Consider the following 57671-nt stretch of genomic DNA (forward strand, 5'->3'; position numbering starts at 1 on the left):
AGGCAGGCATTACTCACCCGTCCGCCGCTCGTCACCTCAGGAGCAAGCTCCCTTGTGTTACCGCTCGACTTGCATGTGTTAGGCCTGCCGCCAGCGTTCAATCTGAGCCATGATCAAACTCTTCAATTAAAGTTTTTTTGTTCGACTACGTCGAACGGCTCAATGAATTCTGTATTTTTTGCTTTCACTTTTTAAAAAAGTGAAGACAAAAGTCATATTGCTATGAACACTCATTCATTAAGTAAATTTTTGACTGCTTCACTCTTTACTAGAAAGAAGTAAGACAGTTTCGAATAACTTAATCTCTGTGAGTGTCCACACAGATTTGCTTGTCATATTGTTAAAGAGCGTGAAGTCGCCTTTCAGACTTCGCCTTAGACGCTTAGGTCGTTTGGCTGAGGAGGCGTATTCTACACCCTCCAGTGTCGGCGTCAAGCGCTTATTTTAAGAAGTTTTTCAAGCGGTGATTTCTTAATCAGAAGTCGCTACCCGAAGCTCTTAAAGCGGTTGTCACCTGAGGTTAATTTCCGTAGAAGTTAATCTCTCTAACTCTGCTGCAAGTCCCGCCCTATCTAGCTTAACGCTGGGTAGGTGGCCTGCTGTGCCGTGTCAGTGGATGCGCATTATAGGGAGATTTAAGATGAGCGCAAGGGGCTTTTTCAATAAAATCTAAATAACTTAACTAAACGAACATTAATGAGCCACTATGCGGTTTAATCCAGCAAAAGCACTTAGTTCAACATAGATGTGAGCCTAGCTCTGCTCCTATCTAAGGGGGACTTGACAGTTTCTTGCCGCCAGTTAAGAAGCAACTCCTTTACCTTAAGGCTCTCCCTAAATCTATTGCCACCTCTTATATAGTGCTACTTATTGTATAGTTTATTGCCATATTGGCATTCTAAAGTATTCACGCTAGCATGAAGCATAAGATCTCCCCACTTTATTAGTGAAGATTCATTTTAACTATGGATAGCAAAATGACTAAAACAATAAAAATAGGTAGCACGAACCTTTCGATACCAAACTGCGCAAATACCGTGGCTAGCGCACTTCTGGCTATTGCGCTCTCATCCTCACCTGTCCTAGCCAATGTTATCTACACCTGGGTCGATGACAAAGGTGTTACCCACTATAGTCAACAGCCACCTGAAAATACTCAAGAACGAAGCAATCCAGATAAACTCTATAGTGAAGATATCGAGCCCAAGCAGATAGGCACAGTAGCGCCATCCGCATCGGTAGCAGATAAGGCTCCAACAGATTTAGAGAAGAAAGCTGCAGCCATTACCCAGAACGATAAGAAACAAGCGGAAGGGATCTGTAAGAACGCTCAACATAGCCTTAATGTGCTTACAACTCACAGTAAATTAAATAAGAAAGATGCAGAGTCAGGTAAGGTTGTTGCGATGACGGAAGAGCAGAGACAAGCAGCAATCGCCGAGCATAAGCAGAAGATTAAACTCTTTTGCGTAAAATAGAGTTCATTGACGCCTCATCGGCTCTCGAATTTTACCGAAGAAAACAGACTCGATTGAGTCTGTTTTCTTACCGAGTCACGCTACTTATTCGCTTTTAAGTTATACATAGAGCGAGGCACTCCATCTTCACACGCTTTAAGGCCAGCATCCCAACCTGAGTCGAAGCGATCTATTCCATCAAGTGCGGTATCTTTCTTTATCGAGTCATATAATTCAGTTTGTTGCTGCTTCATCACATAGGCATTCTTGCAGCCGCGGTAATAACCATAATGATAGAGACTCTCATATTCCTTATTACCTTCGCCAATATATGGCGCGGACGTTTGCTCTTTCTCATAATTAGAACTTGTACAGCCAATCACGCTTAAGGAAGCTAATGCGATAAGGGCTAATTGTTTTTTCATGATGCTCTGCTCCGTGTCCATATCAAGTGTCAAAATAGCTTATTCAACGTTAACGTTGAGTATTGTCCATTACTCAAATATTACCAACTCAACTAAATAACCAAACGGTAAAAGTTAGCTATTGAAAGTAAATAGATTTAGGTTAATTAATCGCCACCTACCCCGAATATACATTATCAACGATGTGTTATGGTTAATTTTTCAAACAAAAAAGGCTTCAACCTAAGTTGAAGCCTTCCACTAAACAGCTAATGCTTAGGTTCTAACTTATTGTGCAAAGACCAAGGCATCATCAGCAACCGAAACCTTAATATCCTTACCCGGCAAGAGTTCACCGCTGAGGATCTGCTGCGCCAATGGGTTTTCAACCTCTTGCTGCAACGCTCTCTTAAGCGGTCTTGCACCATAGATAGGATCAAACCCCGCTCGTGCAATCAGTGATAGTGCCTCATCAGTCATCTCTAGTCCGTAGTCTTTCTCGGCAAGACGCTTCTTAAGCCCTTCAATCTGAATCGCGGCAATATGGGCTATGTTTTGCTCATCCAATGGATGGAACACAACAGCCTCATCGATACGGTTCAAAAACTCTGGCCTGAAGTTTTGCGTCACTACCTGCATCACATCTGACTTCATCTCATCATAGGACTGAGTACCGAAACCGAGCTGAATAAGATCAGAACCTAGATTCGAAGTCATTATCACAACGGTGTTTCTGAAATCTACCGTACGCCCCTGACCATCGGTAAGGCGACCATCATCTAATACCTGTAGCAAGATATTAAATACATCAGGGTGTGCCTTCTCGACCTCATCAAGCAAGATCACCGAATAGGGCTTACGTCGCACGGCTTCAGTTAAGTAACCTCCCTCTTCATAGCCCACATATCCTGGAGGGGCACCGACTAGGCGCGATACCGAATGCTTCTCCATAAATTCAGACATGTCGATTCGCACTAATGCAGACTCGGTATCGAACAGGAACTTGGCTAGTGACTTACACAGCTCAGTCTTACCCACACCAGTTGGGCCTAAGAACAGGAACGAACCAATTGGGCGATTAGGATCGGCTAAACCTGCGCGACTACGACGAATAGCATTGGAAACCGAATCGACCGCTTCATTTTGGCCAATCACCCGCTCATGCAGCGCATCTTCCATCTTAAGCAATTTGTCGCGCTCACCTTCAAGCATCTTAGACACAGGAATACCTGTGGCCTTAGATAGCACTTCGGCAATCTCGACATCGGTGACCTTATTACGCAATAGCGTCATATCTTGCATCTCTGCTTGCGAAGCAAGATCAAGCTGCTTTTCTAGCTCTGGAATACGCCCATACTGCAGCTCCGACATACGAGTTAAGTCACCTGCACGCTTAGCCACCTCCATATCCATTCTAGCTTGCTCAAGATCAGCCTTAATATGCTGAGTTCCCGCTAATGCCGCCTTCTCGGTATGCCAAATCTCATTTAGCTCTGCCGCTTTTGCCTCGATATCTTTCAGCTCACTGCGCAACACTTCTAAACGGCGTAAACTCGCTTCATCTTCCTCTTTGCTTACCGCCTGCTCTTCCAGTTTTAACTGAATTGCACGCCGCTCTAATCTGTCTAAAGATTCTGGCTTAGAGTCAATCTGAATACGGATACTCGATGCCGCCTCATCAATCAGGTCTATCGCCTTATCAGGCAATTTACGATCTGAGATATAGCGGTGCGACATGCTCGCCGCCGCCACGATAGCAGGATCGGTAATTTCAACGTGATGGTGTAACTCATAACGCTCTTTAAGACCACGCAAGATCGCGATAGTGTCTTCAACACTTGGCTCGTCAACCAAGACTTTCTGGAAACGACGCTCAAGAGCTGCATCTTTCTCAATGTACTGACGATACTCATCCAGTGTTGTGGCACCTACGCAGTGTAAGTCACCACGAGCCAGAGCAGGTTTAAGCATATTACCTGCATCCATCGCCCCATCAGACTTACCCGCACCGACCATGGTATGCAGCTCGTCAATAAAGAGGATCACTTGTCCCTCTTCTTGAGAAAGCTCATTGAGCACAGCTTTTAAACGTTCCTCAAATTCACCACGGTATTTAGCACCAGCCACTAACGCGCCCATGTCTAATGACAAAACACGCTTATTCTTAATGCCCTCAGGAACCTCATTGTTAATGATCCGCTGAGCGAGTCCTTCAACAATTGCCGTTTTACCCACGCCAGGCTCACCAATCAGCACAGGGTTATTCTTACTACGACGCTGCAGCACTTGGATAGTACGGCGAATTTCATCGTCACGACCAATAACCGGGTCTAACTTACCCTGCTCCGCTCGTTCGGTAAGATCGACGGTAAACTTCTTCAGCGCTTGGCGTTGATCTTCAGCATTAGGGTCATCAACGTTTTGGCCATTGCGGATCTGCTCAATGGTCGACTCCATTAACTCTTTTGTCGCACCAGACTGCTTCAGCGCTTGCGCTAAAGCATCATTGCCCTCGAGTGCCGCTAATACAAACAGTTCGCTAGAGATAAATTTGTCTTTGCGCTTCTGCGCTAGCTTGTCGCATAAATTAAGCAGGCGAATTAATGCTTGGGATAGCTGCACATCGCCGCCCGTCCCTTCGACTTGCGGTCTTTGCTCTAAATCTTGACTCAATAAAGAGCGCAGGGTACTCACTTGGATCCCCGCTTGAGTCAGTAGAGGGTGAATTGAACCACCATCTTGATTTAGCAGTGCCATCATCAGGTGTGACGGTTCGATAAATTGATGATCTCGGCCTAGTGCCAATGACTGAGCATCCGAGATAGCAATCTGGAATTTATTGGTCATACGATCGAGTCGCATAAATCCTCCGATAACTCATTAAAATTAGTCAATAAAAGGCAATGAACATTGCATATCAGCTTCGAGAAACCGAATTGGATAGCATTAATACCGTACATATAAACGATATAAATCCATTCGCACTTCTATTCACATAAGAAAAGATGACTCTGCTATGGGTACAGAATCTTTGTTACTTAAAAGATGGGGGCTATTTGAACAAAATCAAGTCAACGCTAAGTAATAAAGTTAGCGATTAAGCCAAATAAATGATGCCATACGGCCGGTAATGCCATCGCGGCGATAGGAAAAGAAGTTGCTTTCATCAGAAACGGTGCAGCGTTGATCTTTAAAAACACGCTTTACCCCTAACAAAGCCAATCTAAATTCTGCAAGACCTTGAATATCAGCTAGGAACTTAGCCTGACCATTAGCATCTGTATGCGGCGTAAAAAATTTCGCGACTTGTGGATGCTTGGCCTCAAACTGGGCCTTAACCTCAGCGCCTACTTCGAATTTGCTTGGCCCAATCGCTGGTCCTAAATAAGCCACCAACTCAGTTGGCTGATGAGTAAACTTATCGATAGCCGCTTCAATAATCCCATCGCATAATCCGCGCCAGCCGGCATGTACAGCTGCGACTTCGGTACCATTTTCATCGCACAATAACACTGGCAAGCAATCGGCCGTCATTACCACACACACTTGATCTGAACGACGAGTATAACTGCCATCGGCATGGTGAACACGGGAGTTGTCCGCATCGATGACATCGATACTGTGAATTTGTTCAAGCCAAGCAGGGGTTGCAGGAAGAGAGAGCTGCTGCTCAATAAGCTGACGGTTAGCTAATACCTTTTGCGGGTCATCGCCAACATGCAGCCCGAGATTAAGGCTAGCAAAAGGTGGCAAGCTGCAGCCACCTTCTCGAGTAGAAAAAGCCAAGTTTACCCCTGGTGGGATAAACCAAGCTGAATTTTCTATTTTCGTCGTCATTAGTAGCTTGACGGATTTTCTTCAGTGTCTTTACGTAGCGCTTTAGTCAGCTTCACCATATCCTCAGGGATTGGCGCTTGCCAGCTCATGATTTCGCAGGTAAATGGGTGCGCTAGCTCAAGTCTTACCGCGTGCAGTGCTTGACGCTTAAAGCCCATGTAAGTCTCGAAGAAATCCGGTGCAGCACCTTTTGGTGGACGTGGGCGACCCGCATAAACAGGATCACCAACCAATACATGACCAATGTGTGCCATATGTACACGAATTTGGTGAGTACGACCCGACTCTAGACGCAGTCTTAGACGTGTATGCGCTCTAAACTTTTCCGCTACGCGGTAGTGAGTCATCGCTGGCTTACCATTATGAACTACTGCCATATGGGTACGCTTAGTCGGGTGACGATCGATTGGCTCATCGACTGTACCACCAGCAATAATAGTACCTGTGACAATCGCTTCATATTCACGGGTAATATCACGCGCCTGTAGCGCTGCCACTAAGTGGGTTTGCGCTTCAACGGTTTTAGCCACCACCATCAAACCTGTGGTGTCTTTATCCAGACGGTGCACAATACCAGCACGTGGCACCAACTCAATACCAGGGCAATGATGCAACAATGCATTCATCAAGGTACCGCTTTGGTTACCCGCACCAGGATGAACCACTAAACCCGCTTGCTTGTTGATCACCAAAATATGGTCATCTTCATAGACGATATCTAGATCAATCGCTTCGGCTTCGGCTTTAGTTTCTTCTTCCAGTGTGGCGTTTACGGTTACATCCTGACCTTCTAGCACCTTAGTTCTAGGCTTGTCAGAAACCTCGCCATCAATAAAGACTGAACCTGATAAAATCCACTCTTTAATACGTGTGCGCGAGTAATCCGGGAACAATTCGGCCAGAGTCTGGTCCAATCTTTGCCCGGTTTGTGTTGCTGTGATCTCGCTTTTTAGATTAATCTCTTGTGTCATATGAACCGTACCCACTTTTCTGGGTCCAAAAATGTTTACTATCTGTTACAATCGGATTGTTTCTATTTTATCGTGAAATGGAAAAATTCTTAACAATAACTTTAAAAGAATCGAATTCAAGTATGCATAAAATTGCCAAAAGTGTCGCTGTAGTCCTTATCACACTTGCAGCTACGGCCTGTAGTAGTAAACAGGGCGAAGACCCTGCGATGACAAAGAGCTCTCCAGAAGTGCTCTATTCTCAAGCAAGAACCTCTATGGAACTAGGTAATTACAGCAAAGCTGTCCGCTCTCTAGAAGCCTTGGACTCGCGCTTCCCTTTTGGTCCGCACAAGACTCAGGTTCAACTTGATCTTATTTATGCCTATTACAAACTTGACGATCCAGCGTCAGGTATTGCGAATATCGATCGCTTTATTCGCTTAAACCCAACTCATAAAGATATTGATTATGTTTATTACATGCGCGGCCTAGTCAATATGCAGTCTGATCGATACCTGTTTCACGATATGCTAAATATCGATCGTTCTGACCGCGATCCAAAGGCTGCGCAAGATGCATTCAAAGATTTCGATAGACTAATTAAGTCTTATCCAAACAGTAAGTATGCAGCAGATGCACAAAAACGCATGCAGCACCTAAAAAATAGACTGGCACTTTACTCGATCAAGGTAGCTGAATACTACATAAAAATGAATGCATGGAGCGCTGCAGCAATCCGCGCCCAGTCAGTTTTAGAGACCTACCCAGGTACACCATCAACTGAAAAAGCATTAGAGATCATGTCTACAGCCTATGGCGAACTTGGCCAAGAAAAGCTTAAAGATCATGTACTCATGGTGATGAAGGCCAATTATCCTGATAATAAATTAGTGGCTAAATAACCCGTTAGCTCAGCATATTTGACAATAAATAAAGGCCTCTTTCAGAGGCCTTTATTTTTTGCTCGATTTTCCACACTCTCTAAACTAATTAGTCCTCGTTAAGGTTTTTCACTAATAAACTGCAGACTAAAATTAATACCAAAGCTGCTTCCTCGCGATAAACTTACCAGTCACGATTAAGCCCTTCTCTATCCGTGACGCTTATCGGCTTACAGCTTAGGTATAACCCAGCGCCGATAAAGTACCGGCAACATCAACACATCAAAACCCCAAGCAAATACCACGACTAAGCATGAGAGTAGGCTCAGCTGAGCAATAGGCGTAAACGCAGACAATAAACCAACGGAAAATCCCAGTGCAATGGTCAGTGTGGTAAAGCTAATGACCGGCAACACCGTGTGCAGGCTCTGCCACATAGACGTCACGGTTAATGCTTTGCTATCAGGCAGCTTTAACATCAAATGCAGCGTATCATCGACAATAATCCCTAGCATCATGCCAAGTACCACCGCCGTGCCCAAACTAATAAAGCCGCCATTGAGCTGCCAAAGGGCAAATACCCAAAGCAAAGGCAGGAAGTTAAGTAATAGCCCCATCAAACCAAACAACGCTGAACGCTTAAGTAAACTCAATAGAATCGCCAAAGCCATCAATGCCACTGCAAATGACAGCAGCATATTATTGGCATTATCGACACTTAGATGAGCGAACATTAAATTACTGGCAACTGGGGGGCTTACCTTAACAACACCGGAATGCTCTGAGAGCCAGGTATCGACCCTCTGTTCAAAGCTAATCAACTCCATAGCCGTCATTGGTTGCAAGTATAAGGTTACCAGACTCGACTGCTTATCTGCCGACAGCTCACTGGAAAGTCCGAGCTCTGCCGCCGAGTTATTCGCCAAGATCTGTTTAAACTGATTCTGTCCAATGCCCGCACTCTTAATCCAGTCGCCAATATGCTGCACCTTAATGACTTCAGGTTGGCGTTTTAAGAAACGACTGAATTTATAGATGAAGCTTATCTCGGTCTTAGCAAGCTGCTCATCACTCGCTGAAGTCACCACATAATGCTGCAGGTTGATGCCACTGAAGTATTGAGTCATTTTCTGACTAGAGAGGACAAAAGGATTTGTGGGTTCAAAGTAACTTAATGGATCGTCATTTAGGGTCAACTTTGACACGCTGAGCAGCGCCAGAGCACTTATCAAAACGATTCCCGTCATCACTGCCAACGGACGCTTGGCATTGAGCTTCGCAATATGAATGACAGCCGAAAAGTCTAGCCCCTTACTCGATGAGACTTTGGAGTAACGAGCAAAATAGATAAGACTAGTGAGAGTTAGCAGGTAATTGCAAAGCACCGCAAAGCCCACCAGCAAACCAAAACTTTGAATCGGGGGAGATGGACTGAGCATCAATAGGCTAAAGCCAAATATTGTGGTGACGCTAGAGTAAAACAGTGGTCCCTGATTAATCTTTACCGTATGCCTTAGTGCCTGCTCATTTGTTTGACCACGACTAATCTCTGTTCGCCAACCAAAATACAGGTGAGATGCATAAGCAAAACCTAGGGTAACAATAATCACAGGCACAAAGGCGGTAATTGCCGCGAGCGTCAATTTTAGCCAAGCCGCTACCCCTGCGGTTAAGACTAAGGTGATAATATTATTAAGACTGAGTGCAAAGACCCATAACCTCTGCCGAATAAACAACAACGCCATCAAAAAGATAATGCCTAATAACGCGGGAGCAAACCAACTTAAGTCATGAATTAGCACCTTGCCATATTGCCAATTAAGCGCATGAGTACCATTTAAATAGCTAGTAACGCCTAAAGGTTGCCAATACGCTCGAGCCTGGCTATCCACCGTTTGCAATACATCATTTAACCATAAACTCTGATTGCTAAAATCTTGCGTTCTATGGGAGCTGAGCTGTAACTGCAGCAATAGCGCCCTACCATCTTGAGACAGTACCGTGGCTAATCTTGGGTGAGTTTTATAGGTCAAAAGCTTATCTTGGTTGGCACGACCTTCAACAAACTGGTTGTAACCTTGAATACTTGCAATATCTTGGTTGGCATTAAGCTGACCGAGAAAAGTCACTAATTGCGCCTGTGAGCCCTTATCTCGCCAATCTAAATCTGTTTCTAGCAATAGCCAGAGTTGGTCATGACGCTCAAATTTGTCCATCATACGATTGAATGCTGCAAATCGTGGATCCGATGGCGCAAAATAATCATTGAAGTCCATATCCAGACTGAGTCGAGGGAGGCCCACCACACTCAACAGCAACATGGCCGAGATCAGCAAAAACAACATTATGGGATGCCTTTGAATACGCCAAATGATCCTAAGCAGATAGTCCAACCACTTACTCCTTCAATATGCGGCGAATGAATCTGAGCCTCGAACCAAGCTCCCTCGCGATATTCGACACAAGGCTCCAAGATTAAGTTATTGATTTACTATTATTGCTTACTTCTATAGCTAAATGTCTAATTATTCAACGGACAAGCAAAAAAACTCACTTATTTGCAGAAATGGGTTGACTCAAAACCGTAAAAGCCTTTTAATAGCGCCCGTTGCCCGAATAGCTCAGTCGGTAGAGCAGAGGATTGAAAATCCTCGTGTCCCTGGTTCGATTCCGGGTTCGGGCACCAATATTCAGTTTAGGTGTTGCAACAGCTAAACCAGTGACAAGGCAAATTAAGACCTTAATTCACTGAACTAAACCTCGCACTGCGAGGTTTTTTTATGCCTGAAATTTAATGCCAATCAATACGCTCCTTAGCAAACTAAAAAGCCCCGAGAAAACTCGAGGCTTGTTCTAAAGCATGGTTTTTTGAGCTAGACCTTAAACTTACTCACCGCATCTTGCAGATACTCGGCACGCTCACGGACCTCTTCGGTCGCGCTGGAGTTCTGAGTCGCAACCTCAGCAGTCTCCTGAGCGATATCACGGATCACCACCACATTTTGATTCACCTCAGCGGCCACCATACTTTGCTCTTCAATGGCAGCTGCTATTTGCGTGCTCATATCCATAATATTGGTCACGTCACCGTTGATCTGCTCCAGCAGTGTACCAGCCGATGCAGCTTGCTCAGCACTTTCGTTCCCCTGCTCACGACTAGATTGCATCAATTGAACGATTGAGTGAGTACGAGACTGCAGTGTCTGAATGATCGCAGCAATTTCTTCTGTCGATTCTTGAGTTCGCATTGCGAGGCTTCGAACCTCATCGGCAACAACGGCGAAACCTCGTCCCTGCTCCCCTGCTCGAGCCGCTTCAATCGCCGCATTTAATGCCAATAAGTTTGTCTGCTCGGCAATACCACGGATCACATCGAGTACACTGCCTATCGTTTCGCTATCTTGTTCAAGATCGGCCACCACGGCTGCAGACTCGTTGATCTGCTGGGCCAGCAACTCAATCTTTTCAATTGTCTGCTGCACACCAATCTGCCCGGTTTGAGCATTTTCGTGGGTCAGACTGGCTTTATTGGCTGCAAGCTCAGTGTTCTTAGCAATCTCATCAATGGTTGCTCCCATCTCTGTAATTGCCGTCGCCACCATATCGGTTTCATTTAGCTGATTTTCAGCACCTTGTGAAGCCCGAGCCACATTACCCGATAAGTCTTGGCAGGATTGGTTCATGGTCTCAACCGACTGCGTCACCTGGTTGATAAGCTGCTGGAAGCTTTCTACCATGCTGTTAAAGTGCTTGGCAATCTGACCAAGCTCATCATCGCTGCTGGCATCACAACGCATCGAAAGATCTTTGTTTTCCTCAATATGGCTGATCACATCGGTTATACGTTTAACCGGCTCAATGATGCTACGAATAATCATCAAGGTGGTAATCGCCAGCGCGAGAGCGATTAAGACGGCAAGCGCAAGGCCAAAAATAAATGCCGAACTCTCTTTATCGCTAATCGCCTCTATAGCTAAAGACTCAAGCTGATTAAGTGCACTATCGGTATTAGCGACCGCTTGGCGCAATAGGCCTAGCTCACCTTCAGAAATCGTGAGGCCAAGTTGCTTCTCCTTCTGTACTAAGGCTTTAAAGTCAGCGTTATATTGTTGGATATTATCCAATACCTGCAGCTTAGCCTGTCCATCTAGCTGAGACATATTCGCTATTTCGATAAACTTCTCGAGATTATTATCAAATTTAGCCACATAGCGTTCGCTACGTCTCAGCATGAAGTCTTTCTCGGCACGTCTGAGCTGCAGCATCTGCGCCATCAGTTGTGGTTCATCATATTGCTCAACCAAACTTTCAACTTGATGCACCGCGCTTCGCAAAGTGCCATATAAACCAGTTTTCGGCGTAAGACCTATCTGCTTATTTAGGCTAACCACATTGCTGAAAGCAGATTCATAACGGCCGAGCTCTTGGCTGAACTGGCTTAGGCTTGCTGTTGGAATAGAGTATTTATCGAATACTTCCGTTAACTTAACGACTCTTTCCTGAGCCTCTCGATTGTCGGAAATATGCTGCTCGACATACTTAAGATCCTTTCTTGCCAGAAAATCCTTTTCATCTTTACGTAGCATTAAAATCTCATTTTTAAGCCCCGAGATATCTTGCGATGCTTGTGCTAATTCCGTTTGCACTTGACTAAAATAAACTTGAAGACCAAACATAGCGCCTAACGCCGTGATCGACACTCCAGCACTTAACAGTAACTTGTAACGTATTAGCATTTTACATCTCTATTTATTATCAACTTGCCTCCCTTAGCTAACGCAAGCAGCGTTTGACCAAGGCTGTCACTTAACTTATCGGCCGATTATATAGTAGATTTAGCTACAAAAAAGGCCAAAAACAGCAAACTATAACTAACATTCTAATTATTAAGTTGAAATATAGTTCAACAATTAAAAGCCCATTGACTCAAACTAAACCCGTAAATAGTATAAAATATACTTAAATGGAGGTTTTCATGTTAGTCATCAATGCAGAGTCAGTTCATCAATCACTTAATTTTCCCGATCTAATCAATGCCCTAGATGAGACATTCTCTCGTCCCGCAGGCATGCCACAGCGTCAAGTCTTTAGTCTTGATGACTCAGGTGAGCATCATGATGCATTTGCGGTATTACCCTCTTGGAATGACAAGGCGATAGCCGTGAAAGCCTTTACCTACTTCCCCGGCAACCCACAAAAAGACCCACAACTTGCTAGCCTCTATTCCAAAATTCTAGTGTTTAGCCGTGAAACGGGCGAACCACAAGCGCTGGTCGATGGCACCAGCGTCACCTTTTGGCGCACAGCAGCCATCTCGGCATTAGGCAGCAGATATCTTTCCCGAGAGGACTCAAGCAAGCTGCTGGTTTGCGGCACAGGTAACTTAGCCTCCTTTATGGCACTTGCTCATGCTAGCGTGCGCCCAATCACTCTAATCAGTGTTTGGGGCCGCAGTGATGAAAAGGCGCGTAAGACGATAGAGCTTATCCGCAATAAACGCCCAGATATCGAAGTCATGCTATGCACAGATCTTGAGCAGAGCGTACGTGAGGCCGATATCATTAGCTGCGCAACAGGAAGCCCGACTCCGCTGTTTGATGGTGATTGGGTACAACCGGGCACCCATACTGACTTTGTGGGTAACCATAACCATGACAGACGTGAGTTCGACACCAAGTTGATCCGCAAGTCTTCGGTATTTGTCGATTCAAAAATCAACGTGTTTGCGGAAGCGGGTGAACTGCTCCTGCCTATTGAAGAGGGGGCCTTCTGTCTCGATCAAGTTAAGGGGGAGTTGGGCCAGCTTTGTACGGCACAAATTAAAGGCCGTACTAGCAATGATGAAATCACCATTTTCAAGACTGTCGGTACAGCATTGGCCGATCTTGTCGGCGCCCAACTGGTCTTCTCTAAGCTAAAGTAACAGCGGTTTATCCTTAAAGAAGAGGAGCTAATGAGGCTCCTCTTTTTATTACTCGTACACTTCACACCTTTATTAAACCCGCCTCCAAAATCCTCTACTCGTTTTCTGCGAGAAAAATAATTTCTATTGCATTTAAACCTTTTTATCTGTTGGCTATGTCTTATTAGTATCAGCAGCGTACAAGGAAAGTTGAGTGACGGCACAAATACGGGTAATGGAGCCAAGGCCGCTTCTAGAGCCTGAACTTATAGATAAGGCAAAGCTAGGTGATAAGTCCGCTTTTAAGCAGCTCTATCAGCTACACCACCAGCGTGTATATGCGCTTTGCCTAAGGATCACTGGCCAAGTATCACTGGCCGAGGAAGCAACCCAAGACTGCTTTGTCAGGCTTTGGCAGAAGTTGCCGCTATTTCGTGGTGAGAGTCAATTCACTACTTGGCTACACAGCCTGAGTGTCAATCAAGCCTTATCATGCCTGAAGAAGCACCGCTCATTCTGGTCACGGTTTGTTAGCAGTGATACCGATCTGCAGAGTGTCAGTGATGAATATGAAGACTTAGATAAAATTTTGCTCAAACTGCCAGAAAGAGCACGCATCGTCTTCGTCCTCCATGCGCTAGAAGGTTACAAACACGAAGAAGTCGCTCAACTAATGGGGATCGCGCCCGGTACGAGTAAGGCGCAATACCACAGGGCGCAAAAGTTACTTGAGGCACTTATAGAGCAAGGCCAAGTCGATATAGGAGGCCGCCATGAATGATACTAACGCGAAACTGACCCAGTTAATTAATCAGGCGCCGCAAGAGCTCGCGCCACAAAAAGAGCTGTGGGGTGGCATTGAACGCCAGCTAGATAAAGCAGAACTTGACCCGCCTCATCAACAGACTTCAGTGTTTAGGCGTCTCGCTGTTGCCAGCATCGTTTTGCTAGTGGGGTTATTAGGCATGAATATTTGGCAACACAATGGTGAGTTTTCAACGTTGGCCAAGCCATCGCCCCTATTAGCCACACTAACAGAGATAAAGCAGCAGCATCAGCGACAGGTCGAACTGTTAAGCCAGCAGCAACACCTTACCAACTGGCAAGCCAGCGAGTTGGGCTTGCCGCTAGACAAAGGTATCGAACAACTCAGAAAAGCCGCAGAGCAGATCTATCAAGCCCTGCAGCAAACCCCCAATGACAAGGAACTTTGGCAGCTATGGCTTTGGACTCAACAGCGAGAAATTGAGTTACTCCAACAAGGTCAGACTCTACCAGTTAACCCATTTCCCCAAGGAGCTTAAATATGAAACCATTATTGAACAGCACGCTGATGGCAGGTGCACTTTTATTAAGTCATATCGCCATTGCTGGAGAGGCCATCGAGCAACAGCAAACGGTTGAGGCGAATCCCACAGTAAAAGTAAAAGTGCAGCGAGGTAACGTCAGCTTTAAATCTTGGGACAAAAATGAGATCACCGTAAAAGGTACACTGGACGATCTCAGCGAAGGGTTTGTCTTTTCCGTCAAAGGCAACAAAGTACTCATCGAAGACACCCTGCCGCGTCAATACAGCGGCAGTAACAAGCAGGGCTCCGAGTTAGTGATTACACTGCCTAGTAAACTCAAACTTGAAGCCGAAGGGGTATCGGCAGACTACAGCTTAGGTAATCTAACTGGCGTGCTAGAGATCAGTTCAGTCAGTGGCAATATCAAAGCCAATGCCCTAAGCGACAAAACCTTACTTCAGACAGTATCTGGCGATATTACTACTCGCTCTCTTACAGGTAAGAGTAAGCTGCACACGGTTTCTGGTGACATCAAGGATACCCAAAGCTCCGGCATATTAAGCTATCAAATGGTAAGCGGTGAGCTAACAGCAGATACTCAGGCGACTAAGGTGGAGATTGAATCGGTTTCTGGGGATGCGACTATTGCACTAGGCAGTGTTGATACACTATCAGTCAAGACTGTAAGCGGGGATTTAGAACTCTCACTCGACAGCTTATTAAGCCGTGCCAAGCTCGGCAGTGTTAGTGGCGATATCGAGGTTAAGTTTCTCGGCAATACCGATGTCAGCTTCAATATTAACGGCGGCCCTAGCGGTAAGATCAGCAACAAGTTAACCGGCGATAAAGTCACGAAAGAGAAGTACTCGCCACAAAGCTACCTAAAGTTTCAAACGGGCGATGGTCGTGCAGAGCTGAGCGCTTCTACCATTAGTGGTAAAATTGAGTTATTGAAGTAAGCGATTAAAGTAATACCGGGTCCAATAGATACAAGCTTTACTTCATCACGCAAATAACAAAGGCTGCAACCACTATGCGTTGCAGCCTTTATTTTTTAGAGCTTTGCCAGAAAAGGGGCGCCTAGTCTAACTGGCCGCGGTGCCAATAAAGGAGATAAATTCCTTTGCTGCAGGTGTTAAAGCACGAGACTTTAAATAAACGGCACCATAATCCACACTGATATGAGGCATATCTTTGACGTTTAATAGCACTAACCGCCCAGCTGCTAACTCGTCCTCAATAGTCACTTGAGGCAAAAGACCTATCATATCGCTGTTATAAAGCAGCAATCGTATAGATTGAAACATCTCAAATCTCAGTAGGCCAGAGAAAGCCTGCCGACTTGAATCAAATAGATCGCCAAACTGATTTTCTATTTCATGGGTGGTAGCGCGAGGCAGGGCTATTGGGAAGTCTTTTAACCTCGGAGTATAAAGGTTCGCCTCTCTAACGAGTGGGTGCTCAGGCCTACAACAAAACACACCGTGAGAGTGACAATAGTTAATCACTTCTAAATCATCTCGTTTATCGAAGCCTGTGACTTTAGTTTCAGAAACAAACAGGTCCAACTCCCCTCTAGAAAGCAATTCACTCAACTCACTAACGTCTCTCGTTCGTAACTCAACACTGATCGAAGGAGAGTGTCTTGAAAACTCACTAAGGATCTCACTCAAAATATTACTTGAAGCTAACGTGCCGCCGCCAATAACCAGCTTACCGCTTGATTTACCGCTATTAACTCTAATATCAGACTCAAGCAGGTATACACCACTCAATATCTTATCACTATGCTTTAAGACTAGATCCCCATGAAAGGTTAACTTGACATGCCGTGAGTCACGAGTAAATAACTGCACCCCAAGGTTCTGCTCCATCTTCTGAATACTGCGTGTCAAAGAGGGTTGAGTAATGGCTAACTTATCTGCAGCGACACTGAAGCTCTTACATTCAGCCAGCGCCACAAAGTGTTTTATATGCCTTAACTCCATATACTCACCCAACAAAAATTCGTTAATCTAAATAAACTCAAACGCGTCATTAGCTTCAGCTAATAAATAGATCATACCAGTTGAAGGTTAACCCTCGATTAAGCCAACTTAACCCAGCAGCCCTAACAAACTATTCCAGATATAACATCAACTCAAGCTTTGCCTCGCCAAGGTGTGACAACTTGTATCAATTGTAACCATCCCAGACTTAGGCCATTTCAACGGCATAAAACATCGATATTTCAATACCACAAACTCGATAGCGAAACGTTTTTGCAAACACAGGCGAAGATAACTCAACCAAAAACTGAACATATTCTTCATAAAAAAAACTGAAATACCTATCGGCTATCGCTGCATTCATTCTGACTATTGGCCATAAAAACAACAAACGATTAACAATTGGGTTGCACAAATACAACCAAAAGGCAGAACAATGAAAATAAAAAAAATAAGTCTGATGACCCTAGCGGCGATTTATGCCGCCAGTGCTGGGGCGGCGGCCAGCTCAAGCACTGATGACAATATACGCAGTATCGAGATCACCGATGCGATACTTAAATATAATGAGGATATAAAAAACCGTAAGCAGCGTAATGGCAGTATCGATGCAGCCAGAAACAACATGGGCAAAAACGTTCATCGCGCCATAGCAACATCGACAGATAGTAAGGTTCCGTTTCAATACCAAGCCGGGCTAATCGGTGAACAAACCTACATTGTGGAGCTAAGTGATAAACCCGTCTCTCTATATCGAGGAGGGACTGCACATTATCAAGCAACCTCTCCCACGATGAATAGTGTGCCAGTCATGCTCAATGCTAGATCACACAATAAGCTAGATATACAAAGTAGTGCAGTTAAGAGCTACAGTCGCTACCTCACCGAAAAGCAAGACTCTGTTTTAGCCTTGATATCAGGGCAGGCAGAACTCAAAAACCGTTATACCTTGGCCTTTAACGGCATGGCCGTAAAAATGACGCAAGAGCAAGCGGCAAGACTAGCTCAGGAGCCTGGCGTACGTAATGTTAGTCTAGAAAAGCGCTATGAACTTCATAGTGATACAGGGCCAAAGCATATCGCAGCAGATGGGTTGTGGACTGGCTCTGCCGCGGATGATAAATACAAAGGTGAAGGCATAGTTGTCGGCGTCCTCGATACGGGGATCAATTCAGATCACCCCTCCTTTGCGGCGGTGGCTGGTGACGGTTACATCCATCAAATGCCTGCACGTTATAACCACTATTTAGGCGACTGTGAGAAAGCCGAGTTTGCTAACATGTGTAACGACAAGCTTATCGGTATTCGCTCCTATGAAAGTATCACCGACAGTTACATGGACAGCGCATTCCAGCCCGATCAACCCTCTTGGAATATTACCGACCCCAAACGTCCGCAAAATGGTGAAGACTACAATGGCCATGGTTCTCATACCGCATCGACCGCAGCTGGTAACGAACTGTTTAATGTCGATCATGTCGTCGCCAGCCCAGGTGAAACAGGAGATGGTGTCTCAACCGGCTTGCAATTTGAGCATATTTCAGGGGTGGCCCCAAGAGCGAATATCATCATGTACCAAGTCTGCTATCCAGGTGATGGTAGCTATGGTGATGGCTATGGCGGCTGTCCAGGCTCTGCACTACTTGCAGGTATTGAAGATGCGGTAGCCGATGGTGTTGACGTAATTAACTACTCGATAGGTAGCACCTTTGGTACTTTCCCCTGGGATGACCCTATGGAGCTTGGTTTTCTTGCCGCTCGTGAAGCAGGGATCTCTGTTTCCGCATCGGCGGGTAACTCCTATAGCCCCAAATATGCTAGCCAAGCACGTGGCGCAATTGATCACTTCTCCCCTTGGTTAACCTCTGTCGCAGCCACTACCCACGGGCGAGAGATTAGCGTTGAAGGCAAGATGATTACAGCAGCTACGGGGGGCGACCAGCCTCTTCCAGATCTAGAGGGTGCGGGGATCTCTGGGGAATATACAGGCCCAGTGATAGAAGCCAAAGCCTACGGCAGCGAATATGAAAAGTGTAATGATCCCTTCCCAGAAGGTTTCTTCGACACCGATCCACAAGGCACACCTTTCTCAACAGCCCCAATCGTTGTGTGTAAGCGCGGTGATATCCCCCGTGTGACCAAGGCAACTAATGTTCAATCCGGTGGTGCAGGAGGCTTTATTCTCTGGAATGCGAGTTACGCAGATCCCGTTCATAACGACCCTTACGCAATCCCAGGCATTAACATAGATAACGGTAATTACGCTGGTAACTATGCTAATGGTTATTTTGGACTACAGGATTGGCTAGCCTCAGGAAGCGATCACTCGCTAACGATTACCGCTTCTGAAGTGTTCCTTAGTCAGGGTAATGCCGACTATGTGGCCGATTTCTCATCCCGTGGCCCTAACCTAGAAGCGCCCGATGTCATGTCACCCAACGTAGCTGCACCCGGTGTCGATGTTTATGCCGCATGGGCCGATGAAATGCCCTTTAGCATGTATGGTATGCCAGCCGATTACGCCGCCATTAGCGGTACCTCGATGGCTGCGCCACATGTTGCCGGCGCAATGGCATTGCTGAGTCAATCACATCCTGATTGGACACCCGCTCAGATCCAGTCCGCTCTAATGACGACCGCCTCACTAGAAGGAGTAACCCGTTCACGTGATGGCTACCCATTCGATCCTGTCGATGCAGGTCATAGCGATGCTGGTAGCGGCGTCATTAATGTTTCACGAGCTAATCAAGCTGGATTATTACTCGATGAGACAGCTGAAAATTACCGCGCTGCGAATCCAAATAATGGCGGTAACATCCATACTCTCAACCTGCCTTACTTCTATCATGATAGCTGCCCAGGCACTTGTAGTTGGATGCGGACGGTTACCGCAACCCAAGACGGTACTTGGAGTGTGGATGCCAACCCACTTGAAATCGACGGCGCACCAATGCTAGAGCTCGAGGTTTCGCCAAAGCAATTTACTCTGCAAGCCGGCGAGTCTCAGACAATCAGCTTAAAAGCAAAAGTGTTACAAATTGAAGCTATCGGAGCTAACTCCTCAGTCATTCAGCTATCAGGGGCTGTATCCTTGACACCGAGTAATAGCGCCTTACCTAATCAGCACCTTCCTGTCGGTGTGCGTTATAGCGGCGACACCCTTCCCTCTGAGGTTTCAGGCATTATCCATAGAGAACAAGGGCACACCCTAACGCCAATGCTTAATACCGCAGAGATCCAGTCATTTAATTCGAAAATCTTCGGCCTTAATAAAGGTGAGCGTCACGATGCAGAGCTTCAACGTGCCGAAGTCAGAATGTACTCAGACAGTTTCACACGCCAAGAGATCGAAGATGGTGGTGCTAAAGTCATATTCTTCGATGTGCCAGAAGGGACAAAACGTGTCGTCTGGGAAGTGCTTTCAGCGCCTAAACATGCCTATACCTCTATTGACTTAGGTATGGATGTAAATGGCGACGAAGATATTCAATGGCTAGATGAAGCTCTATGTTATTCATGGACCGATAATGGTGACTTCTGTGCCATCAACAACCCAGTTCCTGGCAGATACTGGGCCATTGCCGCAAACTGGAAGTTTGACTATGAGGATGAAAAAAATCTTGCCGATGAGTTTGCACTAAGCTTAGGCATAGTTGGAGGAGAAGATGACGGCAACCTTAGTGCCGAAGGTCCTGCAACCAACGATGGCTTAACGCCCTATCAAGTCAAGCTCAACTATAACCTCCCAGGAGCCGTTGAAGGCGATACCTACTACGGTGTGGTTGCGATGGGCAGTGACGAGTACAACGCCACAAACTTGGGTGACTTTGCCGTTAAGCTACAACACTTTGGTACGGACACAGAAGTTAGCGCCTCGCAAACTGCCGCTAAAGAAGGGGATATTGTCGACTTTGTGGTTAATTTAGCCCCCAACTTACTGGCAGGAGAAAGGGAGTTTAGTCTAAATGCGAGCTTAAGTGATGGCATGCAACTGATCACAGACTCAGTCAGTGTGGGTGGTGTCGGTAACTATACAGATGGACTCATGGTCGAAGGCAATGACATTAGCGTGAATGCCACTCAACCTTCATCAAGTGACATGCCACGCCACTATGTGTTTACCACTAACCTTAGCGATGCCACCTGTAAGGTACCTTATGGTGACGATGAGACCTTCTATGATCTGCCTATGCAGGGTTTCAATCATATGGGAATTTCAGGCCTGTCGAATCAAACGGTATTCATCCCACTGAGTGAGAGCGGCTTACCCCATGTACCGCTTTACGGTAATCCAGAAGTGTTTGGTCAAGATATTCTCGCGATTTCGCCCTTTGGTTATGTACAGTTTGATCCTATGCCTGACTTCTGGAATATGAATCTGCCGTTCGATGACGATTTCCAAACCTTCCCCGATACCATGGTCGCTCCTCTGTGGCGTGGTGATGTGAGAATGCCCGAGCCAACATTAAACTGGGAGACTTTCCGCTATGAGCATGTCGTTTATGGTGCCATTACAGATAAGCACTATATTTTCCAGTGGGATGGTGGTGAAGAATGGAGCGCATTCTTGAGCGGAAACTCGAACCCGGATCCTGATGCCAAGTTCAATGTGCAAACCATTATTGCAACCGATATCAGCTTCGATGCTGAAACCCCTGAAATTATTTTTGCATACAAGACACTAGAGTCTAACAACGATCACCTCGGCTCTATCGGTCTGCACGGATATTGGGGCGAGCGCGCAAGCATGGGGCCTGCCTTTGGATGGCTTAACGATGGGTTTGCCTACAAAGATGTAAACGAAAAAGTGTCGGCGGGCACGGTTGTCTGCGCCGACTACCGTGGTCCAGAGCAGACAGCTGTATCACTTAAGTTCTCTGCTCGTGTATCGGCATCCGCTATTGGTAACGAAAACTCACTGATAGTCGCAAGCCAATATGCAGACTCGGAGTTACTCACTATCACCCATAACTTGGCTGCGCCAAGTAATATTACACTTGCACCTATAGCTGATATGACAATGGAGGAAAATACCACGCTTGAAGGCATAACCGTGATGTACAACGATGTGAAAGGAACTGCAAACGGCATCATAGTTAGCGGTGAAAATATCACAGCAACGATTAACGGTGACAGCTTTGCTATCACGCCTGACAACGATTGGCATGGCACAACTGAAGTTACCGTTACGGTGCATGATATGGCTTACCCTTCGGATCAAGCGTCAACCCGCTTTATGCTAACGGTAAATTCTGATGGGGTAGAACCTACGCCACCAGCAGAAGAATCGCCAGATGAGCAACCAGAGTCTGATTCAAGCGGTGGTAGCTTAGGCTTCTTAGCGCTAGCCTTACTCGGAGTGCTAGCTGCGGGTCGCAGAAAGTATCACTAAGCTATCGTCACCAAACTGAGATAAGTCAAACAGTGACTTATCTCAGGACAAAACAGCAAATAACAAAAAGGGCTCTATTATCAGAGCCCTTTTTTATCAAAGAGGTAAAAATCTCAAGCTGTTGAGTTTGAAAGCATTAGCTGTAAAAAACGCTTAGCCGCAACACTTGCCTGACTTCGTAACATCACCACACTAAAACACACATCCAACTGTGGCATGTCGACAGGTTTAAAAATATGCAACTCATCCGCCACGGCTTCATCGAATAACGCCACCTGAGGGGTTAGGGCTAACATCTGCGAATGCTGCATGGCCGCCTTAATCGGCGGAAAAGCGTCATAATGTAAAAGCCCTGCAAAATCACTTCGATACTCAAACAAGAGATCACCAAACATATCGACAACGCCTGCGGGTAAATTCCTCGGTATGGCGATGGGGTATTGGCGAATATCCTCTAAACTGAGACTATCACGCTGTGCAAGAGGATGATCTTTTCTGGCACAGAAAACGGCGTTATAGGTGGGTAGGTTAAAACATTGAACTAAGGCTTCGTGGCCTATTTCCTCTCCTCTGACATCTGTCACCAGCAGAGATAATTTTCCTTGAAGCAATTTTACTAAGTTAGCCTGCCAAGTGCCCTCTTCCAATTCAACATGCACATCGGGGTAGCGATCGATAAAGCGACCTATGGCAGGCCCAAGTATGGTGTTTGCAGGAACCGGACTCGTCCCTATCGCAAGGTGGCCACTGCTTTTTCCCTGCAGGTACTGCAACTCTTTTCGCAAGGTGTCGACACCTTGAATGATGCTTTCACTATGATTGAGCACCAGCTCACCCGATGGCGTCAACGACATCGCTTGATGACCACGGATCAACAGCTCTGTCCCAAGCAACCCTTCCAAACGCTGAATACTCCGAGTCAGTGACGGCTGTGCTAAGTTCAGTCTCTGCGCAGCCTTTTGATAATTTCCCTCTCTGGCTAACACAGTAAAATTTTTTAAATGTCTAAATTCAATCAAGACTCATCCGAAAGTCAACTGTTAACAGATTAACAACATACTCATGTTGAAAATAATGGACAAGTAAGCGGCTGTTACAACTTGTATCGACAAACCTAAAAAATACAGACAAACACAAAAAACATAACCCCTTGTTATACCAGCGATAAAGAATATGCCTCCCATATGTGTATACAGAATACGTATCGAAGCATACGTATAACACATTAGCCGTTAACAGCTCGCTACCGTAAAAACAAAGTGCAAAATTAACAACTTTGCAACAACAAACAACAAGGAATGGAACATGAAACTCAAGAAAATTAGCGTAGTCACTATGGCTGCGTTATATGCTACTGGGTTAGGGACGCTAGTCGCGAACCCTCTATCCATAGACACCAGCAATGGTGGTAACAGTGAACTCATCGGCATAAAACTTACACCAGAGCAAATCGAACAATATAAAAACAAGCCAAAACACCCTGGTGTCAATCAAGCAAACCGCCCAGGACAAGTCGGTATGAACGTACATCGTGCAGCTAAAGGCAGTAGCCATAAAGCGCCGTTTGTATGGGAAGATGAAATTGAGGGTGAGCACACTTACATCATTCAGTTGATGGATTCACCTATTGCCTTGTATCAAGGTGAACGACCAGAGTATGCCGCAACCTCTCCACGCAGTCAGCAGCCATCGATGCGCAGCAGTGAACGCTTCGGTACACTCGACGTGAAGAGCCAAGCCGTTAAGAGCTACCGTAACTTCTTGACTGAGACTCAAGACTTAACAGCAAGTAAGATCAAAATGGTTGCCCCACGTGCCGAGATCAAGCGCCGCTTTAATATTGCGCTAAACGGTATGACCATGGCCTTGAGCCAGCATGAAGCCGCTAAAGTTGCCGAAATGCCAGGCGTTAAAGCTGTGACTCGCGCTAAAGAATACAAACTCTTTACCGATGTCGGCCCTAAGCACATTGGCGCAGATATGGTTTGGCAAGGTAGCGGTGTACCCGATGGCGTAGAGATGCGCGGTGAAGGTATCGTTGCCGGTATTATCGATACTGGTATTAACTCAGACCACCCCTCTTTTGCCGCCGTTGCAGGCGATGGTTACGTTCATAGCAATCCACTCGGCGAAGGCAATTTCGTTGGTGACTGTGTTGAATATCCAAACATGTGTAACAGCAAGCTTATCGGTGTACGCTCATACGATATCATTACCGATACCTTTAAAGACCCAGTATTCCAGCCCGATATTCCAGAGTGGGAAGTTGACTACAAACGTGCACCAACCGGTGAAGATTACAACGGTCACGGCTCTCACACTGCGGGAACGGTAGCGGGTAACGTTCTGCACGATGTCGCCTTCCAATTAGCAGGAATGACTGAGAAATCTGATGGTTTCGATACCCCATTAGTCTTCCCAGAGATCTCAGGTGTTGCACCTCGTGCCAACATTATTGCCTATCAAGTCTGTTACCCAGGCGGCGGCTCATTTGGTGAGACCTATGGTGGCTGTCCAGGTGATGCACTGGTGGCAGCGATTGAAGACGCCATCGTCGATGGTGTTGACGTGATCAACTTCTCAATCGGTGGCCTCGAGAGTTTACCTTGGTACGATGCCATTGAAATGGCATTTCTATCGGCACGTGAAGCCGGGATCTCCGTTGCAGCCTCTGCGGGTAACTGGGGCCAATATGGCCCATCTTATATCGACCACGTATCTCCTTGGTTAACCTCTGTTGCTGCAAGTACCCACGGCCGTCAAATTGAGCCTGTTGCGGGTCGCATCAGCGACTATGTGGGTGCCAATGCGCCTGAGGATATCGAAGGTTACGGGATCACAGGTGACTTTACCGGTAACTTAGTCGATGCAGCAGATTTTGGCGATGAACTGTGTTTAGAGCCATTTGCAGAAGGCACCTTTGAAAGTGACGATATTGTCCTATGTAAGCGTGGTGATATTGCCCGCGTACAAAAAGGCGTTAACGTTGCCGAAGGCGGCGCTGGCGGTGTAATCCTTTATAACGCTATCTCTTGGGATGATGGTCGAGGCGGTAATAGCCTTAACTTAAACCCATTCCCAATCCCAGGTATGCACATCGATATGGCATCTGGTAATGCGCTTGTGGACTGGGTAGCAAACTCAGAGACAGCACCCCAGCTCAGTATCTACGCATCTGAAATCACCACCACAGAACGTGAAGCCGATATCTTAGCTAACTTCTCATCTCGTGGACCAAGCACAACCAACCCAAATACTATGGTGCCTAACGTATCTGCGCCGGGTGTCGATGTTTTTGCCGCCTACTCAGATGAAATGCCATTTAGCCTGTACCCAGCACCAAGCGATTATGTTGCAATCAGCGGTACCTCGATGTCAGGTCCTCATGTTGCGGGTGCACTGGCCTTGCTAACACAGGCGCATCCTCAGTGGACGCCAGCGATGATCCAGTCGGCATTGATGATGACGGCACAATCAGGCAAAGCCTATAACAACGATTATCCACCAACACTTGAAACGGCAAGCTTCCATCAAATGGGCAGTGGCGTCATCAATGTGGCTAGAGCGGTAAAAGCGGGTCTAGTCATGGATGAAAATGGTGACAACTACCGCGCAGCTAACCCTATGGAAGGTGGCGATGTCACTGCGCTAAACGTCCCTTATCTTGTCAATGCTGAGTGTAAAAGCACTTGTACTTGGATGCGTACCTTTACCGCGACACAAGATGGTGAGTGGACTGTTGATTCTGAAGTACTAGACATGGATGGTGCGCCGTTCTTAGAGCTAGATGTTTATCCAAAGACCTTTACCGTTAAAGCCGGTGAAACCCAAAGTATCATGGTAACCGCCAAAGTGCTGGATGTGACTTCGGTTAACGCCAGCTCAGCGAACTTAGACCTGTTTGGTAAGGTTCACCTAACCCCTGCAGATAAAGCGGTGCCAAACCAGTACCTACCGGTTATTGCAAGCTTTAGCGGTTCAACACTTCCTGAAATCGTATCGGGTCTTATCCACCGTGATAACGGTACCTTGTTGACGCCTGAGCTAATGACAAAAGAAATTGCAGAGCTCAATGTTAAAGTTCACGGCTTAACTGCCGGTGATGTGGTTGAAAGCCAGCTAAGCGCGGCTTATGTTGACTTTGAAGATCCTGAAACCATGCAAGACAACCCAGGGATCAAGGTGCACTTCTTTGACGTACCAGAAGGCACTGCACGTATTGTTTGGGAGCAGGTATCAGAAGATAAAGCGGCAGCGTCATCACTCGATATCGGTATGGACCTTAATGAAAACGGTCTAGTTGAATGGTATGACGAGGCGATCTGTTACTCATTTACCGATGTACAAGACTACTGTGCCATTAACAATCCTATGCCAGGCCGTTATTGGGCGATGCTAGGTAACTTTAAACGCCCTTGGGGTGATGAAGAAGATACGCTAGATACCATCACCACCAGTTTAGCGGTGATCCCAAGTGTAGATAGTGGCAACCTAAGCGTGACAGGTCCACAAACCACTAACGGTTTAGAGCCATACAACTTAGCGATGAACTGGTCTCTAGCAGACGCTGCAAAAGGCGATCGTTTCTATGGCTTGGTTGAAGTCGGTAATAGCGCAGACAACGTAGGCAACCTAGGTAAAATGGCGCTCAATTTAGTTCATGCTGGTGACGATGTGATGATTAACACCAGCCAGCAGCAAGCTAAAGAGGGTGATATTGTTCAAGTGAATGTTCAGATGGCACCTAACATGGTTGGCCTAGAGCGTGATGTGAACATGCAGCTCAACCTGCCTGAAGGTTTACAGTTGATTAGCGATTCAGTCACGGCAAGCAGCAGCAACCAAGACTTAGCCGATGCGTTGACCGTTGAAGGCAATCAAATCAGTCTTGCTACCATGCAGCAAGCCAGTAATGCACAGGCACGTGAGTATCAGTTCACTACCAGTGAAGACGACATGACTTGTCGCGTTCCTGTAGGTTCAAACCCTTACTACCTAGACTTGTATGGCGAAGCCTACATCGAGCCTGAGTTTGCCATTGGTGGCCGCGCGAATGAAACCCTTACAGTGCCATTAAGCATCTTTGGTGTCGATAGGATCCCACTGTACAACAACAATCCTGACTACATGGAGAAAGACACACTGACTATCTCGCCAGCAGGCTTCATTCAGCTTGATAGCATGCCGCTATTCTGGCCTCTGCACTTCCCTATGGATGAGCAGTTCTTCCCAGATACTGTGATTGCACCGCTTTGGCGTGGTGATGGATTTATGCTACCAGGCTTCGATATGGATACTGAAGCATATGATGGAGTGTCGCTAGCATCGACCACAGATGGCCGCTACTTAATCGTTGAGTGGGACAACATGCGCCAAGAGTTTGCCTTTGGTGTTAACTTTGACCCGGACTACGATGCACGCTATAGCTTTGAGCTTATCGCATCAACAGAGCTGAACTTCTCGGCAGGTGAGCATGAGTTTATCTTCGCTTACGATAAGTTTACTGGTAAGAAGTCACACTTAGGTTCAATCGGCCTGCATGGCTTCCATGGTCCTCGCGGTACCTTTGGTCCAGCATATGGTTACACAGGTGACGGTTATGCCTTCAACGACGTTGATGAGAAGGTCTCTGAAGGTCTAGTGGTTTGTGCTAACTACTTTGGCCCTGAGCAATCGGCGATTGAAGTGTCATTCTCTGCACGTGTTGCCGCAGCAGGTGTCGGTCAAGATCTACAGATCTCAGTAGACAGTGATTACACAGGTAGCGACAGCATCACCACAACATCAGTACTGAAAGTACCTTCAAACCTTGCGATTGGTGCACTAAGCGACATGAGTGTTGATGAGAATGAAAGCATCAGCTTTGAAGTGATGGTTCAGGATAAAGAAAACACGGCCAACGGCATTCAAGTGTCTGCAGAGCATGTGACTGCAACAGTTGAAGGCAACATGGTAACGCTGACTCCTGAAGCGGATTGGCATGGCGACACCACGGTAACCGTAACGGCCCATGACTTAGCCTACCCTAATGACGCAGTGCAAACTAGCTTCACACTCACGGTTAATTCAGATGGCACAGAGCCGACTCCACCACCAGCAGAAGAAGTCCCAGAGGTTGACGAGCAAGATAGTGACTCTAGCGGTGGTAGCTTAGGCTTCCTAGGTCTTGCACTACTAGGCTTATTCGCAGCAGGTCGTAGAAAGCTTCACTAAAATTGCAGTAAGGAGCAAACGCTTTAACGAGCATTGAGGTTAAGTCACTGCTCCAACTGTTTTCACAACACTTAACCTTGTTTTTGGGCCCTCATATGAGGGCCCTTTTTTTGCAGTAAATAAATCTGCATGACTTTATTTAACTGATTTACTTAACAGAATTAATTTCAGCATCGGTTAAATAACGCCATTCACCCAGCTCAAGTGCGGGATCTAATTCAATCGCGCCAACACTTTCACGGTGCAACTTAGTCACCTTGTTGCCAACGGCGGCCAGCATACGCTTAACTTGATGATACTTACCTTCAGTAATGGTCAAACGCGCTTGGTTCGAGCCTAAAATCTCAAGCTCTGCTGGTTTGGTCAAACCATCTTCATTATTGAGCTGTAGACCATCGGCAAATTGCTGCACTAGATCTTCTGTTAATGGCTCAGCCGTTTCTAACAAGTAGCGCTTACCACACTCTTTCTTTGGCGAAGTGATTTTATGCGACCACTGACCATCTGTGGTGATCAACACCAGACCTGTGGTGTCGGCATCTAAACGACCAGCAATATGTAAGTCTTCAGGACGGATCACATCTAATAAACTAATAACCGATTGATACTCTTCATCAATGGTTGAACAGATGGTATCAACAGGCTTGTTTAGCATGATAAAACGCGGACCTATGATGGTTAACAGCTCCCCCTCTAGGCGGATCTCATGCTCATCGGTTACCTTAAAGCCCGAGTTTTTAACGACTTCGCCATTGCAAGTGACATCGCCACGGTGCAAGGCTTTCTTGGCAGAAACGCGAGAGTGTGAAGTTGACTCACAAATAAATTTATCTAAACGCACAGTAAAAACTCAGCTGATATAACCATAATGGCCGACATTATGAGGCCAGCGCAGCCAAAGGGCAAAGTTTTGCTTGAACAAGCGACAATCTCAGGCGTATCGTTATGGCGAGTTTTTGTAGAGATGCGATATGAATCAATCACCTATTACAGAGCAAGTGGCAAAAAGTGCATTAGAGGCCAAAGCGCAGCAGATTGATGAATTTGCCAAAATGATCGCTGGCAGCCGCTATCAATGCCTAGATCCACAACTCAATCAATTCTGGCATCAGCAGCAAGTGCGCAACCAACAGATGAATATCAACGGCCAAATCGATTATGAGTTGCTGCCCCATGTCGCTAAAAGCGCTGTTATTGTGCAACCTTTTAACGTGAGTTATGGCATCAATATCAAGCTAGGCGAAAAAGCCTTTATTAATGCCAACTCAACTTTGTATGACAATGCAACGATTAATATAGGCTCGCAAACCATGCTTGGGCCAAACGTACAGATCTACACAGCAAGTCATCCACTGGATGCCGATGAGCGCTGCCGAGGCATAGAAACCGCCAAAGCCGTGACAATCGGTAACCGAGCTTGGATAGGCGGTGGCGCCATCATTTTACCCGGCGTCACCATTGGCGATGAAGCAGTGATAGCAGCAGGCTCAGTAGTCACTAAGGATGTTAGCGCAAGACAAGTGGTAGCAGGCAATCCTGCCAAAGTGATAAAAAGCCTATAGTCGATGTCACTTTTAACTAAAGATTGCTCACTTTTTAGTTTAGGAAACCTTTTCTTACACATGAAAGGGGAAATATACAGATAAGTTTACGCACCAGACTTGTTCACAGCACATTAAAAACCTTAACATGCGTATCTCAATGTAATTTATGCGTTCTCTATATCAGCCTAGGTATAAAGTATAAATACGCTAATTGAATTTTAAGAAAAACAACTCGCTCGACTCAAAAGCAAGAATAAATTGACGATATAGATTAAGGAAGAAAAATGAAAAAAGTACTCGTTGGGGGCTTATGCGCTTCCCTTATCGTTGGCCTCAGTGCATGTAACAGCGAACCGAATGACGTAAAACAGCCTGACACAGACAAAACCGAAGCCGCCGTTGCCGTTGAAAAAGCACTAACCTCAGGTATCGACTTTGCTAATTTCGACAAATCAGTTCGTCCACAAGATGACTTCTACTCTTATGTGAACGGCACTTGGGTTAAAGACACGGTTATTCCTGGCGATCGCACCAGCACAGGTGCATTTTACGATCTACGTGAAAAATCACGAGACGACGTTAAAGCCATTATCGAAGAAGTGGCTGCCACGCCAAATCTAAAGGCTGGAAGCGATGAGCAGAAGGTGGCCGACCTATACAACTCATTCATGGATGTTGACACCCTCAACAAGTTGGGCGTAACACCGATCCAGAGCGAGCTCGAACGCGTTAATGCGATTAATTCTAAAGATGATCTAGTAACTTACTTCGCTCGCAGCCAAATTATCGGCAGCGGCACGCCTATGGCGTTTTACATCAATGTCGATGCCAAAGATTCAAGCCGCTATGCAACCCATATCTGGCAATACGGCCTAAGCCTGCCTGAAAAAGACTACTACCTGAACCAAGATGAGCGCTTCGTTAATATTCGTAAGGCCTATGTTGAGCACATCGAAAAGATGTACACCTTAGCAGGCCTGCCGAATCCAAAAGCCAGCGCAGAAGCGATTCTGGCATTGGAAACTGAGATTGCTAAAAAGCACTGGGACGTAGTGGAAACTCGCGACAGCACTAAGACTTACAACAAGTACCAAGTGAAAGATTTACCCACACTGGCACCAGACATTAACTGGGACGGTTACCTAGCCACGCTTGGCGCCGACAAGCAAGCCGACATCATCATCAACCAGCCTAGCTATATTCAAGGGCTCAACGAGGTCATAAAAGATACCGACCTTGCGACCTGGAAAACCTACATGCAGTGGCAAGTACTGACTCATGCAGCTAGCAGCCTAAGTGAAGAGCTGGATAACGAAAACTTCGAGTTTTTTGCCAAGACACTAAACGGCCAACAAGAGCAGCAGCCACGTTGGAAGCGCGGCGTATCGACGGTAAACGGACTCTTGGGTGAAGTCGTTGGTAAGGTGTACGTTAAGCGTCACTTCAAACCTGAAGCCAAAGAGCGCATGCAGGTACTGGTTGAAAACCTACGTGGTGCCTATGGCGATAGCATCGACTCACTAGAGTGGATGAGCGCAGACACTAAAGTCGCGGCCAAAGATAAGCTTGCCAAGTTTGATCCAAAGATTGGTTATCCTGATCGCTGGGAAGACTACAGCAAACTCAGCATCAAAGCCGATGACCTATATGGTAACAACCTACGCGCAAGCGAACTTAGCCATGCAAAAGAGTTGGAAAAGCTCGGGAGCCCAATCCGTAAGTGGGAATGGCACATGACGCCACAAACCGTAAACGCTTACTACAACCCAACCATGAATGAGATCGTGTTCCCTGCAGCAATTTTACAGCCACCATTCTTTAATATGGCCGCTGACGATGCCGTAAACTATGGCGGTATTGGTGCGGTGATCGGCCACGAAATGGGCCATGGCTTTGACGACCAAGGCGCGAAGTTTGATGGCGAAGGTAACATGCGTGACTGGTGGACAGAACAAGACTTAACCGAGTTTGCCGCACGTGGTAAAGCATTAGTCGACCAATACAACGACTACGCCGTATTTGATGACCTCAACGTAAACGGTGAGCTAACTCTTGGCGAAAACATTGGCGACCTTTCTGGTGTCACTATTGCCTACCGTGCGTATAAGAAGTCACTTAACGGTAAAGAGGCGCCAGTTATCGACGGCCTAACGGGCGATCAACGTTTCTTCATCGGATTCACTCAGATCTGGCGTGCAAAGATCAAGGAAGAGTCTATGCGTAACCGCGTAGCTACCGATCCACACTCTCCTGCAGAGTTCCGTGCAGTTGGTGCGTTATCAAACATGCCTGAGTTCTACAGCACTTACGATGTAAAACCTGGCGATGCCATGTACATCGCACCAGAGAAGCGCGTAAAGATCTGGTAATCAGGTTTTATAAACAGCAGGTTCTAGGTTCTAGGTTCTAGGAAATGCAAAGAAAGGTCCTAGGAAAAGCCAAGACGGAAAGCTGGGAAAGCTAAAATGGTTAGAACCGAACGGCCTGCGGCCTAGGGAACGTGACGGTGTCACTTACGGAACGCTTCGCTGACGGAAAGGCGAAGAAAGGTCCTAGGAAAAGCAAAGACGATGAAAGCCAAGACGGGTAAAGCCGGTTAAAAGCAGGACAAGCGGTGTTTGTTGTAGGTCGGGCTTTAGCCCGTCTAACTTTTGCTTTTCCTCGTAGGGCGAAGCCCGTTCTAGAAGCGCAGCGTCCTAGAGTCTAGTTCCTTAAAATTAAAAATCTAAAAAGCCGTTGATGTCTCATTTCATCAACGGCTTTTTGTTTATTACAGTCCTTCACACGCTACAGCTCACACTATGAACAAATGTTAATTTGTCATTCAGCCTAGCTTAAGCATTTGCCAGTTAGATTACAGTCACAGCCACAAACTAGGACTGCTATGAACCGGATATTACGGACATTTTTCATTTTCTTACTGTTACTGTCGACCCGTTCAGCCTTTGCCCATAATGTCGACCATGGACAAGGCAATACTAAGAATAACGGCAGTTACGCCGCCAAACAGGCCTTCTCCAAAAATCTCGATGGCCTGACCGCCATTCAGTCTATGCAATATCAGGTGCCCAGACAGACCAGTGCCGATCTCGATACTCTCTATAGCCAAGCCAACGATGCACAACAAGAGTTAGCCGAGTTGCTTAATAGGATCACAGCGCAGTCTCATACTCAATCTGTATTAGCCGATATTAAGAGTCGTGAAAGAGCCCTGGCTAAGGTGCAGAATAAACTTGATAATGATGCCAGCCAACTGACCGACATCGTCAGAGCCAGTATCGTTAGCCACGATATTCACAACTTGATGCAGGCCTTTGCCTTGCTTAAGTCTGACAGCGAATTGATCCAAGTTAAGAACCGCTTTGCCGCCCCCAAAGAATCGGGATATCGCGATCTAAACCTTTTGGTCAAACTACCTCAATCACAGATGATCGCCGAAGTGCAGTTGCACCTAGCCGATATCGCCGAAATTAAAAGTGGCGCCGAACACCAAGTGTATGAACAGGTACAAACGATTCAGGCCTCTGCGATGCAGGAACAACGTGACTTAAGCGACATTGAAACCGCTAAAATCACTCGGCTCCGCCAAGAGTCCCATAAGCTGTACCACAAAGCGTGGCTGAAATATAAACGCAGCGATCAAGAAAATACTTTTAGCGCCGCAGCTTAATACATGTAAAGCATGTTTAAAGGACCCATTTTATTGGGTCCTTTTTTATTACGACTTTTTATCTCATACCACCACAAAGCCTTTTGTGACTTAGGCAATAATTGTCTATACTCCCGCCCAATAGTCTATATAGCCAGATCCAGCCAAATTATGAATGATGTCATTGAGCAACTCCAAGAAATGAGCGAGACGGTTCCAGTACCGTTAGAGCTAGCAACCTTTGAACAAATTGTTGAAGTGGAAGAGGAGATCCTTATTCCGCTACCTATGGAGCTCAAAGAATACTTACTTTACGCCAGTGATGTTATTTGTGGCAGCCTTGAGCCTGTGACCGCCAGCGATCCTAACTCGCATACCTATCTACCAGAAGTAGCGGCCTATGCTTGGTCAATTGGCCTGCCACGTGAGTTCATTCCAATCTGTCAGCAAGGCGATAGCTTCTTCTTCATTAGCCAAGAAGGACAAATTCAGCTTTGGCAAGATGATGAGATCTACGAGGATGACTCATGGGAGTCTTTCTGGGATTGGGCTGAAGATGTTTGGATGCGCAGCTAATACCTTAGGTATAAGCACACGCAGTCACAACAAAATTTACTAAGGAAATATCATGTCTAAAGAACTTGGTTTGAATGCCATTGAAATGCAGTACCTTCGACACTCATTGGCGTTAACCACAGCCCAAGTTGCCGAAATTGGTAAAGTAACCGAAGCCGATGTTATCGCTTGGGAAGCAGGCGAGAAGCCAGCGCACATGCCAGTACAGAAGAAACTACTTGAGATCGATGAAGCGATTGAGATGCAAGTGCTAAACACCTGCGATGGCATCGAAGAGCTATTTAAAACTGAGCCAAAGCGCACCTTGAGCTTCGTGGTTTACCCAACTCAAGCGCTATATGCTCAGTACAACCCAGAGTTCTTAGGCACACTACCATTAGCCGAGCTGTATAATGTTTCAGCATACCGCATCAAGAAAGAGTGTAAGCTAATGCTTGAGGTTGACGTGGTACTGGTCGCGCTAGACTCTGAATCTTACAAAGTATTCCGCGAAAAAGAGGGCTTGAAAGAGAGCCGCGAAAACCGCGCGAAATGGGCTAAAGCGCAGTTATAAGTTCTAGAACCTAGATCCTAGGTGCTAGGAAAAGCAAAGAAAGGTCCTAGGTTCTAGGTGCTAGGAAAATAAGCAAAGGCTAAGACGGAAAAGCGGTGTTTGTTGTAGGTCGGGCTCTAGCCCGTCAAGCTTTTGATTTTCCTAGCAGGGCCAATCCTTTACAAGAGGCCCGCCCTCGAAGCGCAGCGCTCTAGGACCTGCATTAAAAAAGCATCCATTCTATTAATAAAATAGTGGATGCTTTTTTTGTACCCGGATTTGGTATGTCAATGGCGTCGCTTAAGCCGCCCCCGCTTCCTCTTTGGCAAGCCCCCTAGCCATGGCTGGACGAGCGGTAATTCTATCTCGGTAAGCCGTCAGTTTTGGCGGGATATCTTGCTCAAATCGTGTCGCCCATAACAAGGTGTGCCCCAGTAAAATATCAGCAATAGTCATTTCATCACCGAGCAAAAAATCACTGTCGGGTAACCATTGCTCCGCTATCGCGGCGGCTTTATCAAACTCCCACTTGGCCACAGATAACATCTCCGGCAAACGCTGCTCCTGTGGCAAGGCAAACTTATGTTTACCTATGCTCCACAGCGGCTGCTCAAGCTCACAGGTGATGAAGCTGACCCACTTATGATGCAGTGCCGACTCATGGCTTCCCGCCTTTGGCAAGAGCTTGCCCGCGCCATATTTCTCGGCGAGATATAACACGATAGCTGCAGACTCGGTAATAGCGACCCCCTCCTCCACCAATGCAGGCACCTTGCCACAAGGGTTAACCGCTAAAAAAGCAGGATCTCGTCCATCGCCCTTGGCAAAGTTGATATAGCGATATTGCCAATCGAGCCCAAGCTCTTCTAAGGTCCATGACACTCGCAATGAGCGACTGCGGGGGCTCCCAAATAGTGTAATCATCTGACGCTTCCTTACTTAACATGAATTCGCTAACCCCATAAGCTACTGTGAAGAGCCAACAATTGAAACCATCACATTGTTTCAAAACATATGGTTTCAAAACATAGCCGCTTTACTCATCGCTATATCGACAATATCAGCACTAGAATCACCGCGAGGCCAACAATAAACACTAGATGGCTCCTGTATTAACTAGCATATTGAGTTTTTAAAGTGCTAGTTATCCCGCTTGAATTTGTTATGATTATCGCCTTCATGATGACAATGATTATTGCTTGGCTTAACAATAAGTTGATGCTCAGCACAGCACAGTTGTCGGCAGGCGAGTATGGTAGCGCCATAAGAGCGCTGTCGTGGTTAGGATTAACTCACTTAGTGAGTTTTACCACGCTCTTTATCTATTGGATGCGAAAAAATAACGTAAACGGACACCTAGATCTCAATGCACCTAATAACAAAAACGCTTATAGGCTCAGTCGTCGTTGGCTGTTGCCTGTGGGCTGCAAACAAAGCCAGCGCTAACAGGGTCGCAAACAGTGACATAGCCAAACAGCTTCCTACCATTATCAATCAAGCTGAGCGCCCCTTTAGTGGCGTGGTAATGGTTAAACAAGATAACCAACCTGTGTTTGCTTATATCTCTGGCAACAATATTGACAAAAACTCCAGCTTTTTAATTGGCTCACTGTCAAAACAAGTGACCGCTACCCTTATCTTGAAAGCCGTCGATGAGGGCCTAATCGATTTAGATAAAAGTGTGAGTCATTACTTACTAAAAGATGGCAATAAGCCCCGTGCTTATGTGCCGCCAAGCGTGACCGTATCGCAGTTGCTGAGCCACACCTCAGGTTTAGTCAAAATGGGCGAAGCGCCACTTTTTAAGCCAGGCAGTCAATTTCAATATTCAAATTATGGCTATGCGCTGCTCGGTGACATACTCGAAGTGGTTTACCAACTCCCCATTGACGAGCAAGTTAAACGATTAAACCAACAAAATCAGCTCGATGGTTTATATGCGCAAACAGGCAGCATAACGAGTATCAAATCGGCCCATAGCAATTTCATCCTAGGCAATACCGAAACCTTAGGCCAAGACTCTGAAGGTCACAATCAGTCACACCTAAATCCTGTCGAGCTCAGCATTGATAAATCTATGATCGCGTTTGGCGCTATGGCTGCATCAGTTGAAGCTTATAGCCGCTTTCAAGATTCGCTCTATAACGGCAAGCTATTAAGCCCAAAAAGTTTAAGCTTAATGATCTCACCACATGCCACCCGTGAGCATAGATGGGGAGCATTAGAATATGGCTATGGCACACAGATCAGTCGAGATGAGCAGTTAGTGGAATACAGCCACAGTGGCTACCTATCCGGTTACGTAAGCCTCGCGGCGTATTACCCAAAGTCTAAAGTCAGCTTAGTGATTTTAGAAAATACCTCTTGGGATCTTAGCGACCGCGAACGCACATTTGGACTGCATGACGCCATACGCAGCAGTATTCGCAGCAGACTGATTGCGCTCGAAGACCGCCCTGTCGCCAAGTTATATCAGGCTGGAGTCAGCGCCGTAGAGAGTGCAATGGCACCGACTAATGCGGTGTCGAAGGTAGCAGAGTAATTACTACTCCAACGCTAACTTCTGCTATAATCGCTTTCGATGATCGCGCAGCCGCGCGGTCCCATAGCTAGAAGAAATCAAACTCATGATTAACAATGATATTTTACGTAAAGTTCGCTATATCCTCGACTTAAGCAACGCAAAGATGATCCGCATTTTTGCTAAAACTAAGCACGAAGTGACTCAAGAGCAGATCATCAACATGCTAAAGAAAGAGCATGAAGAAGGTTACGCACCGCTTAATGACAAAAATATGTGTCGTTTCTTGGACGGTCTAGTGATCTACAAGCGTGGCCTAAAGCCAGGCGCAGAAGCGCCAGAGCCACTATCTCAACTCACCAACAACCTTATCTTCAAGAAGCTAAGGGTGGCATTTGAGTTACGCGAAGAAGATATTATTGAAGCGTTAGATCTTGCCGAGTTCAACATGAGCAAGTCTGAGCTAGGCGCACTATTTAGAAAACCTGGCCATAAGCATTACAAGCCTTGTGGCGACCAAGTTCTGCGTAACTTCCTGATGGGCTTGTCAATTAAGCACCGTCCAGAAAACGCTAACTAACTCTCACCCGCATTTTATATGTAAGTGATAAAAGCACTGCCAATGGCGGTGCTTTTTTTAAAGAAGGTACTAGTACCTAGATCCTAGGGCGCTGCGCTTCGAGAACTGGCTCCGCCCTGCTAAAAAAAAGCGGCTAAAGCCCGACCTACAACAAACACCGCTAATCTATTTTACTTTACGCCTTAGCCTTACCGTCTCAGCTTTCCTGCTTTTCCGTAAGCGCAGCGTTCCGTCAGTGACGCAGTCACGTTCTTAAGGCCACTGGCCGTCCGGCTCTTACCGTCTTTGCTGTTTGCCTTTCCTAGCACCTGCTTTTCCTCTCCCTCTCCCCTATCGCTAAAAAATTTCGTCTAATTCGGCCGCAATCGCTAACAAAGATCACGCTTTATGTTAGTCTTCCGTGATTAGTATCACCTGTAATCCTAACTAACAAAAATAACGTAAAGGTTTCCAATGGACGATAACAAACGCCCGCTCTATCTTCCTTTTGCCGGTCCAGCCATTCTTGAAGCCCCTTTGATCAACAAAGGCAGTGCTTTTACCGAAGAGGAAAGGATCTTTTTCAATCTTGAAGGCCTACTGCCCCACGTTATCGAGACTATCGAAGAGCAAGCCTCACGGGCTTACGATCAATACAAAAACTTCACCAACGATCTCGATAAGCATATCTACTTAAGAAACATTCAAGATACCAACGAGACGCTTTATTACCGCCTAGTGCAGAACCATATCACCGAGATGATGCCCATCATCTACACCCCAACTGTGGGCATGGCCTGTGAGCGCTTCTCCAAGGATTATCGCCGTAACCGTGGCCTGTTTATCTCCTACGCCAACAAAGACCGTATCGACGACATCCTCAATAACTCCACTCGCCAAAAAGTGAAGATCATCGTCGTCACCGATGGTGAACGTATCTTAGGCCTTGGCGATCAAGGCATTGGCGGCATGGGGATCCCAATTGGTAAGCTGTCACTTTACACCAGCTGTGGTGGTATCAGCCCAGCCTATACCCTGCCAATCACACTCGATGTGGGAACGGATAACCCGCACCTGCTAGAAGATCCTATGTATATGGGTTGGCGTAACCAGCGTATTGGCGGCGAAGAGTACACCGAATTTGTCGAAGCCTTTATGCAGGCGGTTCACCGCCGCTGGCCCGATGCACTCATTCAGTTCGAAGACTTCGCCCAGAAGAACGCCATGCCACTGCTAGAGCGCTACAAAGATCAATACTGCTGCTTTAACGATGATATTCAAGGCACTGCTGCGGTCACCGTCGGCTCACTATTGGCAGCCTGTAAGGCAGCCAAGACAAAACTGAGCGAGCAACGCATCACCTTCCTCGGAGCAGGCTCTGCGGGCTGCGGGATCGCCGAGGCTATCGTGGCGCAGATGGTGTCTGAGGGCATTAGTGAAACTCAGGCTCGTAAGCAGGTATTCATGGTTGACCGCTGGGGCATGTTGCAGGCGAACATGCCGAATCTATTACCCTTCCAGCAGAAACTAGCCCAGCAGTGTGATGATGTCGCCAACTGGGATAACTTCAGTGACAACATCTCGCTACTCGATGTGGTCAATAACGCCAAGCCAACGGTATTGATTGGTGTATCGGGCGCGCCGGGACTGTTCACCGAAGAGATCATCAAGGCAATGCATAGCCATTGCAAGCGCCCTATTGTGTTTCCACTGTCGAACCCAACCAGTCGCGTCGAAGCCACACCGAAAGATATTCTGCACTGGACTCAAGGCCAGGCGCTTGTGGCAACCGGTAGCCCGTTTGAGCCAGTGGTTGTCGATGACACCACCTATGAAATCGCCCAGTGTAACAACAGTTATATCTTCCCAGGCATCGGCCTTGGTGTACTCGCCTCAGGCGCTAAACGTGTCAGTGATGCCATGTTGATGGCATCGAGCCGCACACTGGCCGAGTGTTCGCCGTTAGCGGTGAATGGCGAAGGGTCTTTGCTGCCTAAGCTTGAAGATATTCATCTGGTGAGTAAGCATATCGCCTTTGCCGTGGCCAGAACCGCCATTGAAGAAGGTCATGCGCAGCAGGTCACCAATGAGTTGCTGACCTATGCCATCGAAGATAACTTCTGGACAGCAGAGTATCGACGTTATAAACGAACTTCGTTCTAGTTTTTTCAATAAAGCTAAGACGGAAAAGCATAGACGGTTCAAGCAAAGACGAGCGCTTCGCTAACGGTCTAAATCAAAAGCAGTCATTTTTGGCTGCTTTTTTGTTTTTGGGCTTTGGGGTTATCTGGTAGTTGGTTTGTTATCAGGCTTTGCCTGACTTTTAAGTTAGACTGCGTCTAACAACTAAAGTCGTAACGCTTCGCCCACACCAGAGCCAAGGGGGGAAAGCGCTTGTCCCCCTTAGCGAACCCTCAGCGCCCCATAAAATATGTGGGTCAGAGTAAACTAAACCAATAACTCACTAAGCCTTTAACCATAACGCCGCCCCCAGGGTTATGCTTATCTAATGCAGACACTTCTGCCCGCCGCAGGCTATTGAAACCACTCTTGTTGGTTGTCACTCTCAGCATAAAAATAACAATTAACTTTCATGAACAAGACGATTGTTTAGCTATCCCCCCTAACTTGACGAAAATCGTAAACTTGAAGCTAAAAGCAAAAAACGGTAGGTTGCAGGTCAACAAAAGGACAGTTTTGTTTAACGATTAAATAATAACTTAAAAAAGGACTTACAATGTACAAAGTACTCGTAGTGATATTTGCCCTACTGACATTATCAGGCTGTGTTTCGCCTATCGCTTTGCAAGAACAGACTCCCACCCCTGAATATCAAAACAAAGAACCTATTCTCATCAGTGTTATCGATAATCGAAAAAAAGTTAAAGAAGGAAAACCTGAAACTTTCATTGGACGTGCTCATGCGACGTTTGGCATTCCTGTTGATTGGGATGTAAACGCAATTTTAGCGACTGAAAAAACAGATAAATCCTTAACCTTAAGCCAGTGGCTGCAAACACGAATCGTCACAGGACTGACTGAAAAAGGATGGCAAGTAAAGGCTGCTGACTTTAAAACGGTACCGACAGAAACTATCGCTAACCATACGTTAACCGAGCAAGAATCGCAGCACCTTTTAGTCCTCGACTTGCAAGAGTGGTTCTTTAGTATCAATTTAAATTGGGTATCGTCATTTAACTTTGATACCGATGTTGATACCTACTTATTTGATAAGACTCGCGGCTTAACTTATCAAAAAAATACCCAAGAAAGAGATGTCATTGAAGAAGAAGGTAGCGAATCGCCACAAAACAATGTGCTACGTGCTTACCATGACCAACTATTACAAATCCTCTCTGATCCAGAGCTAAAAGCGCTAATACTGCAAGAGCCCCCCGTAAAAACGGCCGAGTCGACAACTACGCTATAAACCTCCACATAAACAAAAAAGGCTATGGGAAAACTCCCATAGCCTTTTGCTTTGGTGTCTACACTAATCCTCAACAGCTGAGCTAAACAAACCTGCGCTCACTCGCAACCTGACTGGGTACTCGGTAGAGCTTAGGTTTATTGTCGTAGCCAATGGAGCGGTTATAAGTCAGCACCGTCGACAGGTGCTTATGTACCTCACTGCTGGGGTCGTTGGCATTGCCAAAAATGAGTGCATCGGCAGGACATACCGTGACACAGGCTGGCTGTAGCCCCTCTGCAACACGGCTTTTCATGCAGAAATCGCAGTTATCGCTGGCTTTGACTTGGTTATTATAGAAACACCCTCCCAGCGGGCAGGCCGCCACACACATTAAGCAACCTTTACAGCGATCATGATTAAATGACACGACACCAGCCACTGTTTGACTGATGGCTCCATAAGGGCAGGCCCTGATACAGGCTGGCCTGTCACACTGTTCGCAAGAGGCTCGCAGATAACGATAGTGCAGTTCGCCATCGATAAGATATGGGCCTTTTACATCGATTGAAGCTCGGCTTTGATGATCGGCTAACTCGTTAGCGGCATTACAGGCGGCGGTACAGGCATGGCAGCCTATACAACGGTTTTCATCATGAATGAGTACATATTTTTCGTTCATTGCGTTTCCCCCACTCTACTCCAACACTTGCTATTGCCTTGGTTGGAGTAAAGTAGCTCCTTGTTAGTTAAACTAAATACACATTACGCGCGTCTGATAGTGACGCCTGTGGTATGAACATTACTGCCTGTAATGGCTGCGCTAGCATGAGGTAACAAGGCGCCGCAATGGACTCCTTTACCGAAGGCGCGTTTGAGTTCTTGGTTCTTACTGCCAAAACCCATATGGGCGAAAACGGTGTCTTTTCGGATCCCAGGCGTTACCTTGGCTGTTCCTTGCTCCTCTCCGACCTGACTCGTGATGATGATGTTATCGCCATCACTTACCCCGAGTTCGGCGGCGGTGTCAGGGTGGATCCAGACTGGGTTATCTGACTGCAAATCATAAAGCAGCGGAATATTTTGAGTGACCGCGTTGGTATGCAATGCTGACTTTCCTTGAATGAAGTACAGCTCGTCAGGCTGCTTTAGCATAACGGGGCGGTAGCTAATCACACTGCGACCAGGGGCTATCTTCTCAAGACTTGGAGAGCTCAATTCAATCTTGCCACTTGGAGTCGTGAATTGAAGCTGATCTCCGTAGTCGCCTAGCTCAGATGGAGGCAGCGCATTAGGATAGTGCTGGCGAAACTTCGCCACCATCTCAGGCTCTCGCATCAACAGAGGAATGCCAAAAGAGAGGTAGCCTGCTTTTCTAAGTTGCGTTAATAACTCGGGGTTGTTTGCTACTTGGCGTTGTTGGTAGTCAACAATATCTTGCCAGGGGAAGTGCTGCCCCAGCGCCATTGCCTCAGCCATCTCTTTAAATATTTGCCAACTTGGGCGGGTGTCACCTATGGTTTCTGTCACTCGCTGCCGCAAGGCGTAGGCGGGGTTCTTAGAAGACATATCACCTATGTCTTCGTCACGCTCAAGGTAAGTGGACTCAGGCAAAACAACGTCAGCATAGGCCGCACTCTCGCTAATATATACGTCACAGGCGACAACAAAGTCCATCGCCTCCAGTGCATTTTGAACTTGGTTTCGATCGGTGACGGTTTGCATTGGGTTAGAGCGTGACATCACCCATGCCTTGATCGCGTAGGGCTGTTGCTGCAAGGCTGCAGGGATAATAGATTGATAGAGTCCACCCGCTTTGGCGGCATACTTAAACTGGGGATCGGTTAAATCAATACGTGGCAAGGCTGGGGTGGGTAGGCCATCAACCTTTATTTTTTCCAGTGATGGCGCTACTGCTTCGCCGGCGAGCTTGTTATACAGCTTAGAGTTCTTAGCGAAATACACGCCTCCTTTACGTTCAATGTTACCCAGCAGTACGTTTATGGCATAGATGCCACGACGAAGATCGAACTCTTCAGGTGTAAAGGTGCAACGATGGCCATGATCGGCTATCGCAGCGGGGGCTGCGGCGGCAAGTTCTCGGGCGATACGACGAATGTCGCCTGCTGGCACGTCACAGATCTCACTTGCCCATTCAGGGGTGTATTGTGCCATCGAAGTCGCAAACTCCTCGAAGCCACTGACGTGTTGCTGCACAAAAGATTCATCGTACAACTGCTCTTCAATTAATACATGGCTCAGAGCGAGGACAACGGCGATGTCTGTGCCGGGTTTAATGGCATGCCATTCATCTGCTTTGTCAGCCATCACCGATAACCTAGGCTCAAACACAACGACCTTAACAGTGCCCTTTTCCTGCGCAGCCAACAGGGCTCGGGTCATTGACATATTGATCCCTTCGAACAGATTATGACCGAAGTTGAGTATGTATTTGCTGTTTTCTAAATCCAGTTTAAGCTCATTGCCGAACATCACCTTGGCAGCGACGGCATAGGAAATTGGACACGTTGAGCCGTGTGAAAAGATATTTGGAGTGCCAATAACTTTGCCGAAGTGAAAGGCATGGCTGGATAATGAGCCTGATTTACTCGAGACTGCGATGGCTTCGGATCCGTATCGGTCACGAACTTGATTCAAATTATGAGCAATAAGTCGGTATGCTTCTTCCCACTCAATTTCCTGCCACATCCCCGAGCCTCGAGGTCCGGTTCGTTTAATCGGTTTAACTAAACGGTGAGAATCATTGAGCAGCTTGCTACCTGATGTGCCCCTTGCGCATACCTTACCACCAAAGCTCTTAGCGTTCTGATTCCCCCGAATAAACAACTTATCTTGCCTACTTTCGACGGTAATTGGACATCGAGTTGAACACATTTCGCAGATACTGTTTATTTCTTTAATAAATGGCGAAGCGGGTGTTAATAACTGACTTTGCGCTCCTAAAGTTCCTGGGGCATAAACTGTTATAGCGCAAAAGGCGCTTCCTTTTGCCAAAAAATCGCGGCGAGACAACATGTTCTTACCTCTCTCTCCACATTCGTAAACATCAGATTTAAAAGCAAATTTTATTTATAGAACTCGTAGCTAGCTGTATGCATAGTAGGCTCAGTTCATTTTAATAAAGCATGATTAAGATCAATAAATCAGATGTATTTAGATGTGAATCACATGTGATGAGTTGTGATTTAGATCCGATCACAACTAAAGTTTGTGATCCGAAAGGTATGTAGCAAATAAGTTGACCGCTACAGAGGTGGCATCAATGCTCCCTGACTTCGCAAGATAATCATCATCTCACTTAGTCGTTTTGATGTAACGCACTGACAAGTGCTTACAGCACTGAGTTGTAGATGAGGCCTAATATTTAACGTCGCTTTTCAGGGGAGTTAAACCCTACGGACTCATCGATATAAACAAGCAGATTTAAGATAAAGCTTAACAAAATTAAGACATTTTCTTTGAGTTATATTATTGTCGTGACTCGTAAAATTTAGAAGGTGAAATCACCTATATTTTAGACATATATCACGTAAAAAATATTATTTTCTGGTAAATGGTCACAATTCCCCCGTCAACCTAGGGTAACGCGACAAAGTAAACGTCATCGCCGTCACCAAAGTTTGACCTTATTAGTATTACCAAGGTTCTGCACTGCAATAAAAAAGGCTATGGTTTCCCACAGCCTTCTCTTTTAGCCTGTTATAACAGCCTAAACCTCAATGATTACTTGCCAGCAATCACAGATTTGATGCTATTAAGCATCGAACGGTCGGTACGGGCTTTCTTAAGCTTACGTACGCTCTCTTTTAATGAAGCATCAGACAAACGGGTGAAGATACCGTTGTACTCTTTCTCGGCGATCTCATCATCGGTATCCGCCATCTCTGCGATGTCTTGTGCCACGCGGCTGAGTTGGAACCAAGCATTGGCGATGTAGAAGCCGTGGAAGTCCTCTTTAGGCAGTAAGCTCTTAGCACTGGCTGGCAGTGCGTCCCAACCTGAGCTGAACTTAAGGTCTTTGTCTTCAATTAGCTCATTGCAAAGGTTTGCATAGGCTTCAAACAAATCCTTAGGGATATCGTTCATCGGCATAACGGTGTTGCATACGTTCAGTGCCACTTGCTCTGCGCGCTCTTTGTAAGCTTGGGTTACTTCTGTCATCTGTTTCTCTCTAAAATTACTGTCAATCTTGTTACTGATTCGATTTTATTAACGTTAACGGTTAACTGGCGCGTTAGAATTTGCCGCTAACATAGAGGCCATAATTTCCATTGCCTGCGATCGGCGTAATGGTGATACCTTTATAGGGATCGGTAAAGTATAGCCCAGATAGAATACCGATTGCTGCGCCAGCGAGTACGTCTTCAACATGGTGCTTGTCGCTTTCAACCCGAGTGTAACCCACGTAAGCGGCACCAATATAAGCAGGGATAGCCCACTCCCAACCGTATCTTTGCTGCACAAAAGTCGCGGCGGCAAAGCTGTCGGCGGTATGACCCGATGGAAACGAGTCATCGCCTGAGCCATCGGGTCTGTCTTTATCAACTGTGTACTTAAGCCCTTCGACCACAAGACGCGACACCACGCCGGTTTTAGCTAGCTGCCATGCACCTTCGTAACCATCTTCATAGATAAGGCTTCCACCCAGAGCGGCTGCAGGCAGTAAAAGGTGCAACACATCGCCAGATTTTTCCAAGTTCGATGTCGCGTAAGTTGGCCAAGTTGTCAGCAAAAGCAAACAGGCAAAAAACTTTTTCATTCCAGTGACCTTCATCATGAGCCCTTTAAAGGGCGTTGTTATACAGACACCTAGAAACAAATGCAAAGACTTGTCTAGGCTAACTTTTACGGCACATCTCACGCGGGTAAAAAATAGCGTATAAAAAATAGTTTATAGTGTATGCTTGTGCATGAATTTTAATGACTTTAAGACCAAGCTAACGCTAAATGCCCAAGCCGTTTTTGTTAATAAAAATCATTCTATTGCTAGGCTTACCTTCGGTAAGCGCCTTAGGCTACGCCGAACAAAGTCATAATGATAAGGCCGATGCCATTTTTAAACTGCTTGATAGCGGCACCATTGAGCAAAACGCGACCACCCAAGCTTACTTAGAGGAACTCGACTCACTCATCCCCACAACTGATATTCAAAGACAACTTCGACTAACCCGAGCTCGTTGCTGGGCGTTTAATGTGTTCGAAGAGGGGCAAGTTAGTAAGGGATTGGCATTTGCGCAGCAGGCATTGAACAATCCAAACTTAGCCAATTACCCTAATGACAAGTTAGATCTCGAGCTCTGTGAAGCTTGGCTGACCGAACAAGAAGGCGATGTGGACTTAGCGCTCTCTGGTTATAACAAGGTGATCGCTCAAGCCTATGCATTAGAGGACTTGCGCCTAGTTGCCGATGCCAGAGGCATGCGCGGCTACCTACACTCCTATCAAGGAAACTTCACTCAAGGACTAGAGGACTTACTCACCTCTCGCTCGCTATATCAGAGCCTTGACTTATCGGCTTGGGCCCGCACCAGCCTGTATGAGATCGCCACCATTTATCGCCGCCTTGGCGATCAAAAGAGTGCGATTCGTTACTTTAAACAATTGCAAAAAAGCTATATCGAAAGCGACAACTTAGATGGTGCAAACGCAATCACTGTCGCTATCGCCATTGCCGAAGAGGAACTGGGTAATTTAGACCGCGCCAAACGCCTATTTGAGCAAGGTTATCACTATTGGAAAAACAACAACCGAGACTTAGAGCAAGCAACGGTCGCGGTCAATATCGCCGGCACCTTAATCAAACTTGGCGAATTTGAGCAAGCCAGTCAATATCTCGATGAGGCAGAGCCTTTTATCCTGCCAACGGATGAAGCCTTCTACAGCTTTTTGCATCTGTTTCGGGCACAGCTCTATCTCGGCGATGGCCTACTGCCACAAACCCATAAGAGTATCGCCTATGCGCGCACGGCCTTTAGTCGTGTGAAAAATCTAAGGGGATTGGCACAGCTGCAACTGGTTGAGAGCCAAGCCTTTGTTCAACAAGCTCGATGGAAACAAGCCTACTATGCGCTAAGCGAATATGTGAAGCTGCATAATGAGTTAGATGCCAAGTTGCTCTCGAGTTACACCACCGAGATGCGTACTCGCTTCAATGCCAATCAGATCGAAGAGGAAAACCGTCACCTGATTGAAAACCAGCAACTCAAAGAGCTAGAGCTGGCGATGCTTGAGCAAAACAAGCTACAGCAATGGATCATCATTGTACTTGGCAGCTTTTTGATGCTTATCATCTCAATATTTGCCTATAAGCAGATCCAGAAAAACCGCTTACTGTCGGCCTTAGCCCTCACCGATGATCTAACCCAACTGCCCAACCGCCGTTACATCTATGCCAAGGCTCAGAGTCGCTTCGAAGAGGCCCAAAGAACGCAGCAGCCTCTGTCGGTCATACTGTTCGATGCCGACTACTTTAAGCTGATTAATGACAAGCATGGTCACGAGGTTGGCGATCAGGCTCTTGTGCTATTGGCACAGACTTGCCGCAATTTACTTAGCCACAAGCATCAAGCAGCGCGGGTAGGCGGTGAAGAGTTTTTGATTCTGCTAGCCGATACCGATATGGCGCAGGCCTATAAGATTGCACAGGCCTTGGTACAGAAGGTGAGCGAGAGTAACTTTAGCGCTTTCCCACAGGGCTTTACTATGACCATCAGCGCCGGCGTTGCCAGCCTGAGAGCCGAAGACAGTAAACTATCGCAACTGCTCAAGAGAGCCGATGACGCCCTCTACCAAGCTAAGAGCCAAGGACGCAATCAGGCCAAGGTAAGTTAAGTCTTAAGGTTAGAGACATACCTATTTACTGCCAATTGCTGGTATCATTAAGTCTTACCTTAAACCTTTATAAGATCTATGTCTGACACTTCTTCACAACTCGCTGCAATCGATAGCTTAACGCCAACTCAACTTGGTGAATTGGCCCTCAACATTAAAACTTGGGGTCAGGAGCTAGGCTTCGCACAAATAGGTATTTGCGATACAGACTTAAGTGCGGAAGAACCTAAGCTGCAGCAGTGGTTAGAGATGGGGTATCACGGTGAGATGGGCTATATGGCCAACCATGGCATGATGCGAGCTCGACCCCATGAGCTGCATCCTGGTACAAAACGGGTCATCACGGCGCGCATGAATTATCTGCCGCCAGAGGCGGGGTTTGCCTGTAATCTTAAAGACCCCAATCTTGGCTATATCTCCCGTTACGCAGGCGGCCGTGATTATCATAAGATGATCCGTAATCGTCTTAAGAAACTAGGCGATAGAATCGAAGCAGAGTTAAATCAGCTTGGCGTCGATAAACCTAACTCACGCCCCTTTGTCGACTCGGCGCCAATTTTAGAGCGTCCCTTAGCCGATAAGGCGGGTCTTGGCTGGACTGGCAAACACAGCTTATTGCTCAACCAAGACGCTGGCAGTTGGTTCTTCTTAGGCGAGCTGTTAATTGATCTACCACTGCCCGTCGATATTCCTGTTGCCGAAGGTTGTAACACCTGCGTGGCCTGCATAAAGTCGTGCCCCACCAATGCTATCGTCGAGCCTTATGTGGTTGACGGCAGTCGCTGCATCTCCTATTTAACCATTGAGCTACAGGGCGCTATCCCAGTGGAATTTAGACAGGCTATCGGCAATCGGATCTACGGCTGTGATGATTGCCAACTGGTTTGCCCGGTTAATGCTAAGGCACCTCTGACCGAAGAAAGCGACTTCCATACTCGTCCGTCACTCAAACAACCGCAGTTACTCGAGCTATTTAACTGGAGTGAAGCCGAGTTTTTAAAGCTCACCGAGGGCAGCCCTATTCGCCGGATCGGCCATAGTCGCTGGTTAAGGAATATCGCCGTGGCATTAGGCAATGCGCCCTACAATGAAGCGATCATCGAAGCGCTTGAGGCACGTAAGTCATCGAGTGAAGTGGATGAGATGGTAAGCGAGCATATCGACTGGGCACTTAGTCAGCAACATCAAAAACTGACTCAGAAAAATGGTCAGACGCTTGACCAAAGCCTCAGCCGCAAGACTCAAAGGATTATTCGCAGCGTAGAAAAAGGCCTACCGCGGGACGCGTAGGCCTAATCATTACAATCTGTATAACCAATTATTAGTAATCGTTATGCATGTTGATCTAGGGTGAAGCCTACCTTCACTGTTACCTGCCAGTGAGCGATTAAGCCCTCCTCTAAATGCCCTCGAGTTTCCACCACTTGAAACCACCTAAGGTGCTTCAAAGACTCATTGGCCGTAGCGATTGCATTTTTAATGGCTTCATCTGAGCTGATTGGAGACGATCCTGTTAGTTCGATAATCTTGTAGGTATGGCTCATAGTGACTCCAATTGTGATTAAGGGTGATCTTAATCAGTATAGAACAACATCTGGGTTAGTCGGATGCTATGACAGAGTAAACTGTTAATCTAATAGATTGGCTGTTTGCGCCGCGGTTATCGAGTACTCATCAGCAAGACGATAAGCTGAAGTCAGCTTAAAAACTCGGCTGACTCAGTGACTCATTTTGCGGCCCATTTAGTTAGTCACTTGGAAACTACCCACACCAAAATCAAAGGTCTTCGCCAAGCGATTCCAAGCATTAATTTGAATCACCACCAGTGTCAGCTCACTTATCTCTTTAGCCGAGAAATACCCCTTCAGCGCTTTTGTCGCCTCAACTAAACGGTTCTCTTTATGGGTCAGCCCTGCATGAGGTAGATCCGTCAGCGCTTCGGCCCAATTAAGGACAACTCGCTCTTTATCTGTGTAATAAGGCGCTTCACGCCAGATAGATAAGGAGGTCATTCTCTGGGCGGTTTCGCCTGCTGCCAGCGCTTCTTTAAAGTGCATATCGATACAATATGCACAGCCGTTGATTAGTGATACTCGGTAACGAATAAGCTCGAGTAGAGTGAGGTCAATACCACAACTGTTGACATGATTTTCGGTCTTTAGCATACAGCCCATCACGCCGCTAGCGATATCGCTACTGCCTAGGGCTGCGGTAATTGAAAGCTTTTGATTAGTTGCTTGAGTCATCTTATGTACCTTCTGGATAAAGTAAGTTAGTGGAACAACACCTATTATCCATAGCCACAAAAAAGCTGGAATCCCCATCAAAACTGCTTTACCTTTGCATAAAATGCAAAGATAGATTTGAGACTCACCATGCTAAATGCGATGCGGATCTTCATCAAAGTTGTTGAGCTAGGTAGCTTCTCCAAAGCCGCTAACGTACTCAATATGGCACCATCGAGCGTCGCACGAAATATCGATGCTCTAGAGCAGGACTTCAATGCCCTGCTGTTAAAGCGTAGCACCCGACAACTGCTACTCACCGAAGCCGGGGAGCAATTCTTAGAGGGCGCACGTAAGCTGGTTGATGATGAAGAGAGATTAAAGATATCGCTCTCAGAGCAAGATAAGCAGCCCGAAGGTACATTAAGGATTTCTGTATTCGAAGGTTTTGGTCGAGTCAAAATCTGCCCGATCCTGCCTAGGTTTCTAACCCAATATCCTAAGGTGAAGATTGAGATAGATCTCGACAATCGACTGGTTGACCTGCACTCGGAAAACGTCGATATCGCGATTCGTATTGGTAAGCCCGCCGACTCTAGCTTGCATGGCAGAATGTTGATGGCAAATCAGACTTCGCTCTGTGCTAGCGCCAACTATTTAAAACAGTTTGGGACGCCCAAGAAACCTGAAGATCTACAGCGACACAACTGCCTGCTACTGGACCGCGACCGACAGCGTACCCACTGGCATTTTCGTAAAGGAAAACAATACAAGAAGGTCCCAGTATCTGGCAACTTAACCTCAAGGGGTGGAACACCAATATTAGAAGCCGCCATACATCATGGCGGCATAGTGCAACTGTCGAGCTGGATGATGGATGACTTAATCCAAAAGGGTAACTTAGTCCGCTGCTTACCCGAATGGACGCCATCACTATCTGAACACTCGAGTGGCGATATCTACGCCCTGTACCGTGGAGGAAAACATATGCGCCCTGCCGTCCGTGCGTTTATCGACTACTTGGTGTTATCCCTCTAACGATATGGCCAGCATCCATGTCAATAACCATGGCCAATCGTCACTAAGAGGCCCATAACATACGCCACCAGATCCCCGGCAAGCTGGTAAAGCCTGTGGTATAGGACACAACCTTTCCCTCTTTGATTATCATCAAGGTCGGTGTGACATGTACCGACCAGTCGCGTGCGCTGCGATTATCGGCATCATTAATCACTGAAAAGTGATAACCATACTCCTGCATATATTCGCCAATTTCAGTATTAGAACCCGACGCTATCGCCACGCTCACCACCGGAAACGATGCCGAAATAGACTCAACTGACGGACTCACCGAGCGACAAACTGGGCACCATGTCCCCCAGAAATAAACCAAAACAGGCTCATTAGCACTCAAGCTGGAGACATCTATTTTCTCGCCACCGAGAGCCACGCCGCTAATGGCAGGAAAATTATCGACCTCTAAGTTTCGGCTGCGCCACTTGTCCATCACCCAAGCGACACTGCTCACCAAGACAAGCAAAATCAATAACTGCTTGAGCCAATAGCCAAGGCGTTGTTTAAATGTGGGCTGTTTTTCTGTCATCGCTGCCTTCATTACGCGCATCATATCGCGAATCTAAGATGAATATGTCATACCTATTAACAGAGTAAGACCGGAGAAATGACAAAATAGTTCATCACTCGCAGCAGAGCTTATCACTCACTGCGAGCCGCCCCTAACCTAACGTGCGCCTTAACTGCTTTGTCGCCTCAACTAAGTTAACTAACGCTGGCTCAACTTCATCCCATGTGCGGGTTTTAAGGCCACAGTCTGGATTCACCCACAGTTGCTCTACAGGGAGCTTGGTCGCGGCCTTTTGCATCAAGTCTAGGATCTCCTCCACCGTTGGCGTATTGGGTGAATGAATATCGTAAACCCCAGGCCCAATCTCGTTAGGGTAGTTAAAGTCTTCGAATGCATTAAGCAACTCCATCCTAGATCGCGAGGTCTCTATGGTGATCACATCGGCGTCCATCGCGCCAATCGCCGCAATGGTCTCATTAAACTCGCTGTAGCACATATGAGTGTGGATCTGCGTTTCGTTGTTGACCCCCGCTGCGCTGAGCTTAAACCCATTAACCGCCCAATTAAGATAATGCTGCCAATCACTCTTTTTCAGCGGCAATCCTTCTCGAAATGCTGGCTCGTCGATTTGAATGATCCCGATACCTGCATCTTGCAGCTCAACGACCTCATCACGAATGGCGAGCGCGATTTGAGTAGCGATCTGCTCACGGCTAATATCTTCGCGGGCAAATGACCAATGCAGGATAGTCACAGGTCCGGTGAGCATGCCTTTAACCGGTTTCTCGGTAAGGCTCTGCGCAAACTCGGCCCACTTGACCGTCATGGCAGTTGGTCGTGAAACATCACCATAAATTAGCGGCGGTTTAACGCAGCGGGAGCCATAACTTTGCACCCAACCAAACTGTGTGAACCCCACACCTTCAAGTTGTTCACCAAAGTACTCCACCATGTCATTACGCTCAGCTTCACCATGAACCAGAACATCAATATCCAGCTTTAATTGACGCTCAATCGTATCTTTAGTGACTTGTCGTAGCTGCTGATTATAGTGCTCTAAACTGATTTCACCCTTGCGCCATCGACTGCGTAAGCCACGAATGGCTGGCGTTTGTGGAAAACTGCCTATGGTCGTGGTGGGAAGTAAAGGCAGGCGATACCTAGCTCGTTGGGCGGCTTGTCTTACTGGGAAGGCATCATCACGCTGATAATCTCGCTCGGTTAGTGCCTCGACACGAGCAATCACCTGTTGATTCGCCGCCTCAGCACGAGCATCACGCCTTGCTTGGCATTCGAGCACAATCGCATTGGCCTCGGCTGAATTAGGCTCCGTGAGTAACAGTTTGAGCTTAGTGAGTTCAGCAAGCTTTTGTTTGGCAAAAGAGAGTTGCAGCTTAAGCTCTGGTGCAAGGTTGGTTTCTATCTCTAAGTCCACCGGGCTATGCAGTAAAGAGCAGGAGGGTGACAACCATAAGCGCTGCTTAAGATCCCCCGCGACACTCGATAACCCCTCGGCGAGCTCGTCAAGCTCTGCCGCCCACACGTTACGACCGTTAATCACGCCCGCCGATAACACTTGCTCTGCGCCTAAACTGGGGAGGAAAGTTTGTAACTGCTCCGGGGCCGTCACTAGGTCTAAATGCAGGCCTGCAACGGGTAAGTCGGCCACGAGATGATGATGGTGAGCGATGCTGCCGTAATAACTGGCTAGCAGTATCCTTACGTTACTGCGTGCAAGCTCACGGTAGGCTTGGCTAATCGCCGCTTGCCAATCTCCCTCTAACTCCAATGCCAAAACGGGTTCATCGAGTTGCACCCACTCGACCCCTTGGCTTACAAAACGCTGCAACAGCTTTTGGTACGCCTCAATCAATCTTGGCAGTAGGCTTAACTTATCAAATTCACTCTCAACCGCTTTAGACAGATACAGGAAAGAGACAGGCCCTAAGAGCACCGGCTTTGGCTGATAACCTAACCTCTGAGCTTCGCTCACTTCATCAAACAGCTGCTGATAACCTATGTCGAAACGCTGGTCTTCGGTGAGCTCGGGAACGATATAGTGATAATTTGTATTGAAAAACTTGGTCATCTCGGCGGCTGGTGCATCTTTGCCACTCGGTGCTCGGCCACGGCCGATACGAAAGAGAGTATCAAGATCCGTTGGCGTCTCTCCACGGTGACGCTTAGGGATCACATCCAGCGTCGCGCTCAAGGTCAACACCTGATCATAGAAAGCAAAGTCGCCAACAGGCAGTAACGTCACCCCAGCATCGGCCTGCCAACGCCAGTGTGTTTGACGTAATTCTCTCGATATATCAATAAGCTGAGCCTGATTTATCTCACCGCGCCAATACTTCTCTAGGGCAAACTTTAGCTCTCGTTGACGACCAATTCGTGGAAAACCCAAATTATTTAATTGCATATTGTATACCTTTTGATGTTAAGATGAGTAAAATTCAGAGTTAGCGCCCTTCTGAATGACATATAACGAAACATAGTAATGGGTGTCTGGACGTCTAGAAGTTTATTGTGATAGCCTTAGTATTCGCAATCGAAACGAATTCAAGCGCTACATGAGCGAATTTCATGTGAGGATAATATGATAGAGCTTAGACATTTACGTACGTTAGTTGCCCTAAAGGAAAGCGGCAGCCTCGCTGGGGCTGCAAAAAAACGCTTCGTCACTCAGTCGGCACTGTCGCATCAGATCAAGGAATTAGAGACCCGTATTAACTCAGCTATTTTTGTGCGTAAGAGCAAACCGCTCTCTTTCACACAAGAAGGCACGAGACTACTCAACCTTGCTGAAGATATTCTGCCAAAAGTGATCGAAACCGAATTTGATCTGAAAAGAGGCTTAGAGGATGGTGACAACCACCTAGGCGTGGGCATCGAATGTCACAGCTGTTTTCGCTGGTTAATGCCGGTGATGGAAGAGTTTAGGCAGCAATACCCTCAAGCCGATCTGGATCTCTCTAGCCGCCACCTATTCGACTCCATCAATGCCCTTGAGCAAGGTGAACTCGATGTGGTGCTAACGTCCGATCCCGTACCGGGTCAATCGATTGCCTACCAACATCTATTCGATTTTGAAGTGAGATTAGTGGTAGCCAGTGATCACCCTTTGGCGCAGCAGGAATACGTTACTCCTAAGCAGCTGGAAAACATGTCTATTTTAAGCTATCCAGTATCACTTGAGCGCTTAGATCTCTATCGTCACTTCTTAGAGCCTGCGGGCATACAAGCTGGGCCGCAAGTAAAATGCGATCTGACCATGATGTTACTACAGCGAATCGCCTGTAAAGATGGTATCGCCGCGCTACCAAGCTGGTCGATTAGCGAAGCCCATGGCTTAAGTCTAACCAGTGTAAAACTCGGGTCTGAAGGGCTCAAACGCCCACTGTTTGGTGCCTACCGTCGTAATGGTGCCAATGCACGCCTAGCTCAGCACTGGCTAGAGCTGGTGGCAAAAGAAGGTTTAGCAAAGCAGAGGCTGAACTAAACTAAATGAAGTGAAACAAAAAAGCCTGCAGATTTGCAGGCTTTTTTCTATGACATCCCTCGTTTTGAGATAGGTTGAATTTATGCAGCTCTAAGCAGTAAATTCTTCTTGGCCAACACGCCTCTTAGCACCAGACCGGGAGAATTAATGTTATGGGATTGGCGTAAGTTATGGGCCACCATAAACTCATCGCGTAGATCTTCATCTAAGCCTAGAGACTCGAACGCTTCAACGGTGAGCGTCAGCTGCTCATCTTCAATCACAGACTTGAGCACGCTTAACGGATAAGGCTCTTTAAGCTCAGCGTTGAGATAAGCAAATGCCGTAAGAGCGATGATCTCACCAAATACACTAAACAGCGCTAAGGTCTGCACTTCATCAGGGTTAATCTGTACATTGTCCATTTGATGAAGTTCATCGACAGCATCGACAGCAATCGACTCGGTTAATGTCCAATATCCCTGAACCAGCTTCTTATAAGGCTGCTCCAACTCATCTAGGCGCTCTTTCAAGTAAAAAGTAAACGCATAACGGTAGATATTGACCTGCCCTAATCGCACTAGGGCATCTTTTAATGAACGATTTTTTGTCGACTGAGGCGTCGCGTGATCTGCGCTGCTGCTACGCCATAACAGGTGAGCAGATAAGGCGGGGTCTGACGAGACGATGTCGATAACATTGCGGATGTCGCCGTCAGCGATGATAGCCTTCTTCAAAGGGATAAGGATCCCTCTACGACCTATTACCTGCTCTTCATTGCTGATAATGGCACGTACTTGAGTAAATACCTGCTGCTCAAGATCTGTCATGGGAAACGTTAAACCTTATTCTTCTAATAATGATCCGCAAACTACTTAACGCTCCTTACAGGAGACTACAAAAGCAGCTTGGTTTTATCTGAACCAACTCTGTATAAATTAACCCATAATTTAAGGCTAAAGGTCAAGCCATATACGCCATTACCTTATCAAGTTTCTAATGTTTTCGGCGTATTAATTTAACTAAGCCAAACAAAACTGTGATTAAGCCTACAAACTAGCCATAGAAATAGCCCTTTAACTCACGCACTATCAGTCAGGACAGTAACTATATCGCTTGGTAAATTGCCTTAGCGAGCTCCAAATAGCCGGCATCATTTAAGTGTATTGCGTCAGACTTTTTACTAGGGCTCTTCAACAGACTACTTAAGGTATCCTCTATTAAAACCAGCTGATACTCTTCGGCTAATTCGGCGTAAATGGGAGAGGGAGAGAGGAACAAACTCTTTTGTGGCACAGCCACCAATAACACAGGGATCTGCTTTGCCTGAGCCTGTTCAATCATATTAGCCAAGTTCGCTTTGGTCTTATCCTGTGGCTGATTGCGAAGAAAGTCATTGCCGCCTTCAAGTAAGATCAATAGCTCTGGATCATGGCGAGCCAACAATGCACCTAAGCGCTGCTTGCCCGCGGATGTGGTTTCCCCCGAGATCCCGGCATTTATCACCTCATAACCACTGATCCCCGCAAGCTGACTCGGGTAATCCTGCCCCTTGCTAGCCCCAACGCCGTAGGTCAGGCTATCGCCAAAGGCCAGCACCCGCGCATTTTCGGTTAACGGTGGAAGACTAGGTCCTGAACAAGCTTGCAGCAATAGACAAGGCACAATAACCAATAGGCGTAATAAGCCAACTGCACGACTATGGGAGAAAAACGGCTTCATGAGTCATCCTTATCGCTTAAAACTCAAATTGGTATTAGCCAAAATAACATAAAAAAAGCCAGACTCAAGGTCTGGCTTAACGTGTTAATCCATTAAGTTAAAATGCTTGATAGCTAACACTAAGAAACAGCTCTCGGCCTGGGCTAAAGTAGTTTTGATCCGAGATAATCTCTTCGTCAAACAGGTTGTTAGCTTTTAACCTTAGACTCCAAGCATCATCAATTTGGTAGCCAAGGCTTAGATCTAACTTATGGTAAGCCTCTAAGAACTGCTCACTACCGGCATAGCGTTTGCCCTGATAATGATAGTTAGCCAGTAGATCGAACTGCTGCCAAGTGTAGCTCAACATATAGTTAAACTCGTTTTCACTACGGCCAACAAGTTGCTCTCCGGTCTGGGTATTCTCAGCATCTAGATAGGTATAGCCAAGCTGATGGTCAAGCCCTAAAAGCTGGTAATGAGCCGACAGTTCTACGCCTGTGATCTTGGCTTCATTGATGTTAGCTGGCTTCCAAATATCCCAACCAAAGTCATCTTTTTCACCCGTTGGAGCCCAAGCGATCAAATTATCAATCTTATTTTGGAACACACTGATATAGGCGCGAACGGCTTGGCTATCAAAATGCAGAGTTAAGTCGTAACTTTCAGCGGTTTCCGAGATCAGATCCGGATTACCTGAATCAGGCCAGTACAGATCGTT

General features: G+C 46.6%; 43 protein-coding genes, 1 tRNA gene and 1 rRNA gene (1 of these 45 running past the window's edge). 23 read left to right on the plus strand and 22 right to left on the minus strand.

Annotated features, from left to right (window positions below; all coding sequences use genetic code 11):
- A 16S ribosomal RNA gene (locus L1D44_RS12080) occupies positions 1-129 on the minus strand; the annotation flags it as partial.
- A gap of 848 nt (positions 130-977) precedes the next feature.
- On the opposite strand from L1D44_RS12080, the gene L1D44_RS12085 reads away from it, so the two are divergent.
- Positions 978-1478 carry a DUF4124 domain-containing protein gene (locus tag L1D44_RS12085; protein WP_239890934.1) on the plus strand — a complete coding sequence of 167 codons (501 nt, stop codon included), beginning with the start codon at positions 978-980 and terminating at the stop codon, positions 1476-1478.
- Positions 1479-1558: 80 nt separating this feature from the next.
- Here the strand turns inward: L1D44_RS12085 and L1D44_RS12090 are convergent, their stop codons facing one another.
- The 4 genes from L1D44_RS12090 to rluD all read right to left on the minus strand — a co-directional run bounded on the left by L1D44_RS12090 (position 1559) and on the right by rluD (position 6669).
- Positions 1559-1882 carry a hypothetical protein gene (locus L1D44_RS12090; protein WP_239890940.1) on the minus strand — a complete coding sequence of 108 codons (324 nt, stop codon included), beginning with the start codon at positions 1880-1882 and terminating at the stop codon, positions 1559-1561.
- Positions 1883-2149: 267 nt separating this feature from the next.
- Positions 2150-4723, minus strand: coding sequence for an ATP-dependent chaperone ClpB (gene clpB, locus L1D44_RS12095; RefSeq protein WP_239890942.1), 2574 nt, complete (start codon positions 4721-4723; stop codon positions 2150-2152).
- Positions 4724-4951: 228 nt separating this feature from the next.
- Positions 4952-5698, minus strand: coding sequence for a peptidoglycan editing factor PgeF (pgeF, locus tag L1D44_RS12100; RefSeq protein ID WP_239890949.1), 747 nt, complete (start codon positions 5696-5698; stop codon positions 4952-4954).
- Positions 5698-6669: a 23S rRNA pseudouridine(1911/1915/1917) synthase RluD gene (rluD, locus tag L1D44_RS12105; protein ID WP_239890954.1), complete on the minus strand. Its 972-nt coding sequence runs from the start codon at positions 6667-6669 to the stop codon at positions 5698-5700. Before rluD ends, pgeF begins: the two co-directional genes overlap by 1 nt.
- A 122-nt stretch (positions 6670-6791) precedes the next feature.
- Here rluD and L1D44_RS12110 point away from each other — a divergent pair, with 122 nt between their 5' ends.
- On the plus strand, positions 6792-7553 hold the full coding sequence (locus tag L1D44_RS12110; protein WP_202722506.1) for an outer membrane protein assembly factor BamD: 762 nt from the start codon (positions 6792-6794) through the stop codon (positions 7551-7553).
- A 209-nt stretch (positions 7554-7762) separates the two neighbouring features.
- Here L1D44_RS12110 and L1D44_RS12115 read toward each other — a convergent pair whose 3' ends face one another.
- The gene (locus tag L1D44_RS12115; protein ID WP_239890956.1) at positions 7763-9877 is read right to left on the minus strand and encodes an MMPL family transporter; all 2115 of its coding nucleotides are present in this window, start codon (positions 9875-9877) and stop codon (positions 7763-7765) included.
- A gap of 265 nt (positions 9878-10142) precedes the next feature.
- Between L1D44_RS12115 and L1D44_RS12120 the strand changes: the two genes are divergently transcribed.
- Positions 10143-10218, plus strand: a tRNA-Phe gene (locus L1D44_RS12120).
- 187 nt (positions 10219-10405) lie between these two features.
- On the opposite strand, the gene L1D44_RS12125 is transcribed toward L1D44_RS12120, so the two are convergent.
- Positions 10406-12268, minus strand: a complete 1863-nt coding sequence (locus tag L1D44_RS12125; RefSeq protein WP_239890962.1) for a methyl-accepting chemotaxis protein — start codon at positions 12266-12268, stop codon at positions 10406-10408.
- A 239-nt stretch (positions 12269-12507) separates the two neighbouring features.
- Here L1D44_RS12125 and L1D44_RS12130 point away from each other — a divergent pair, with 239 nt between their 5' ends.
- The 4 genes from L1D44_RS12130 (at position 12508) to L1D44_RS12145 (ending at position 15682) form a co-directional block, all read left to right on the plus strand.
- Positions 12508-13455 (plus strand): ornithine cyclodeaminase family protein, encoded by a 948-nt coding sequence (locus L1D44_RS12130; RefSeq protein WP_239890969.1) that lies wholly within the window; start codon positions 12508-12510, stop codon positions 13453-13455.
- A gap of 214 nt (positions 13456-13669) precedes the next feature.
- Positions 13670-14215 (plus strand): RNA polymerase sigma factor, encoded by a 546-nt coding sequence (locus tag L1D44_RS12135; protein ID WP_239891072.1) that lies wholly within the window; start codon positions 13670-13672, stop codon positions 14213-14215.
- Positions 14208-14738 carry a hypothetical protein gene (locus L1D44_RS12140; RefSeq protein ID WP_239890971.1) on the plus strand — a complete coding sequence of 177 codons (531 nt, stop codon included), beginning with the start codon at positions 14208-14210 and terminating at the stop codon, positions 14736-14738. The genes L1D44_RS12135 and L1D44_RS12140 overlap by 8 nt, the downstream gene beginning before the upstream one ends.
- A 2-nt stretch (positions 14739-14740) precedes the next feature.
- On the plus strand, positions 14741-15682 hold the full coding sequence (locus tag L1D44_RS12145) for a DUF4097 family beta strand repeat-containing protein (protein WP_239890974.1): 942 nt from the start codon (positions 14741-14743) through the stop codon (positions 15680-15682).
- Between the two features lie 126 nt (positions 15683-15808).
- On the opposite strand, the gene L1D44_RS12150 is transcribed toward L1D44_RS12145, so the two are convergent.
- Positions 15809-16711, minus strand: a complete 903-nt coding sequence (locus L1D44_RS12150) for a LysR family transcriptional regulator (RefSeq protein ID WP_239890976.1) — start codon at positions 16709-16711, stop codon at positions 15809-15811.
- A gap of 436 nt (positions 16712-17147) precedes the next feature.
- On the opposite strand from L1D44_RS12150, the gene L1D44_RS12155 reads away from it, so the two are divergent.
- On the plus strand, positions 17148-22103 hold the full coding sequence (locus L1D44_RS12155) for a S8 family serine peptidase (RefSeq protein ID WP_239890977.1): 4956 nt from the start codon (positions 17148-17150) through the stop codon (positions 22101-22103).
- A gap of 113 nt (positions 22104-22216) precedes the next feature.
- On the opposite strand, the gene L1D44_RS12160 is transcribed toward L1D44_RS12155, so the two are convergent.
- Positions 22217-23122 carry a LysR family transcriptional regulator gene (locus L1D44_RS12160; RefSeq protein ID WP_239890979.1) on the minus strand — a complete coding sequence of 302 codons (906 nt, stop codon included), beginning with the start codon at positions 23120-23122 and terminating at the stop codon, positions 22217-22219.
- A gap of 286 nt (positions 23123-23408) precedes the next feature.
- Between L1D44_RS12160 and L1D44_RS21770 the strand changes: the two genes are divergently transcribed.
- Positions 23409-28316 (plus strand): S8 family peptidase, encoded by a 4908-nt coding sequence (locus L1D44_RS21770; protein ID WP_275660471.1) that lies wholly within the window; start codon positions 23409-23411, stop codon positions 28314-28316.
- Between the two features lie 148 nt (positions 28317-28464).
- On the opposite strand, the gene rsuA is transcribed toward L1D44_RS21770, so the two are convergent.
- Positions 28465-29157, minus strand: a complete 693-nt coding sequence (rsuA, locus tag L1D44_RS12175; protein WP_239890981.1) for a 16S rRNA pseudouridine(516) synthase RsuA — start codon at positions 29155-29157, stop codon at positions 28465-28467.
- Between the two features lie 193 nt (positions 29158-29350).
- On the opposite strand from rsuA, the gene L1D44_RS12180 reads away from it, so the two are divergent.
- The 5 genes from L1D44_RS12180 to L1D44_RS12200 all read left to right on the plus strand — a co-directional run bounded on the left by L1D44_RS12180 (position 29351) and on the right by L1D44_RS12200 (position 34638).
- Positions 29351-29878: a sugar O-acetyltransferase gene (locus tag L1D44_RS12180; RefSeq protein WP_239891074.1), complete on the plus strand. Its 528-nt coding sequence runs from the start codon at positions 29351-29353 to the stop codon at positions 29876-29878.
- A gap of 266 nt (positions 29879-30144) precedes the next feature.
- Positions 30145-32229 (plus strand): M13-type metalloendopeptidase, encoded by a 2085-nt coding sequence (locus L1D44_RS12185; protein WP_239890982.1) that lies wholly within the window; start codon positions 30145-30147, stop codon positions 32227-32229.
- 515 nt (positions 32230-32744) lie between these two features.
- Positions 32745-33530, plus strand: a complete 786-nt coding sequence (locus tag L1D44_RS12190; protein WP_239890984.1) for a RelA/SpoT domain-containing protein — start codon at positions 32745-32747, stop codon at positions 33528-33530.
- A gap of 150 nt (positions 33531-33680) precedes the next feature.
- Positions 33681-34085, plus strand: a complete 405-nt coding sequence (locus L1D44_RS12195; RefSeq protein WP_220767889.1) for an SMI1/KNR4 family protein — start codon at positions 33681-33683, stop codon at positions 34083-34085.
- Between the two features lie 52 nt (positions 34086-34137).
- Positions 34138-34638 carry a DUF4447 family protein gene (locus L1D44_RS12200; RefSeq protein WP_239890986.1) on the plus strand — a complete coding sequence of 167 codons (501 nt, stop codon included), beginning with the start codon at positions 34138-34140 and terminating at the stop codon, positions 34636-34638.
- A gap of 279 nt (positions 34639-34917) precedes the next feature.
- Here the strand turns inward: L1D44_RS12200 and L1D44_RS12205 are convergent, their stop codons facing one another.
- A complete protein-coding gene (locus tag L1D44_RS12205) occupies positions 34918-35541 on the minus strand; it encodes a glutathione S-transferase family protein (RefSeq protein ID WP_239890988.1) in 624 nt (207 codons plus the stop codon).
- A gap of 255 nt (positions 35542-35796) precedes the next feature.
- Here L1D44_RS12205 and L1D44_RS12210 point away from each other — a divergent pair, with 255 nt between their 5' ends.
- From L1D44_RS12210 to L1D44_RS12230, 5 genes are all read left to right on the plus strand, one after another.
- The gene (locus L1D44_RS12210; RefSeq protein WP_239890989.1) at positions 35797-36063 is read left to right on the plus strand and encodes a hypothetical protein; all 267 of its coding nucleotides are present in this window, start codon (positions 35797-35799) and stop codon (positions 36061-36063) included.
- A 79-nt stretch (positions 36064-36142) separates the two neighbouring features.
- Complete coding sequence (locus L1D44_RS12215; protein WP_239890991.1) at positions 36143-37159, plus strand: serine hydrolase domain-containing protein; 1017 nt, start codon at positions 36143-36145, stop codon at positions 37157-37159.
- An 85-nt stretch (positions 37160-37244) separates the two neighbouring features.
- Complete coding sequence (locus L1D44_RS12220; protein WP_239890993.1) at positions 37245-37718, plus strand: DUF1456 family protein; 474 nt, start codon at positions 37245-37247, stop codon at positions 37716-37718.
- A 453-nt stretch (positions 37719-38171) separates the two neighbouring features.
- Complete coding sequence (locus L1D44_RS12225) at positions 38172-39860, plus strand: NAD-dependent malic enzyme (protein ID WP_239890995.1); 1689 nt, start codon at positions 38172-38174, stop codon at positions 39858-39860.
- Positions 39861-40434: 574 nt separating this feature from the next.
- Positions 40435-41127, plus strand: a complete 693-nt coding sequence (locus L1D44_RS12230; protein WP_239890997.1) for a hypothetical protein — start codon at positions 40435-40437, stop codon at positions 41125-41127.
- Positions 41128-41209: 82 nt separating this feature from the next.
- Here the strand turns inward: L1D44_RS12230 and L1D44_RS12235 are convergent, their stop codons facing one another.
- From L1D44_RS12235 to L1D44_RS12250, 4 genes are all read right to left on the minus strand, one after another.
- Entirely contained in the window at positions 41210-41788 is a 579-nt protein-coding gene (locus L1D44_RS12235) for a 4Fe-4S dicluster domain-containing protein (RefSeq protein WP_239890999.1), read from the minus strand.
- Positions 41789-41871: 83 nt separating this feature from the next.
- Positions 41872-44142 carry a thiosulfate reductase PhsA gene (gene phsA / locus L1D44_RS12240; protein ID WP_239891001.1) on the minus strand — a complete coding sequence of 757 codons (2271 nt, stop codon included), beginning with the start codon at positions 44140-44142 and terminating at the stop codon, positions 41872-41874.
- A gap of 708 nt (positions 44143-44850) precedes the next feature.
- Complete coding sequence (locus L1D44_RS12245) at positions 44851-45288, minus strand: DUF3069 domain-containing protein (RefSeq protein ID WP_239891003.1); 438 nt, start codon at positions 45286-45288, stop codon at positions 44851-44853.
- Positions 45289-45361: 73 nt separating this feature from the next.
- Positions 45362-45886 carry a phosphatase PAP2 family protein gene (locus L1D44_RS12250; protein ID WP_239891005.1) on the minus strand — a complete coding sequence of 175 codons (525 nt, stop codon included), beginning with the start codon at positions 45884-45886 and terminating at the stop codon, positions 45362-45364.
- A 188-nt stretch (positions 45887-46074) separates the two neighbouring features.
- On the opposite strand from L1D44_RS12250, the gene L1D44_RS12255 reads away from it, so the two are divergent.
- Positions 46075-47958 (plus strand): GGDEF domain-containing protein, encoded by a 1884-nt coding sequence (locus L1D44_RS12255; RefSeq protein WP_239891007.1) that lies wholly within the window; start codon positions 46075-46077, stop codon positions 47956-47958.
- Positions 47959-48036: 78 nt separating this feature from the next.
- A complete protein-coding gene (gene queG, locus L1D44_RS12260) occupies positions 48037-49248 on the plus strand; it encodes a tRNA epoxyqueuosine(34) reductase QueG (RefSeq protein ID WP_239891009.1) in 1212 nt (403 codons plus the stop codon).
- Positions 49249-49289: 41 nt separating this feature from the next.
- On the opposite strand, the gene L1D44_RS12265 is transcribed toward queG, so the two are convergent.
- Complete coding sequence (locus L1D44_RS12265) at positions 49290-49502, minus strand: dodecin (protein WP_220767901.1); 213 nt, start codon at positions 49500-49502, stop codon at positions 49290-49292.
- Between the two features lie 198 nt (positions 49503-49700).
- A complete protein-coding gene (locus L1D44_RS12270) occupies positions 49701-50204 on the minus strand; it encodes a carboxymuconolactone decarboxylase family protein (protein WP_239891011.1) in 504 nt (167 codons plus the stop codon).
- Positions 50205-50333: 129 nt separating this feature from the next.
- On the opposite strand from L1D44_RS12270, the gene L1D44_RS12275 reads away from it, so the two are divergent.
- Positions 50334-51221, plus strand: coding sequence for a LysR family transcriptional regulator (locus L1D44_RS12275; protein ID WP_239891013.1), 888 nt, complete (start codon positions 50334-50336; stop codon positions 51219-51221).
- Positions 51222-51264: 43 nt separating this feature from the next.
- On the opposite strand, the gene L1D44_RS12280 is transcribed toward L1D44_RS12275, so the two are convergent.
- Both L1D44_RS12280 and metE read right to left on the minus strand, forming a co-directional pair.
- Positions 51265-51786, minus strand: coding sequence for a protein disulfide oxidoreductase (locus L1D44_RS12280; RefSeq protein WP_239891015.1), 522 nt, complete (start codon positions 51784-51786; stop codon positions 51265-51267).
- 133 nt (positions 51787-51919) lie between these two features.
- Positions 51920-54190: a 5-methyltetrahydropteroyltriglutamate--homocysteine S-methyltransferase gene (metE, locus tag L1D44_RS12285; protein WP_239891017.1), complete on the minus strand. Its 2271-nt coding sequence runs from the start codon at positions 54188-54190 to the stop codon at positions 51920-51922.
- A gap of 177 nt (positions 54191-54367) precedes the next feature.
- Here metE and L1D44_RS12290 point away from each other — a divergent pair, with 177 nt between their 5' ends.
- The gene (locus L1D44_RS12290; protein WP_239891020.1) at positions 54368-55270 is read left to right on the plus strand and encodes a LysR family transcriptional regulator; all 903 of its coding nucleotides are present in this window, start codon (positions 54368-54370) and stop codon (positions 55268-55270) included.
- Positions 55271-55350: 80 nt separating this feature from the next.
- Here the strand turns inward: L1D44_RS12290 and L1D44_RS12295 are convergent, their stop codons facing one another.
- The 3 genes from L1D44_RS12295 to L1D44_RS12305 all read right to left on the minus strand — a co-directional run.
- Positions 55351-56079 carry an HDOD domain-containing protein gene (locus tag L1D44_RS12295; RefSeq protein ID WP_239891022.1) on the minus strand — a complete coding sequence of 243 codons (729 nt, stop codon included), beginning with the start codon at positions 56077-56079 and terminating at the stop codon, positions 55351-55353.
- A 277-nt stretch (positions 56080-56356) separates the two neighbouring features.
- Positions 56357-56971, minus strand: coding sequence for an arylesterase (locus L1D44_RS12300; protein WP_239891024.1), 615 nt, complete (start codon positions 56969-56971; stop codon positions 56357-56359).
- Positions 56972-57068: 97 nt separating this feature from the next.
- Positions 57069-57671 carry the final stretch of a TonB-dependent receptor gene (locus L1D44_RS12305; protein ID WP_239891026.1) on the minus strand. The gene runs 1251 nt beyond the window's last position, so the window shows 603 of its 1854 coding nt (coding positions 1252-1854); the start codon falls outside the window, past its right edge — the gene reads right to left on this strand; the stop codon is at positions 57069-57071.

It is taken from the genome of Shewanella sp. Isolate13, assembly GCF_022398325.1.
In the GTDB taxonomy this organism is placed as follows: domain Bacteria; phylum Pseudomonadota; class Gammaproteobacteria; order Enterobacterales; family Shewanellaceae; genus Shewanella.

Excerpts from the sequence above, each read along its gene's own strand:
- L1D44_RS12245 (WP_239891003.1), bottom strand. The coding sequence starts at position 45,288 with ATGACAGAAGTAACCCAAGCTTACAAAGAGCGCGCAGAGCAAGTGGCA.
- L1D44_RS12195 (WP_220767889.1), top strand. The coding sequence starts at position 33,681 with ATGAATGATGTCATTGAGCAACTCCAAGAAATGAGCGAGACGGTTCCA.
- queG (WP_239891009.1), top strand. The coding sequence starts at position 48,037 with ATGTCTGACACTTCTTCACAACTCGCTGCAATCGATAGCTTAACGCCA.
- L1D44_RS12115 (WP_239890956.1), bottom strand. The coding sequence starts at position 9,877 with ATGTTGTTTTTGCTGATCTCGGCCATGTTGCTGTTGAGTGTGGTGGGC.
- L1D44_RS12090 (WP_239890940.1), bottom strand. The coding sequence starts at position 1,882 with ATGAAAAAACAATTAGCCCTTATCGCATTAGCTTCCTTAAGCGTGATT.
- L1D44_RS12085 (WP_239890934.1), top strand. The coding sequence starts at position 978 with ATGACTAAAACAATAAAAATAGGTAGCACGAACCTTTCGATACCAAAC.
- L1D44_RS12220 (WP_239890993.1), top strand. The coding sequence starts at position 37,245 with ATGATTAACAATGATATTTTACGTAAAGTTCGCTATATCCTCGACTTA.
- pgeF (WP_239890949.1), bottom strand. The coding sequence starts at position 5,698 with ATGACGACGAAAATAGAAAATTCAGCTTGGTTTATCCCACCAGGGGTA.
- L1D44_RS12110 (WP_202722506.1), top strand. The coding sequence starts at position 6,792 with ATGCATAAAATTGCCAAAAGTGTCGCTGTAGTCCTTATCACACTTGCA.
- L1D44_RS12125 (WP_239890962.1), bottom strand. The coding sequence starts at position 12,268 with ATGCTAATACGTTACAAGTTACTGTTAAGTGCTGGAGTGTCGATCACG.
- L1D44_RS21770 (WP_275660471.1), top strand. The coding sequence starts at position 23,409 with ATGAAACTCAAGAAAATTAGCGTAGTCACTATGGCTGCGTTATATGCT.
- L1D44_RS12290 (WP_239891020.1), top strand. The coding sequence starts at position 54,368 with ATGATAGAGCTTAGACATTTACGTACGTTAGTTGCCCTAAAGGAAAGC.
- L1D44_RS12130 (WP_239890969.1), top strand. The coding sequence starts at position 12,508 with ATGTTAGTCATCAATGCAGAGTCAGTTCATCAATCACTTAATTTTCCC.
- L1D44_RS12295 (WP_239891022.1), bottom strand. The coding sequence starts at position 56,079 with ATGACAGATCTTGAGCAGCAGGTATTTACTCAAGTACGTGCCATTATC.
- L1D44_RS12185 (WP_239890982.1), top strand. The coding sequence starts at position 30,145 with ATGAAAAAAGTACTCGTTGGGGGCTTATGCGCTTCCCTTATCGTTGGC.
- L1D44_RS12300 (WP_239891024.1), bottom strand. The coding sequence starts at position 56,971 with ATGAAGCCGTTTTTCTCCCATAGTCGTGCAGTTGGCTTATTACGCCTA.
- metE (WP_239891017.1), bottom strand. The coding sequence starts at position 54,190 with ATGCAATTAAATAATTTGGGTTTTCCACGAATTGGTCGTCAACGAGAG.
- L1D44_RS12230 (WP_239890997.1), top strand. The coding sequence starts at position 40,435 with ATGTACAAAGTACTCGTAGTGATATTTGCCCTACTGACATTATCAGGC.
- rluD (WP_239890954.1), bottom strand. The coding sequence starts at position 6,669 with ATGACACAAGAGATTAATCTAAAAAGCGAGATCACAGCAACACAAACC.
- L1D44_RS12235 (WP_239890999.1), bottom strand. The coding sequence starts at position 41,788 with ATGAACGAAAAATATGTACTCATTCATGATGAAAACCGTTGTATAGGC.
- L1D44_RS12250 (WP_239891005.1), bottom strand. The coding sequence starts at position 45,886 with ATGAAAAAGTTTTTTGCCTGTTTGCTTTTGCTGACAACTTGGCCAACT.
- L1D44_RS12215 (WP_239890991.1), top strand. The coding sequence starts at position 36,143 with ATGGTTAAACAAGATAACCAACCTGTGTTTGCTTATATCTCTGGCAAC.
- L1D44_RS12210 (WP_239890989.1), top strand. The coding sequence starts at position 35,797 with ATGATGACAATGATTATTGCTTGGCTTAACAATAAGTTGATGCTCAGC.
- L1D44_RS12155 (WP_239890977.1), top strand. The coding sequence starts at position 17,148 with ATGAAAATAAAAAAAATAAGTCTGATGACCCTAGCGGCGATTTATGCC.
- L1D44_RS12205 (WP_239890988.1), bottom strand. The coding sequence starts at position 35,541 with ATGATTACACTATTTGGGAGCCCCCGCAGTCGCTCATTGCGAGTGTCA.
- L1D44_RS12190 (WP_239890984.1), top strand. The coding sequence starts at position 32,745 with ATGAACCGGATATTACGGACATTTTTCATTTTCTTACTGTTACTGTCG.
- L1D44_RS12135 (WP_239891072.1), top strand. The coding sequence starts at position 13,670 with ATGGAGCCAAGGCCGCTTCTAGAGCCTGAACTTATAGATAAGGCAAAG.
- L1D44_RS12255 (WP_239891007.1), top strand. The coding sequence starts at position 46,075 with ATGCCCAAGCCGTTTTTGTTAATAAAAATCATTCTATTGCTAGGCTTA.
- L1D44_RS12140 (WP_239890971.1), top strand. The coding sequence starts at position 14,208 with ATGAATGATACTAACGCGAAACTGACCCAGTTAATTAATCAGGCGCCG.
- clpB (WP_239890942.1), bottom strand. The coding sequence starts at position 4,723 with ATGCGACTCGATCGTATGACCAATAAATTCCAGATTGCTATCTCGGAT.
- L1D44_RS12275 (WP_239891013.1), top strand. The coding sequence starts at position 50,334 with ATGCTAAATGCGATGCGGATCTTCATCAAAGTTGTTGAGCTAGGTAGC.
- L1D44_RS12270 (WP_239891011.1), bottom strand. The coding sequence starts at position 50,204 with ATGACTCAAGCAACTAATCAAAAGCTTTCAATTACCGCAGCCCTAGGC.
- L1D44_RS12225 (WP_239890995.1), top strand. The coding sequence starts at position 38,172 with ATGGACGATAACAAACGCCCGCTCTATCTTCCTTTTGCCGGTCCAGCC.
- L1D44_RS12150 (WP_239890976.1), bottom strand. The coding sequence starts at position 16,711 with ATGGAGTTAAGGCATATAAAACACTTTGTGGCGCTGGCTGAATGTAAG.
- L1D44_RS12145 (WP_239890974.1), top strand. The coding sequence starts at position 14,741 with ATGAAACCATTATTGAACAGCACGCTGATGGCAGGTGCACTTTTATTA.
- phsA (WP_239891001.1), bottom strand. The coding sequence starts at position 44,142 with ATGTTGTCTCGCCGCGATTTTTTGGCAAAAGGAAGCGCCTTTTGCGCT.
- L1D44_RS12280 (WP_239891015.1), bottom strand. The coding sequence starts at position 51,786 with ATGACAGAAAAACAGCCCACATTTAAACAACGCCTTGGCTATTGGCTC.
- L1D44_RS12265 (WP_220767901.1), bottom strand. The coding sequence starts at position 49,502 with ATGAGCCATACCTACAAGATTATCGAACTAACAGGATCGTCTCCAATC.
- L1D44_RS12200 (WP_239890986.1), top strand. The coding sequence starts at position 34,138 with ATGTCTAAAGAACTTGGTTTGAATGCCATTGAAATGCAGTACCTTCGA.